This window comes from Sphingobium sp. LSP13-1-1.1 (assembly GCF_040676415.1).
Classification (GTDB): domain Bacteria; phylum Pseudomonadota; class Alphaproteobacteria; order Sphingomonadales; family Sphingomonadaceae; genus Sphingobium.
Window position 1 is genome coordinate 228,317 of record NZ_JBEGHU010000023.1, and the last position, 53,167, is coordinate 281,483.

General features: G+C 64.4%; 67 protein-coding genes and 1 tRNA gene (2 of these 68 cut by a window edge). 41 read left to right on the forward strand and 27 right to left on the reverse strand.

The window, feature by feature from the left end; genetic code table 11:
* From MRBLSP13_RS13010 to MRBLSP13_RS13045, 8 genes are all read left to right on the forward strand, one after another.
* Nucleotides 1–875, forward strand: the 3' portion of a protein-coding gene (locus tag MRBLSP13_RS13010) for a LysR family transcriptional regulator (RefSeq protein WP_363754843.1). It extends 277 nt beyond the left edge of the window; the window shows 875 of its 1,152 coding nt (coding positions 278–1,152); its start codon lies beyond the left edge, outside the window; its stop codon occupies nt 873–875.
* A 64-nt stretch (nt 876–939) separates the two neighbouring features.
* On the forward strand, nt 940–1,827 hold the full coding sequence (locus tag MRBLSP13_RS13015; RefSeq protein ID WP_363755252.1) for an NAD(P)-dependent oxidoreductase: 888 nt from the start codon (nt 940–942) through the stop codon (nt 1,825–1,827).
* Complete coding sequence (locus MRBLSP13_RS13020) at nt 1,824–2,846, forward strand: amidohydrolase family protein (RefSeq protein WP_363754845.1); 1,023 nt, start codon at nt 1,824–1,826, stop codon at nt 2,844–2,846. Before MRBLSP13_RS13015 ends, MRBLSP13_RS13020 begins: the two co-directional genes overlap by 4 nt.
* Nucleotides 2,843–3,265, forward strand: coding sequence for a protocatechuate 4,5-dioxygenase subunit alpha (gene ligA, locus MRBLSP13_RS13025; protein ID WP_133652244.1), 423 nt, complete (start codon nt 2,843–2,845; stop codon nt 3,263–3,265). The genes MRBLSP13_RS13020 and ligA overlap by 4 nt, the downstream gene beginning before the upstream one ends.
* Nucleotides 3,265–4,161 carry a class III extradiol dioxygenase subunit beta gene (locus tag MRBLSP13_RS13030; RefSeq protein WP_363754847.1) on the forward strand — a complete coding sequence of 299 codons (897 nt, stop codon included), beginning with the start codon at nt 3,265–3,267 and terminating at the stop codon, nt 4,159–4,161. Before ligA ends, MRBLSP13_RS13030 begins: the two co-directional genes overlap by 1 nt.
* A gap of 94 nt (nt 4,162–4,255) precedes the next feature.
* The gene (locus MRBLSP13_RS13035; protein WP_363734562.1) at nt 4,256–4,630 is read left to right on the forward strand and encodes a hypothetical protein; all 375 of its coding nucleotides are present in this window, start codon (nt 4,256–4,258) and stop codon (nt 4,628–4,630) included.
* A gap of 30 nt (nt 4,631–4,660) precedes the next feature.
* Nucleotides 4,661–5,599: a Gfo/Idh/MocA family oxidoreductase gene (locus tag MRBLSP13_RS13040; RefSeq protein WP_363754849.1), complete on the forward strand. Its 939-nt coding sequence runs from the start codon at nt 4,661–4,663 to the stop codon at nt 5,597–5,599.
* 52 nt (nt 5,600–5,651) lie between these two features.
* Nucleotides 5,652–6,668 carry an aldo/keto reductase gene (locus MRBLSP13_RS13045; protein ID WP_363754851.1) on the forward strand — a complete coding sequence of 339 codons (1,017 nt, stop codon included), beginning with the start codon at nt 5,652–5,654 and terminating at the stop codon, nt 6,666–6,668.
* Here MRBLSP13_RS13045 and MRBLSP13_RS13050 read toward each other — a convergent pair.
* Entirely contained in the window at nt 6,663–7,547 is an 885-nt protein-coding gene (locus tag MRBLSP13_RS13050) for a helix-turn-helix domain-containing protein (RefSeq protein WP_363734559.1), read from the reverse strand. The genes MRBLSP13_RS13045 and MRBLSP13_RS13050 overlap by 6 nt on opposite strands.
* A 109-nt stretch (nt 7,548–7,656) precedes the next feature.
* On the opposite strand from MRBLSP13_RS13050, the gene pobA reads away from it, so the two are divergent.
* Both pobA and MRBLSP13_RS13060 read left to right on the forward strand, forming a co-directional pair.
* The gene (gene pobA, locus MRBLSP13_RS13055) at nt 7,657–8,826 is read left to right on the forward strand and encodes a 4-hydroxybenzoate 3-monooxygenase (protein WP_363754853.1); all 1,170 of its coding nucleotides are present in this window, start codon (nt 7,657–7,659) and stop codon (nt 8,824–8,826) included.
* A 188-nt stretch (nt 8,827–9,014) separates the two neighbouring features.
* A complete protein-coding gene (locus MRBLSP13_RS13060) occupies nt 9,015–10,067 on the forward strand; it encodes a RelA/SpoT domain-containing protein (protein ID WP_363754855.1) in 1,053 nt (350 codons plus the stop codon).
* A 57-nt stretch (nt 10,068–10,124) separates the two neighbouring features.
* On the opposite strand, the gene MRBLSP13_RS13065 is transcribed toward MRBLSP13_RS13060, so the two are convergent.
* The 25 genes from MRBLSP13_RS13065 to MRBLSP13_RS13185 all read right to left on the reverse strand — a co-directional run bounded on the left by MRBLSP13_RS13065 (nt 10,125) and on the right by MRBLSP13_RS13185 (nt 21,520).
* A tRNA-Gly gene (locus MRBLSP13_RS13065) sits at nt 10,125–10,198 on the reverse strand.
* Nucleotides 10,199–10,309: 111 nt separating this feature from the next.
* Nucleotides 10,310–10,600 carry a hypothetical protein gene (locus MRBLSP13_RS13070; protein ID WP_363754857.1) on the reverse strand — a complete coding sequence of 97 codons (291 nt, stop codon included), beginning with the start codon at nt 10,598–10,600 and terminating at the stop codon, nt 10,310–10,312.
* 3 nt (nt 10,601–10,603) lie between these two features.
* The gene (locus tag MRBLSP13_RS13075; RefSeq protein WP_363754859.1) at nt 10,604–10,870 is read right to left on the reverse strand and encodes a hypothetical protein; all 267 of its coding nucleotides are present in this window, start codon (nt 10,868–10,870) and stop codon (nt 10,604–10,606) included.
* Nucleotides 10,867–12,240 carry a hypothetical protein gene (locus MRBLSP13_RS13080; protein WP_363754861.1) on the reverse strand — a complete coding sequence of 458 codons (1,374 nt, stop codon included), beginning with the start codon at nt 12,238–12,240 and terminating at the stop codon, nt 10,867–10,869. Before MRBLSP13_RS13080 ends, MRBLSP13_RS13075 begins: the two co-directional genes overlap by 4 nt.
* A 29-nt stretch (nt 12,241–12,269) precedes the next feature.
* Nucleotides 12,270–12,632 carry a hypothetical protein gene (locus tag MRBLSP13_RS13085; RefSeq protein WP_363754863.1) on the reverse strand — a complete coding sequence of 121 codons (363 nt, stop codon included), beginning with the start codon at nt 12,630–12,632 and terminating at the stop codon, nt 12,270–12,272.
* 286 nt (nt 12,633–12,918) lie between these two features.
* Nucleotides 12,919–13,446 (reverse strand): hypothetical protein, encoded by a 528-nt coding sequence (locus tag MRBLSP13_RS13090; protein ID WP_363754865.1) that lies wholly within the window; start codon nt 13,444–13,446, stop codon nt 12,919–12,921.
* Nucleotides 13,443–13,895 (reverse strand): hypothetical protein, encoded by a 453-nt coding sequence (locus MRBLSP13_RS13095; RefSeq protein ID WP_363754867.1) that lies wholly within the window; start codon nt 13,893–13,895, stop codon nt 13,443–13,445. Before MRBLSP13_RS13095 ends, MRBLSP13_RS13090 begins: the two co-directional genes overlap by 4 nt.
* The gene (locus MRBLSP13_RS13100; RefSeq protein WP_363754869.1) at nt 13,892–14,866 is read right to left on the reverse strand and encodes a DHHA1 domain-containing protein; all 975 of its coding nucleotides are present in this window, start codon (nt 14,864–14,866) and stop codon (nt 13,892–13,894) included. The genes MRBLSP13_RS13095 and MRBLSP13_RS13100 overlap by 4 nt, the downstream gene beginning before the upstream one ends.
* Nucleotides 14,863–15,516, reverse strand: coding sequence for a hypothetical protein (locus tag MRBLSP13_RS13105; protein WP_363754871.1), 654 nt, complete (start codon nt 15,514–15,516; stop codon nt 14,863–14,865). The genes MRBLSP13_RS13100 and MRBLSP13_RS13105 overlap by 4 nt, the downstream gene beginning before the upstream one ends.
* Complete coding sequence (locus tag MRBLSP13_RS13110) at nt 15,513–16,010, reverse strand: ASCH domain-containing protein (RefSeq protein ID WP_363754873.1); 498 nt, start codon at nt 16,008–16,010, stop codon at nt 15,513–15,515. Before MRBLSP13_RS13110 ends, MRBLSP13_RS13105 begins: the two co-directional genes overlap by 4 nt.
* Nucleotides 16,007–16,267, reverse strand: a complete 261-nt coding sequence (locus MRBLSP13_RS13115) for a hypothetical protein (protein WP_363754875.1) — start codon at nt 16,265–16,267, stop codon at nt 16,007–16,009. The genes MRBLSP13_RS13110 and MRBLSP13_RS13115 overlap by 4 nt, the downstream gene beginning before the upstream one ends.
* Nucleotides 16,264–16,479 carry a hypothetical protein gene (locus MRBLSP13_RS13120; protein ID WP_363754877.1) on the reverse strand — a complete coding sequence of 72 codons (216 nt, stop codon included), beginning with the start codon at nt 16,477–16,479 and terminating at the stop codon, nt 16,264–16,266. The genes MRBLSP13_RS13115 and MRBLSP13_RS13120 overlap by 4 nt, the downstream gene beginning before the upstream one ends.
* Nucleotides 16,479–16,619, reverse strand: a complete 141-nt coding sequence (locus tag MRBLSP13_RS13125) for a hypothetical protein (protein ID WP_363754879.1) — start codon at nt 16,617–16,619, stop codon at nt 16,479–16,481. The genes MRBLSP13_RS13120 and MRBLSP13_RS13125 overlap by 1 nt, the downstream gene beginning before the upstream one ends.
* Before the next feature lie 184 nt (nt 16,620–16,803).
* A complete protein-coding gene (locus MRBLSP13_RS13130; protein ID WP_363754881.1) occupies nt 16,804–17,244 on the reverse strand; it encodes a hypothetical protein in 441 nt (146 codons plus the stop codon).
* Nucleotides 17,241–17,597, reverse strand: coding sequence for a DUF4326 domain-containing protein (locus MRBLSP13_RS13135; RefSeq protein WP_363755254.1), 357 nt, complete (start codon nt 17,595–17,597; stop codon nt 17,241–17,243). The genes MRBLSP13_RS13130 and MRBLSP13_RS13135 overlap by 4 nt, the downstream gene beginning before the upstream one ends.
* A 34-nt stretch (nt 17,598–17,631) precedes the next feature.
* Nucleotides 17,632–17,811 (reverse strand): hypothetical protein, encoded by a 180-nt coding sequence (locus MRBLSP13_RS13140; RefSeq protein WP_363755278.1) that lies wholly within the window; start codon nt 17,809–17,811, stop codon nt 17,632–17,634.
* A gap of 1 nt (nt 17,812) precedes the next feature.
* On the reverse strand, nt 17,813–18,142 hold the full coding sequence (locus tag MRBLSP13_RS13145) for a DUF6948 domain-containing protein (RefSeq protein ID WP_363754883.1): 330 nt from the start codon (nt 18,140–18,142) through the stop codon (nt 17,813–17,815).
* A 33-nt stretch (nt 18,143–18,175) separates the two neighbouring features.
* A complete protein-coding gene (locus tag MRBLSP13_RS13150; protein WP_363754885.1) occupies nt 18,176–18,451 on the reverse strand; it encodes a hypothetical protein in 276 nt (91 codons plus the stop codon).
* 132 nt (nt 18,452–18,583) lie between these two features.
* Nucleotides 18,584–18,748 (reverse strand): hypothetical protein, encoded by a 165-nt coding sequence (locus tag MRBLSP13_RS13155; RefSeq protein ID WP_363754887.1) that lies wholly within the window; start codon nt 18,746–18,748, stop codon nt 18,584–18,586.
* Entirely contained in the window at nt 18,745–19,074 is a 330-nt protein-coding gene (locus MRBLSP13_RS13160) for a hypothetical protein (RefSeq protein ID WP_363754889.1), read from the reverse strand. Before MRBLSP13_RS13160 ends, MRBLSP13_RS13155 begins: the two co-directional genes overlap by 4 nt.
* The gene (locus MRBLSP13_RS13165) at nt 19,071–19,502 is read right to left on the reverse strand and encodes a hypothetical protein (RefSeq protein WP_363754891.1); all 432 of its coding nucleotides are present in this window, start codon (nt 19,500–19,502) and stop codon (nt 19,071–19,073) included. The genes MRBLSP13_RS13160 and MRBLSP13_RS13165 overlap by 4 nt, the downstream gene beginning before the upstream one ends.
* A gap of 139 nt (nt 19,503–19,641) precedes the next feature.
* On the reverse strand, nt 19,642–20,073 hold the full coding sequence (locus MRBLSP13_RS13170) for a hypothetical protein (RefSeq protein ID WP_363754893.1): 432 nt from the start codon (nt 20,071–20,073) through the stop codon (nt 19,642–19,644).
* A 31-nt stretch (nt 20,074–20,104) separates the two neighbouring features.
* Nucleotides 20,105–20,476, reverse strand: coding sequence for a helix-turn-helix domain-containing protein (locus MRBLSP13_RS13175; protein WP_363754895.1), 372 nt, complete (start codon nt 20,474–20,476; stop codon nt 20,105–20,107).
* Between the two features lie 433 nt (nt 20,477–20,909).
* A complete protein-coding gene (locus MRBLSP13_RS13180) occupies nt 20,910–21,215 on the reverse strand; it encodes a hypothetical protein (RefSeq protein WP_363754897.1) in 306 nt (101 codons plus the stop codon).
* Nucleotides 21,216–21,331: 116 nt separating this feature from the next.
* Nucleotides 21,332–21,520 carry a hypothetical protein gene (locus MRBLSP13_RS13185; protein WP_363754899.1) on the reverse strand — a complete coding sequence of 63 codons (189 nt, stop codon included), beginning with the start codon at nt 21,518–21,520 and terminating at the stop codon, nt 21,332–21,334.
* Between the two features lie 110 nt (nt 21,521–21,630).
* Between MRBLSP13_RS13185 and MRBLSP13_RS13190 the strand changes: the two genes are divergently transcribed.
* The 30 genes from MRBLSP13_RS13190 (at nt 21,631) to MRBLSP13_RS13335 (ending at nt 50,320) form a co-directional block, all read left to right on the forward strand.
* Nucleotides 21,631–21,906 carry a hypothetical protein gene (locus tag MRBLSP13_RS13190; RefSeq protein ID WP_363754901.1) on the forward strand — a complete coding sequence of 92 codons (276 nt, stop codon included), beginning with the start codon at nt 21,631–21,633 and terminating at the stop codon, nt 21,904–21,906.
* Between the two features lie 88 nt (nt 21,907–21,994).
* Nucleotides 21,995–23,089: a DUF7146 domain-containing protein gene (locus MRBLSP13_RS13195; protein WP_363754903.1), complete on the forward strand. Its 1,095-nt coding sequence runs from the start codon at nt 21,995–21,997 to the stop codon at nt 23,087–23,089.
* The gene (locus MRBLSP13_RS13200) at nt 23,086–23,511 is read left to right on the forward strand and encodes a hypothetical protein (RefSeq protein WP_363754905.1); all 426 of its coding nucleotides are present in this window, start codon (nt 23,086–23,088) and stop codon (nt 23,509–23,511) included. The genes MRBLSP13_RS13195 and MRBLSP13_RS13200 overlap by 4 nt, the downstream gene beginning before the upstream one ends.
* A complete protein-coding gene (locus MRBLSP13_RS13205; RefSeq protein WP_363754907.1) occupies nt 23,511–25,421 on the forward strand; it encodes a hypothetical protein in 1,911 nt (636 codons plus the stop codon). Before MRBLSP13_RS13200 ends, MRBLSP13_RS13205 begins: the two co-directional genes overlap by 1 nt.
* Nucleotides 25,418–25,582, forward strand: coding sequence for a hypothetical protein (locus tag MRBLSP13_RS13210; protein ID WP_363754909.1), 165 nt, complete (start codon nt 25,418–25,420; stop codon nt 25,580–25,582). The genes MRBLSP13_RS13205 and MRBLSP13_RS13210 overlap by 4 nt, the downstream gene beginning before the upstream one ends.
* Nucleotides 25,583–26,899: 1,317 nt before the next feature.
* Complete coding sequence (locus MRBLSP13_RS13215; protein WP_363754911.1) at nt 26,900–27,463, forward strand: hypothetical protein; 564 nt, start codon at nt 26,900–26,902, stop codon at nt 27,461–27,463.
* A gap of 56 nt (nt 27,464–27,519) precedes the next feature.
* Entirely contained in the window at nt 27,520–29,019 is a 1,500-nt protein-coding gene (locus tag MRBLSP13_RS13220; protein ID WP_363754913.1) for a hypothetical protein, read from the forward strand.
* Between the two features lies 1 nt (nt 29,020).
* Entirely contained in the window at nt 29,021–29,251 is a 231-nt protein-coding gene (locus MRBLSP13_RS13225; protein WP_363754915.1) for a hypothetical protein, read from the forward strand.
* An 8-nt stretch (nt 29,252–29,259) separates the two neighbouring features.
* Entirely contained in the window at nt 29,260–29,853 is a 594-nt protein-coding gene (locus MRBLSP13_RS13230; RefSeq protein ID WP_363754917.1) for a hypothetical protein, read from the forward strand.
* Nucleotides 29,854–29,903: 50 nt separating this feature from the next.
* Complete coding sequence (locus MRBLSP13_RS13235) at nt 29,904–31,553, forward strand: portal protein (protein ID WP_363754918.1); 1,650 nt, start codon at nt 29,904–29,906, stop codon at nt 31,551–31,553.
* Entirely contained in the window at nt 31,550–31,906 is a 357-nt protein-coding gene (locus MRBLSP13_RS13240; protein WP_363754920.1) for a hypothetical protein, read from the forward strand. Before MRBLSP13_RS13235 ends, MRBLSP13_RS13240 begins: the two co-directional genes overlap by 4 nt.
* The gene (locus MRBLSP13_RS13245) at nt 31,896–32,849 is read left to right on the forward strand and encodes a hypothetical protein (RefSeq protein WP_363754922.1); all 954 of its coding nucleotides are present in this window, start codon (nt 31,896–31,898) and stop codon (nt 32,847–32,849) included. Before MRBLSP13_RS13240 ends, MRBLSP13_RS13245 begins: the two co-directional genes overlap by 11 nt.
* 231 nt (nt 32,850–33,080) lie before the next feature.
* Complete coding sequence (locus MRBLSP13_RS13250; protein ID WP_363754924.1) at nt 33,081–34,007, forward strand: phage capsid protein; 927 nt, start codon at nt 33,081–33,083, stop codon at nt 34,005–34,007.
* 59 nt (nt 34,008–34,066) lie between these two features.
* Nucleotides 34,067–34,510, forward strand: coding sequence for a hypothetical protein (locus tag MRBLSP13_RS13255; protein WP_363754926.1), 444 nt, complete (start codon nt 34,067–34,069; stop codon nt 34,508–34,510).
* Nucleotides 34,511–34,584: 74 nt separating this feature from the next.
* Nucleotides 34,585–34,782 (forward strand): hypothetical protein, encoded by a 198-nt coding sequence (locus MRBLSP13_RS13260; RefSeq protein WP_363754928.1) that lies wholly within the window; start codon nt 34,585–34,587, stop codon nt 34,780–34,782.
* Nucleotides 34,783–34,799: 17 nt separating this feature from the next.
* On the forward strand, nt 34,800–35,429 hold the full coding sequence (locus MRBLSP13_RS13265) for a hypothetical protein (protein WP_363754930.1): 630 nt from the start codon (nt 34,800–34,802) through the stop codon (nt 35,427–35,429).
* Complete coding sequence (locus MRBLSP13_RS13270; protein WP_363754932.1) at nt 35,426–37,657, forward strand: hypothetical protein; 2,232 nt, start codon at nt 35,426–35,428, stop codon at nt 37,655–37,657. The genes MRBLSP13_RS13265 and MRBLSP13_RS13270 overlap by 4 nt, the downstream gene beginning before the upstream one ends.
* Complete coding sequence (locus MRBLSP13_RS13275) at nt 37,654–38,094, forward strand: hypothetical protein (protein WP_363754934.1); 441 nt, start codon at nt 37,654–37,656, stop codon at nt 38,092–38,094. The genes MRBLSP13_RS13270 and MRBLSP13_RS13275 overlap by 4 nt, the downstream gene beginning before the upstream one ends.
* Nucleotides 38,094–38,612, forward strand: a complete 519-nt coding sequence (locus MRBLSP13_RS13280) for a hypothetical protein (RefSeq protein ID WP_363754936.1) — start codon at nt 38,094–38,096, stop codon at nt 38,610–38,612. The genes MRBLSP13_RS13275 and MRBLSP13_RS13280 overlap by 1 nt, the downstream gene beginning before the upstream one ends.
* Complete coding sequence (locus MRBLSP13_RS13285; protein ID WP_363754938.1) at nt 38,602–40,584, forward strand: hypothetical protein; 1,983 nt, start codon at nt 38,602–38,604, stop codon at nt 40,582–40,584. The genes MRBLSP13_RS13280 and MRBLSP13_RS13285 overlap by 11 nt, the downstream gene beginning before the upstream one ends.
* Nucleotides 40,581–43,052: a phage tail tip lysozyme gene (locus MRBLSP13_RS13290; RefSeq protein ID WP_363754940.1), complete on the forward strand. Its 2,472-nt coding sequence runs from the start codon at nt 40,581–40,583 to the stop codon at nt 43,050–43,052. The genes MRBLSP13_RS13285 and MRBLSP13_RS13290 overlap by 4 nt, the downstream gene beginning before the upstream one ends.
* On the forward strand, nt 43,053–45,551 hold the full coding sequence (locus MRBLSP13_RS13295; RefSeq protein WP_363754942.1) for a hypothetical protein: 2,499 nt from the start codon (nt 43,053–43,055) through the stop codon (nt 45,549–45,551).
* On the forward strand, nt 45,548–47,524 hold the full coding sequence (locus MRBLSP13_RS13300) for a hypothetical protein (protein ID WP_363754944.1): 1,977 nt from the start codon (nt 45,548–45,550) through the stop codon (nt 47,522–47,524). The genes MRBLSP13_RS13295 and MRBLSP13_RS13300 overlap by 4 nt, the downstream gene beginning before the upstream one ends.
* Nucleotides 47,521–47,955, forward strand: coding sequence for a hypothetical protein (locus MRBLSP13_RS13305; RefSeq protein ID WP_363754946.1), 435 nt, complete (start codon nt 47,521–47,523; stop codon nt 47,953–47,955). Before MRBLSP13_RS13300 ends, MRBLSP13_RS13305 begins: the two co-directional genes overlap by 4 nt.
* Nucleotides 47,952–48,428 carry a M15 family peptidase gene (locus tag MRBLSP13_RS13310; RefSeq protein ID WP_363754948.1) on the forward strand — a complete coding sequence of 159 codons (477 nt, stop codon included), beginning with the start codon at nt 47,952–47,954 and terminating at the stop codon, nt 48,426–48,428. The genes MRBLSP13_RS13305 and MRBLSP13_RS13310 overlap by 4 nt, the downstream gene beginning before the upstream one ends.
* A gap of 34 nt (nt 48,429–48,462) precedes the next feature.
* A complete protein-coding gene (locus MRBLSP13_RS13315; RefSeq protein ID WP_363754950.1) occupies nt 48,463–48,939 on the forward strand; it encodes a M15 family peptidase in 477 nt (158 codons plus the stop codon).
* A complete protein-coding gene (locus tag MRBLSP13_RS13320; protein WP_363754952.1) occupies nt 48,936–49,184 on the forward strand; it encodes a hypothetical protein in 249 nt (82 codons plus the stop codon). The genes MRBLSP13_RS13315 and MRBLSP13_RS13320 overlap by 4 nt, the downstream gene beginning before the upstream one ends.
* The gene (locus tag MRBLSP13_RS13325) at nt 49,181–49,573 is read left to right on the forward strand and encodes a hypothetical protein (RefSeq protein ID WP_363754954.1); all 393 of its coding nucleotides are present in this window, start codon (nt 49,181–49,183) and stop codon (nt 49,571–49,573) included. The genes MRBLSP13_RS13320 and MRBLSP13_RS13325 overlap by 4 nt, the downstream gene beginning before the upstream one ends.
* Entirely contained in the window at nt 49,527–49,763 is a 237-nt protein-coding gene (locus MRBLSP13_RS13330; RefSeq protein WP_363754956.1) for a hypothetical protein, read from the forward strand. Before MRBLSP13_RS13325 ends, MRBLSP13_RS13330 begins: the two co-directional genes overlap by 47 nt.
* Before the next feature lie 11 nt (nt 49,764–49,774).
* Nucleotides 49,775–50,320, forward strand: coding sequence for a hypothetical protein (locus tag MRBLSP13_RS13335; protein WP_363754958.1), 546 nt, complete (start codon nt 49,775–49,777; stop codon nt 50,318–50,320).
* Nucleotides 50,321–50,662: 342 nt separating this feature from the next.
* Here the strand turns inward: MRBLSP13_RS13335 and MRBLSP13_RS13340 are convergent, their stop codons facing one another.
* On the reverse strand, nt 50,663–51,595 hold the full coding sequence (locus tag MRBLSP13_RS13340) for a sugar kinase (protein ID WP_363754960.1): 933 nt from the start codon (nt 51,593–51,595) through the stop codon (nt 50,663–50,665).
* Between the two features lie 164 nt (nt 51,596–51,759).
* On the opposite strand from MRBLSP13_RS13340, the gene MRBLSP13_RS13345 reads away from it, so the two are divergent.
* Nucleotides 51,760–53,167, forward strand: partial view of a hybrid sensor histidine kinase/response regulator gene (locus MRBLSP13_RS13345; protein WP_363754962.1) — the 5' portion only. The gene runs 548 nt beyond the window's last position; the window shows 1,408 of its 1,956 coding nt (coding positions 1–1,408); it begins with the start codon at nt 51,760–51,762; its stop codon lies beyond the right edge, outside the window.

The following is a 53,167-nucleotide window of genomic DNA, read 5'->3' on the forward strand; positions in this document are numbered from 1 at the left end:
TCGTGACGCTGGCGCGGGCGGGCAGCTACCCCGCGGCGGCGGCCGAAGCGGGTGTGACCGAACCTTCGCTGCACCGAGCGGTAAGCGATCTGGGCCTGGCCATGGGTTACAGGCTGGCCGAGCGGCGGGGTCGAGGACTGGTGCTGACGCGGCAGGGCGCGGCGCTGGCGCGACGGTTGCGGCTGGCGCTGGCGGAGCTGCGGTCCGGGCTGGAAGACATGGCCGACATAGGCGGGCAGGAAGGCGGGCGGATCATCGTCGGCGCCATGCCGCTGTCGCGCGCGCGCCTTCTGCCAGCAGCGATCGCGAGTTTCCGCGCAAGCTTCCCGCATGTCGACATCAGCGTCCATGAAGGCTCCCATGCGGAGCTTGTCGGGCCGTTGCGCGACGGAGAGATCGACATGATGATCGGCGCGCTGCGCGACCCTTCGATCGGGCAGGATCTGGTGCAAAGGCCGCTGTTCGAGGATCGGCCGATCATCATCGGGCGGGCGGGACATCCGCTGGCAGGCGGGTGGACCCCCGATGACCTGCGCCGTTTTCCCTGGATATTGCCGCCCGAGGGCGCACCGCTGCGACAATTGTGGCAACGCATGTTCGCCGCGCTGGGCGGAGCGCTGCCGGCCGTGCCGATCGAGTGCGGTTCGGTGATGACGATTCGGCAGTTGCTGCTGGGCGGCGATTATCTGACGCTGCTGTCGGTCGACCAGCTCGCGCTGGAACTGGAGGTGGGGATTGTCGCCGGCATCGGTCCGGCACCCGGTTCGGTCAGCCGGACCATCGGCGTCACCATTCGGGCGGGCTGGCGTCCGACGCGCCTGCAGGCCCGCTTCCTGGATGCCGTGGAAACCGAGGCCGGCAACATATATTCGTAAATTCTTATAAGGGGCGCATGGATTCGATTGGCGGACCGCCGGGCTATGCGCCATGCCCCGCTGCATGGAGCAGGAACTGGGTCTGATCGGATTTGGCGAGGCAGGGTCCACCTTTGCCGGGGCAGGCAAATGGGGCGCGCGCGCCCATGTGTTCGACCGCAAGACGGATGATCCCGCCGACGCGCAGGCGATGCGGGAGGCCTATGCCGCAGCCGGCGTGACATGTGCGCCGTTGCTGGAGCAGGCCTTGTCCGGCGCCGACCTGGTGGTGTCGCTGGTGACGGCGGACCAGGCGCTGGCCGTGGCGGAGGCGGCGGCGGCATGGCTGCGCGCTGGATCGATCTATTGCGACATGAACAGCGTCGCCCCCCAGACGAAGGAGCAGGCCGCGCGCCTGGTCGAGGCGGCGGGCGGCCATTATGTCGACGTGGCGGTGATGGCGCCGGTCAACCCGGCGCGCCTGTCCGTTCCGCTGCTGCTGAGCGGGTCCATGGCCGCGCAGGCTGAGTCCCGGCTGGCGGCCCTTGGCTTTTCGAACATCAATGTCGTCGGCGAAAACGTCGGCCGCGCTTCCTCCATCAAGATGATCCGATCCGTCATGGTGAAGGGGCTGGAGGCGCTGACCGCCGAATGCGTGCTGGCGGCCGAGGCAGCGGGCGTGCGCGAGGAAGTGCTCGCTTCCCTGGACGCCAGCGACAAGGCGCAATCATGGGGCGACCGGGCGGACTATAATCTGGACCGCATGATGATCCATGGCCTGCGCCGCGCCGCCGAAATGGAAGAGGTGGTCCGCACGCTCGACGGGCTGGGCACCGGCGCCGCGATGAGCCGGGGCACGGTGGAACGGCAGCACGCGATCGGCGCGCTGGGCGTGAAAGCGCCGGGCAAGGGGCTGGGCGCGAAGATCAGCCAGATCATTCAATCAAATGCACGAAAGGCGGATGCCGCATGAGCCTGATCATCGACTGTCACGGCCATTATACCGTATTGCCCAAGGGGCATGACGCCTGGCGCGAGGAACAGAAGGCGGCATACAAGGCAGGCGTGCCCGCCCCCGCCTATCCGGAAATTTCCGACGACGAGATCCGCGACACCATCGAGTCCAACCAGCTGCGCATGATCAGGGAACGGGGCGCTGACCTGACCATCTTCTCCCCCCGCGCATCGGCCATGGCGCCCCATTTCGGGGATGCGGAAGTCGCCAGGGAATGGGCGATCCGCTGCAACGACCTGATCGCCAGGGTCGTGGCCATGTTCCCCGACACATTTGCCGGCGTGTGCATGTTGCCGCAGTCGCCGCAGGCCGACATGGCGAACAGCATCGCGGAACTGGAACGTTGCGTCGACATGGGCTTCATCGGCTGCAACCTCAATCCCGATCCGGGCGGCGGGCATTTCCGGCATCCGCCGCTCACCGACCGTTACTGGTACCCGTTCTACGAGAAGATGGTGGAGCTGGACGTGCCGGCGATGATCCATGTTTCGGGGAGCTGCAACCCGGCGATGCATGCGACCGGCGGCTATTATATCGCGGCCGACACGATCGCCTTCATGCAGTTGCTGGAGGGAGACCTGTTCGCTGATTTCCCGACTCTCCGCTTCATCATTCCGCATGGCGGGGGCGCCGTGCCCTATCATTGGGGGCGCTATCGCGGGCTGGCCGACATGCTCAAGAAACCCAGCCTCGACACGCATCTGATGAACAACATCTTCTTCGACACCTGCGTCTATCACCAGCCGGGCATCGACCTGCTGGCGGATGTGATCGACAACAAGAATATCCTGTTCGGATCCGAAATGGTCGGCGCCGTGCGCGGGATCGACCCGACCACAGGTCATTATTTCGACGACACCAAGCGCTATGTCGACGCGCTCGACATCAGCGCGGAGGAAAAGCACGCCATCTTCGAGGGCAATGCCCGCCGCGTCTTCCCGCGGCTGGACGCGATGCTGAGGGAGCGGGGACTATGACGACCGAACACCCCGCGCATCAGGACATTCATGAATATCTCGCCGAGTTCGAGGATATTCCGGGCACGCGCGTCTTTACCGCGAAGCGCGCGCGGCAGGGCTATCACATGAACCAGTTCGCCATGAGCCTGATGAAGGCGGAGAATCGCGAGCGGTTCAAGGCGGACGAGCGCGCCTATATGGACGAATGGCCGCTGACCGAGGCGCAGAAGCAGGCGTTGCTCGCGCGCGACTATAATGCGTGCCTGGACCTGGGCGGGAACATCTATTTCCTGTCCAAGCTGTTCTCGACGGATGGCCTGCCCTTTGCCGAGGCGGTCAGCACGATGACCGACATGAGCTTTCCCGAATATCGGGAGATGATGAACAAAGGGGGCCGCTCCCCCGAAGGGCTTCGGTCCATCAAGGAGAAACGCTGATGGCCCGCATTACCGCAGGCGTCGCATCAAGCCATGTGCCGCTGCTGGGCGTCGCGTCGGATTTCGGCAAGGATCGGGACGAGTATTTCGGGCCCATCTTCGCCGGCTATGACTGGACCCGCGAATGGGAAAAGGCGGAGAAACCCGACGTCGTGATCCTGGTCTACAACGATCATGCGTCGGCCTTCGACATGAAGATCATCCCGACCTTCGCCATCGGCTGCGGCGAACGCTACAAGCCCGCCGACGAAGGTTGGGGGCCGCGCGCCGTCCCCGATGTGGAGGGGCATCCCGACCTCGCCTGGCATATCGCCCAGAGCCTGATCCTGGACGAGTTCGACATGACCATCATCAACGAGATGGATGTCGACCACGGCCTGACCGTCCCGCTTTCCATGATGTTCGGCAAGCCCGACGCCTGGCCGTGCAAGGTCGTTCCGCTGGCGGTCAATGTCGTCACCTATCCGCCGCCGTCGGGCAATCGCTGCTGGGCGCTGGGCGAGGCGATCGCCAGGGCGGTGGCGAGCTTCCCCGAGGACCTGAACGTGCAGATATGGGGCACGGGCGGCATGAGCCACCAGCTTCAGGGGGCGCGCGCGGGCCTCATCAACAGGGAATGGGACAATCGCTTCCTTGACGGCCTGATCGGGGAGAGCGACCATCTGCGCCGCATCCCGCATATCGAATATCTGCGCGAAACAGGCAGCGAGGGCATCGAGATGGTGATGTGGCTCATCATGCGCGGCGCGTTGGGCAGCAAGACCCGCGCGCTCCACCGCCATTATCATGTGCCCTGTTCCAACACCGCGATCGGCCATCTTGTGCTGCGGCCGGATAATGGCGAAGGATATGACATGACCGGCAGCGAAGGAGGACCGCCTATCGCTCCGACATGAGGCACATCGCCCGAAAATCCCCGGCAAGAGGGAGACGGGCGTCAAGGGAGGGTCATATGACACAGGCATTACGGGGTTGCGTGGGAACGATCGGGTGACCGGCCGTTTCTTCGACATCGGGCAGGTGCTTGCCGAGGTACAGCTCCTTCACCGGCAGATCGCCGCGGCTTCAAGCGCCGGGACGGATGGGTGGCGGCAGGAAGTGGTGCGACTGCGACGGCGGATGGCAGAGCAGATCGGGGCTCTCATTCCGCTGGTGAGTGCGGGCCGGCCAGGTTGCGATACGCCGCAGTTCGACGGCTTCCGCAAGGCGGTGTCGCGATTTCGGACGGCGGTGGCGGAACATCAGGCCCAATGGCCCGCCGTTCTGCTGGATACGAGAGACCCGGCCTATGTCGAGTCCGTCACCAGGCTTCGCAGCGCGCACGAGAATATGGATGAGAGTTTTCGCCGGCTGGAGAGCGGGTGAAACGAACCAAGTGAAGAAGGAATGACAGATATGCGTATTGCCCTGGCGGGCGCCGGAGCGTTCGGCGAAAAGCATCTCGATGGCCTCAGGAATATCGACGGCGTGACCGTCACCTCGCTGGTCGGCCGCAATCTGGAACCGACCCAGGCGATCGCCGCCAAATATGGCATCGGCCATGCCACCACCAACCTTGATGAAACGCTGGCCCGCGACGATGTCGACGCGGTGATCCTGTGCACCCCGACGCAGATGCATGCGGACCAGGCGATCGCCTGCATGAATGCGGGCAAGCATGTCCAGGTCGAAATCCCGCTGGCCGACAGCTGGGCCGATGCGCAGGCCGTGCTCGCGAAGCAGCAGGAAACCGGCCTGGTGTGCATGGTCGGTCATACCCGCCGTTTCAATCCGTCGCACCAATATGTCCATAATCTGATCAGCGCGGGCGAGCTGAACATCCAGCAGATGGACGTCCAGACCTATTTCTTCCGCCGCAGGAACATCAATGCCAAGGGCGAGCCGCGCAGCTGGACCGACCATCTGCTGTGGCATCACGCCGCGCATACCGTGGACCTTTTTGCCTATCAGGCCGGGCGGATCGTCGATGCCCATGCCATGCAGGGGCCGATCCATCCCGAACTGGGCATCGCCATGGACATGTCGATCCAGCTCAAGAGCGAAACCGGCGCGATCTGCACCCTGTCGCTGAGCTTCAACAATGACGGGCCGCTCGGCACCTTCTTCCGCTATATTGGCGACAATGGCACCTATATCGCGCGGTATGACGATCTGGTGAACGGCAAGGAAGAACCGATCGACGTCAGCAAGGTCGCCGTGTCGATGAACGGTATCGAATTGCAGGACCGCGAGTTCGTCAGCGCGATCCGCGAAGGCCGCGAACCCAATTCCAGCGTCGCCAAGGTGTTTGACTGCTATCGCGTACTGGGCGAACTGGAAAAGCAGCTCGCATAGGATGATCGGGGAGCGGGGCATTGTCCCTGCTCCCGAGGAAGGAGGAAGGTCCGTGGTCCAGTTGCCGCAGCGCAGGGTCGGTTCAGCCAGCGTGTCCGCGATCGGGCTGGGCTGCATGAGCCTGTCGCACGCCTATCTGCCCAAGCCCCAACCGGCCGATGCCGAGCGCCTGTTGCTTCGCGCGCTGGACCTGGGCGTCACATTCTTCGACACGGCCGCGCTCTATGGTTTTGGCGCCAATGAGCAATTGCTGGGGCGCGCGATCATGCATCGCCGTTCCGAATTCACCCTGGCCAGCAAGTGCGTGCTCGCGGAGATCGACGGGAAACGTGGTCTGGATGGATCGCCGGAGGCCATTGGCCGTGTTCTTGAGGATTCGCTGCGGCGGCTGAACACCGACCATATCGACCTGTACTATCTGCACCGGCTGGACCCCAAGGTGCCGATAGAGGACTCGGTCGGCGCCCTGGCGCGGGCGGTCGAGGCCGGGAAGATCGGGGCGATCGGCCTGTCCGAAATGTCGGCGGCGACATTGCGGCGCGCCCATGCCGTGCACCCGATCGCCGCGATGCAGACGGAATATTCGCTGCTCACCCGCAATGCGGAAATTGCGGTCCTGGATGCGTGCAGGGAGCTGGGAACCGCCTTTGTTGCGTTCTCACCGCTTGGACGGGGGATGCTGACGGGGTCCCTGCCGCCCTCCGCAGTGGAACCGCCCGACCTGCGGGCCACGCTGCCGCGTTTCAGGTCGCCTCATGTCGAGGCCAATCTGCTTCTGGCCGGCAAACTCGCGGCCATTGCGCGATCGGCGGGCTGCACGACATCTCAACTCAGCCTTGCGTGGCTGCTGGCGCGTGGAGACCATGTCCTGCCTATTCCGGGGACCGCCAGTCCCGACCATCTGGCGGAGAATATGGCGACATTGTCCATGTCCATATCAGCGGACGCGCTGGCGCAGGCGGATGCCCTGTTCAGTCGGGGCGCCGTTTCCGGCCCGCGCTATCCGCAATCCGCCCAGGCGCAGGTCGATACGGAAATCTGGGAAGGCGAACCGCTGGACGTTTCATGACGACCGGCTGGCCCCGCCTCCGCCGGCTCGCCAGTCGCTGGGCGGGCGCCCCACATGGCGAGTAAAGAAGCGGGAGAAATAGGCCGGGTCGTCAAAGCCGATCGCATAGGCAATTTCCGCGATCGAAAGATTGGAATAGATGAGCAGGCGGCGCGCCTCCAACAGGGCGCGTTCATCGACCATGGCGGCCGGAGACATGCCCGCGACATAGGAGCAGGCCTGGCGCAGCGTCGTTTCGCTGACGCCGAGCGCGAGGGCATGGGCGGCAACCGGATCCCGTTCCCGAAAGCGCTGTTCGATGCGTTCGCGCAGGCGGGCCACGAGGCGGGCCTGCCTGCCGCTGCTGGCGGCACCAGCATCGCCGGGGGCCGCATGGCGAAGCGCCTGAACCAGCAGGCCGAGAAGCAGCGCTTCCACCGCGCCGCGCTGGCCGGGGCCTGACCAGGCAAGTTCCCTCGCCATGCGCTGGATGGCCGCCTCCGCCTCCGCGAAATCGGCTGGCGGCAGCGAGACCGCATGTGGAGCGCGGAACAGCGGTTGAAGATCATCGTCGCGGCTGAGGAGATGTTGCAGGTAGCTGTCGGAAATCGTCGTCACCCAGCCGAGAGATTCGCGAAGCCAGGTAAAGCCGTGGATTATCCCGGCGGGGACGAGCAGCAGACAGGGGGCATCGAACGACACCGTGTCACCGTCGGCGCGCATGGCCCCGCCGCCTTCGCAGATCAGGATGACATGGTTGAGATCGCGATGGATGTGCGGCTGGATCGTCCATTCGCTGGGTCGCGATCGATCGTCGAGGCTTTCCACATGGACAAAGCCGGCTTCGACTGCCCTTTGCGGCTCACCATAGAGGTAGAAGGTCGGAACGGCTGTGCTCATGACGCCCAAAAAACTGTTGGATCGTCCAATCTATATGCTGGCATAGCCATGGCAGGCAAGCCCCGTCCGCGCCAGAAGAAGCCGGACAAGACATGAGAGGAACAGCGCCATGAAAACGCAAGTCGCCATTGTCGGCGCGGGACCGGCCGGCCTTTTGCTGGGCCATTTGCTGCGCGCCGAGGGGCTGGACGTCGTCGTCGTGGAGCGGGCCTCGGCCGATTATGTGCTTGGACGCATTCGCGCCGGGGTTCTGGAGCGGACGACGACCGATCTGATGGACCGGCTGGGCCTGGGCGAACGGATGCACCGGGAGGGGCTGCCGCATGACGGCTTCCATCTGGCGGATGGCGAACGCCTCATCCGCATCGACGTCGCCGCGCTCACCGGCCGGCAGGTCATGGTCTATGGACAGACGGAATTGACGCGTGACCTGATGGACGCGGCGCTCGAACGCGGCCTCAACGTGATCTACGAAGCGGGGGACGTGGCGCTCCACGACCTGGAGGGGGACGCGCCCTATCTCAGCTTTACCGAAAATGGCGCAACCCGGCGGATCGATGCGCAGTTCATCTGCGGCTGCGACGGATTTCATGGCCCTTCCCGTGCCGCCATTCCAGCATCGGTGGGAAAGCCCTTCGAAAAAATCTATCCCTTCGGCTGGCTGGGCATCCTGGCCGACGTGCCGCCCTGCAATCATGAACTGATCTACGCCAATCATGATCGCGGCTTCGCACTGGCGTCCATGCGTTCGGAGACGCGCAGCCGCTATTATATCCAGGTTCCGCTGGACGAGAAGGTCGAGGACTGGCCGGACGAGCGGCTATGGGATGAACTGGCCATCAGGCTGGGGCCGGAAGCGGGCGCGCAGATCGTCCGGGGGCCATCGCTGGAAAAGTCGATCGCGCCGCTGCGATCCTTCGTGTTCGAACCGATGCGTCACGGCCGCCTCATGCTGGCTGGCGACAGCGCGCATATCGTGCCGCCGACCGGGGCGAAGGGGCTCAATCTTGCGGCATCCGACGTCCATTACCTGTCGGAGGCGCTGGTCGCCTATTTCCGGCGCGGCGACAATGACGCCATTGCCGGCTATTCGGACCGCGCCCTCGCCCGGATCTGGAAGGCGGAGCGCTTCTCCTGGCAACTGACGGGGCTGATGCACCGCTTCCCGGACAATGACGCGTTTGACAGGCGGATGCAGCTCGCGGACCTGGATTATATCGCCTCGTCCGTCGCGGCGCAGACGACCATCGCCGAAAATTATGTCGGCCTGCCGCTTTGATGCGGCAGACCTGCACGGCGGGAGGATATCCGCGCGAACAACGGCTGCGGGCCAACGCGGACAGTGATGCAGCTTAAAAGTTCGCTGCGCATCTAAGGTCGGGAAATTGACAGGATAAAGGCCATCAAGATGGACGCGCCCATCTAATTGCCCCATGGTGCAACTGATTTAACATATGCGGGGTGGCAATGGCATCGAAGCCGGAGCAGAATGAGTTTCCGGGCGGATCGAAGCAGCGGGTTTCCAATGCCGGCGCCGCAGTGCGGGCAGGCACTGCCTCCTTCGAGGACTATGTAGTCATTGAGCGCTGGAGAGCTGCTCACCGAGCCGTCTTGAACACCTTTCAGGCGATTCTGCGCAACAGAACCCGAGGATCCGGCATCATCGTGGCTCAACGCCACAAGCGTAGAAATACGATTTTCGGAAAGCTTCGTCGATTCCCGACAATGCTCTTGGCTAGAATGGATGACGTCGCCGGATGCCGTCTCATTTTCCCTGACACCCAATCGCTTTATGAATTTCGTCACAAACTTCATGCCGCCAACTTCCAGCACCAGTTGAGAAATCAGCCAGACAAGTACGATTACATCAAACACCCAAAGGATACTGGATATCGGGGCGTGCACGATGTTTATATTTACAACGTCAATTCTCTCCATGGCCGGGCGTACAAGGGATTGCTGATAGAGCTTCAATATAGAACTCGTTATCAGCATGCGTGGGCTACAGCAGTAGAAGTGGTTGGCTTCATTACTGAAAGTCAACCTAAATTCCGTCAAGGTGACAAGCGATTCGAACTCGCATTGTCGCTAGCCAGCGAAATCATCGCGCGGACCTTTGAAGATTCAAACTCCTGCCATGCTGATCTGAGTGATGAGAAATTGGTAGACACTTTTCTCCAGATCGACGGTGAATTAGGCTTCATGCGCATGCTTCGAGCACTGAATTCTGCAAATAGCGAGGTTACAGAAAAGAAGAACGTAATTCTAATATTTGGGGAAAATGACAACCCAGATGACAAACTGAAAACGCTATCCTATCGAGACGCAACCGATGCTTTGCGAGCACTATTCCAGCTTGAGAAAGAAAATCCTGGAAAAGATATCGTCCTTGTTAAGGCAGATTCTTCAGACGATGTGCGCATCGCGTTCAAAAATTACTTTTCAGATGCGACCGACTTCATTCAATTGATTGATGAAGGTTGCAAAAAACTCGTGGGCAGCCGAGTAATGCAACTCTAATTTGCGCCGCGCAACACGATCACAAATGCCTCACAAGTTATTGAGTTAGGGATATTATGGAGCGGGTGAAGGGAATCGAACCCTCGTCGTAAGCTTGGGAAGCTTCTGCTCTGCCATTGAGCTACACCCGCACTGCGTTGTAAATGCTGGCTTTTCTCGCGTTTCCGCCGATCTGTTCCAACATCGGGGCTGTTGGAATTCCAACAGCCGTGAGCCGCCATTAGCTTCCGTGCTGATCCCGGTCAATATGACAGGTAGATCCAGTAGCTCGGATCGGCTTCGAGAATGTTGATCAGGTGCTGCCATCGGTCCGAGTTTTCCTCCGGCCATGGGGCGTCGCGCCATGCGGCGAAATCTGTGGGCCGGTAGTAGGGTTCAACGTCCGGATACCCTGTCGAGAGATCTACTGTCTCGATCGGCAAGCTATGCATGAGCAGAGCGGCTTGACGATCGCCGCCGTATTTCATGTCGTCCCAATCGGGGTGGCTGTCTCTCAGGCTGGAGAGTTTCGTTACGAGGATGTTCAGCCCCACGGTCTAGGCCCGTTCCTCATCAACGATGAGGTCAACCTTCGGGTCATCCGATGTGAGCTTAGCGCCGCGCGGCATCGCAGTCATCGGTATGCCGAGGAATGTAGACCCGAGCAGGTTATCGAAGTCGGTTCGGGAGTAGACCCGAAAATCGTGCGAGAGCGCCGCCAGTCCCGCATAGTTGATCTCCCAGCGACGTGGGGTGCGTCCGCCTCGGATCGCGCCGGCTCGCATTTCGATCATGGCGTCGTAGATTTTTAGATCACCGCTCATGCCTGCTTGCTCCTGTCGATCGGCGTGACGTTGCTCCGCTCCTGCTGTAGCGCGATCGCGCGGCCGGCCATCTTCGTGGTGCGGGGCATATAGGTTTCGAGGATCTTCTTGGTGTGGTCCAGCTGGTGGCCGGTGATGGCGGCGATCAGCTGATCCTCGATGCCGAGTTCGCCCAGGGACACGACGGCCGTGCGGCGCAGGTCGCGATATTGCAGAGTGTCGATCTCGGCCGCGAGATCCTCGTCGCCCTCGAGGCGTGCCTTTGCGGCCGCTGCGTCGCGTATGCGGGCGATCGCGCGTTGGAAGCGGGTTTCGGTCCATGGCCGGGGCGCAAAGCCGTCGCGCACCATCTGCTCGAGCTGTTCGGCCGACGGGAAATCGCCGGTTTTCTGTTCGTGGATCCGTGCCAGGTGGCGCTCGAACTGCGACACATCGCGGAATTCGACCGGGATCGCCATCTCATGCAGGATGACAGTGGTTCCCCTCGCCTTCGCGTCGGCGATCGCCGCTTCCATCATGCGCCGCGTCTGGCCGACGATGGGGATCTCCACCCAGCGGTTCGTCTTGCCCTGGCGCAGGCGAATGGCCCAGACGCTGCGCACGCCATCCGGGCCGGGCTCGGCCAAGGCATCCCAATCGTCGGGGTTGAGCTTGTGGCGGGGAAGCTCGACCCATCGGCTGATGACCAGCTTCATGACATCGCCCTCGCGTTGGCCGGTCTCTCGGCCGATGCGCAGGGCGAGCGCCAGGCCGGGCTGATACTCCTCGATCGCGGCGGCCGTCATCGCGTCGAGCGCTGGCGCCGACCAGAACTGGTCGCGCGACGGCGGGGTCGGCATCTCCATGTTGGCGGCCGGGTTGCGCGTGTCCTCGGGCAGGAACTCGGCGTCGATCGCGAACTCGAGCAGGGTTTTCAGCACGCGCATGGTGCCGGCGGCGCGGTGGATCTTCACCTCGCCATTGACGGGGCGCAGCAGCGCCTCCTTCAACTTGCGGACGCGCTTGCGATCGATGTGGCTGACCTGCTCCGGGCCTGCCCATCGCTGGATGATGTTGAGCTTCGATCGATATTCCTTGCGCGTGCTCTCTGCATGCTCGGGGAATTTGTCGCTGATGTAGCGGGCGATCAGCTGGTCGATCGTGCCGCCCTTGATGAATTTCCTGACGGTGCGCGGCGCGGCGCCGCCGGCGCGCCATTGCTCGACCTTGTCATTCTGCTGCTCGGCTGCGCGCTGTGCTGCGCGTGGATCCGTGCCGAGCGGGACCGACAGCCAGCCCGCCTTTTTCAGCGTCGCCGAGGGTTGCCAATAATGATGGGTCTTGTTGCCCCGGCGCTTGATGACCAGGCCGGGGATGTCGATTTTCGCCATGGGAGCCTTCCGTCGATAAGGCTTGGTGATTATGGGCGCGGTGCAGGCGCTGGGTCAATGCGGCGCTTGATGCGCTTCGCTAGGTAGAAGTTGGCGCGGGAACGTCGGATGCATTCCGCCTTGCTGATGCGGAGAATTCCCTCAACCCAGCTGCGGCCGATGATGACGCGGTGGCCGTGCGGATAGCCGACGAAGCCGTGATCGATTTTGATATCGTCCCAAGCGCCGGCATATTGCCGCCACATGCGCGCCTGGGCCAGTCGATCGGCCACTGTCCACGGCCGGCCATCGATATTCACCGCGCTGTAGGGGCACCATTTCTCGCCCTCGAGCCGGCGCGCTAAGGCAAGTATGTGCTCGGTCACTTCTAAGGGGCCAAGGTTCAGGCTCATCCTTGAAATCCGTTCTCTTCGGCTGCTCTTGCGCTCTCTCGATCGAGCCGCTCTGCACACCATCTTTCATAGTCAGCGGCGTGAATGGGGCAAAGATCCTTCCCTTCTGCCGGCTTCGTGGAGCAGCGCTCGCAAACAGGTGCGTCGCAGGTGCCGTTCCGGACGCCTGGCGTTTTCCAGTCGCAAAGCTGGCGCGCGGGCTTGCCGCAGCCAGAGCATTTCGGGCGCCGGTTCGATGAACAAACAATCGCCGAACCGCCGCCGGGCAGTTGAACATGCTCGCAGGTCATGACCGGACTTCCCCTTCAAGACCGCAGGTGCAGGGGTTGGCGTGGGCCTCCGGTATTGTCCCCCCGTCGTCATCCCAGCAGATGCGGCTCGCGAAAGCCTCTAACGCCTTGTCGAGCCCGCCTTCGTCTCCGCCGCCATAGAGGTGGTTGCGGCCAGCGATAACGAGTTCGCGGACGTCCGCAGGAATTTCCGCCTGGTGCGCGGCCTCAATGATCGAGATATCCGATACTCCGGAAATCTCGATATGATCGACTACGCTCCAGTCGCCGCCATAACGCAAATTGCGGAGGCATTTGGCGACCAGGTTCCAGACATGCTCCCGCTTTCGAGGGTGATTGCTGACATAGGCGATGCGCTGGCGCGTGCGGCGGGCAAAGTCCTCGGTCGATCGGCCGCGTAGGGTCTCGGCCGAATAGTTGCCCATGGTCGCCGTGCCGGTTCCCATGTTGCAGATCTCCATCCGGGCGAGCTCCTGCGAGCTGCCGTCCTGGGCGGACAGGAGGATGACGCTGACGACGATCATGTGAACCTCGCCATAAAGCTAGGGGTCGCCTGCAAAAATTCTTGCCGCGTCACCATGCGGGGCTGGCCATGCTCGAACTCCATCGTCGAGACCCATGCATTCGGCTCCGGGAAGCGGCTTCGAAAATCTGCGCCATATTCATCGTCGCGCGCACTAAAAAGCTCGTAGCGACGACGAGCCATCGCTTCCCAGGCGGCGCGATCGTAGTCGATCCAGACGTGGGTGGCTCCATCGGGGATCGCTCCCCAATAGGTCGGCTGGTAAGCCTGCATCGCGTGCAGATAGTCGAGGTTCAAGTGCTTGGTGCCGAACGGCGTCACTCCATCCCGGCTGTTCCAGATCCACAAATCGGGGCCGATCGCGCCCTTGTCCTTCGGCTGGTAGAGCATCAGCTGGAAGGCTTCGCCGTGTACGGTAAGCAATGTGCGCTTGGCGGGAAATCTCATCATGGCAGCGGCACTCCGAACCCGGCGGCATTGCGGTGTCCGCCTCCTCCGAGTTTGCGGGCGATCTCCGACACGTCGACGCGTTCATCATCACTGCGAAGGCTGTAGCCGCGACGATCGTTGCCGTCGCAATAGCAGGCTGCGAAGGGCGCTTCGGGGTGAAGCTTGAGCAGCGCGTGGCCAACATCGCTCGAAAAGTCGGACGGGCAATTTACGGTCGGGACCGTGTAGCCGCCGATCGACGTCCACCGCTTGCCTTTCAGCATGCGATCGATCCGCCGGTCATAGAATTGCTCGATGCCCTTCGCGCGAAACTGCATCAGGCCGAAGCTATTCTGCACCTGGTCGGCGATTTCGTTCCATGCCTGGAAGTCGTCTGGATGTGCCCGCAGCAAGAGGCTGAATGCACGGGTCTCCGGGATCGAGAAGCGCCAAAGGTCGCGATCTTCGATCAGCTCGATAAGCCGGGGCGCAGGCGTGTCTGGGTGGCAAAAGTCCCATGTCATGCGGGCGCCGCTGCGCTCCATGTCGAACACGGCAATCACTGGCGGTCGATCGAGCTCGGCGCAGTCGCGCAGCGTGCCATCGATATCGTCGGCACTGACCGCGCCCGGTGAGCTCTCTATGAAGCGGAACGCCTCGAGCTCCGCCAGTGCGGTCTTGTGATGGTCGAGGATGACAATCGACGCGGCGGTCTGCGCCATCACGTCCAGTTCGGCGCGCTTGTAGCTGAAATCGACAATAAGAACATTCAGCCGCGACACGTCGGGAGCCGGTATGCCGTAATTGGTGGGGAGATACTGCGGCTCATCACCCCAGCGCTTCGATGCTGCCCAGGCGGCGCCGAAGCCGTCGTCGCAGGGGCTGTGATAGATCACGATATCGGGTTTCCAGGTCATTGCAGCTGAGGCTCCTTGGTTGCGGGCGCGGCGGTCGAGTTCGGCGGCGGCGCCCTTAATGAAATCTGCTGTCACAGCGCCAGCTCCTTCTGTTCTTCGGGGGCGGTGACATAAGCGCCGCGGCCGGCGGCGTAGTCGAAGCGGGCGCGGTGCTCGCGGCAGCAGCGCTGGAATTCCTCGCGCTCGGGGCCGGGCTTGCGCATCGCGTCCTGCTTGTGGTGCAGATGGTCGGGCATGAAGTTGGCCATGCCGACCCACCAATGGAAGTGGACGGCCTCGATCCGCTCGATCTGATGCCTGGCGCGGATCGGCTCGAGCGTGCCGCCGGCGATCCATTGCGGATAGTAGCGGCGGCGCAGGATGATCTCGCGCTGCAGGGCACAGACGACTTCCGACCAGCGGAAGGGCTGCAGCGCCTGGCCGGCGATCGCATCCTGTTTGAGATGGGCCTGCCAGAGCGCTTCGCCCTGGGGCGTGTCCCTCCCCTCATACCAGGCGTCCATCGCCTCGACGCGGCGATAGTGCTCGACCAGGCCGCGCATGAGATTGATGCCCTGTTCGGCATCGTGGGCGTGCATCCGGCCCTTGTCGACGCGTCCCGGGTAGCTGGCGCGGCGCTGGTGCAGTTCGCGCTCGAGCTCCTCGCGCAGGAGGCGCGTCGGGATGCTCTGCGGATCCGCGCTTTCGGGTGACAGGCAGGGGAAGAGATAATCGATCCCGGTCATAGCAACCTCGCGAAGCTGTCGGCATCCGGCCAATTCCAGAGGCCCTGGGCGCCCTTGCAGGCGATCGGTTCCGGCCACGCCTCGATTTCGAGCATGGGCCAGCCCCAATTTGCGTGGGCGTCCCTGTCGCTGTCGTTCGCGCGAGGGACGCCGAATTCCTCGGCGATGTGAGTGCCCAGGCGTGGTTCGCCGACGATGGCGGTGCCGACGCCGGCGGCGATCGGCAGCTCACCGCGCAGGGCCGCCTGCAGGATCGGGATTGCGGTTTCGGGTTTGAGGCAGGTCATGCCCGCCTCGATCGGGTATTTGTCCCGATGGATCAGGGTCTGATGTAGATCATCGACTTCAAAGCGATCGATCTTGCGCGAGGCGGCGTGGATGACGATCCGCTGGCCCAGAATGAAACGCGGGGCGCTCCAGCTGCGGAATTCATAGGGCTTCGCGCCGGCGATGATGAGCGAGGCCCATGGCTGCCAGATAGTCAGGGCCTTCATGCGCGGATCCTTTCGGGATGGTGACGCGCGATCGCGGCGAGTAGCGCGGCCGAGCCCTTGGGGATGCTGCGGCGAGCGAGGATCTCGGGCTCCGTGTCGCGCATGTAGCCGAGCACGCGGTCGACCGTGCTTGGCTTCTCCCCCGTGATTTCAATGATGCGCTCGCGCGAATGACCGCTGTCCCACAGATCCATGAGGCGCTGTTCGAGTGCGCTGGCGCGGTTGCCGATTGCGCGTAGCGGTTGCGGGCTACTCATGCGGCAATCCTTCCGTCGTAAATCGCCAGCAGCCGTTCCAGCTTGGCGCGGGTCGCGGCGATCTGGGCAACGACGCGGCGCAGGCGAAGATCATGGCGATATTCGAGGTTCTCGAGCTCGGCCGCCTCGGCGTCGGTGAGCGGCTGACGGCGCTGCTTGAAGCGCAGGGCGCTGATGCGCTCGCAGATCTGTTCGTGGGAGAGATAGGCCATCACAGACGCCCCTCCGCCCATGCCAGGCCGACGCGATAGATCATCAGCAGGACGAAGGCGGCGACCAGGCCGAGCATGCCGCGCTCGCCCCGCTCGCGGGCCTCTTGCTCCCGACGGTCGTGGTCGTCGGGGCGGATCATCGGGCGTCATTTCCTCTCTGCTGAACGGGCTCGGCCCAGATCTGGAAGCTGTGCTTTTTGCCGGGGATGGCGGTGATGGTTAGAGACGCGTCTGCGCTGCCCAGATGACGCCTTGCGGCGGCGATATGCTGTTCCATCTTCCCAAGGGTCAGTCCGTCTTCGATCAATTCACAATAAGGGGAGTTCATGCCGGGTCCTCGATAAGCGGCCGGGCCGCGTGGATGATGGCCTGGGCGGCGAGCACGCGGTCGAGCTCGGCCATTTGGAGGGCTATGGCCTTGGTCAGCGCCTTGACCTGGTCGGTCGGACCGGGCTCCTTCCAGAAATCATGCTGCCAGGGCCAGCTTTCGGGCAGGTCGCCGGGCTGGCGGCGGATCTCGGGATTGATGGCGAGATCGATGTAGGTGTCGAGATAGGCCTTGCCGGCGAGGGCCAGTTCAGCCTGGTCGTAGGCAAGATCCTGATCGGGCAGATAGCCGTGCTGCTCGATCTGCTCCATCCGCTCGGCGATAATCAATCGCAACGCCGGGCCGGTGAGAAAGTCGAGCGCGGGTTCGCTGGTGGCCGTCGCGATCGGCGGCTCGGGCGTGAGGCGCAGGCTTTGCGGGGTGAACTGGTCGGTCATGAATTGGCGGTCTCCAAGAGGACGTCGACATGGCACCAGCGGGAGTTGAGCGGGCACCAGCATTGCAGGTCGCGGCCGCGCAGGCCGGGCAGTTCCTGATCGAGGCGATTGCGCCATGCGATCAGACCGTTGATTTCGGACTGGTTGAAACCGAGGCGCTCCAGCTCCCCCATGGGGAGGGTGCGAGCGAGCCAGCGGCGATAGAGACGGACCGACCGGGCGTGGCCAAAGCGATCGGCCCGGAAGGGATTGCCGCGCACTGTCGGGCGGCCGCAGTAGATCACGCCCTCCGGCGTCTTCGCGCCACGCTTGCGGCTGCGCTGATACCTTCGTGGGGCGCGTGAAGGTGTGATCGAGGGGGCGTTGCCCCCTCGATCTTCGAACGGCTCAGCCGGAGCCGGAGCCGTCGCCGGAGCCGGAGCCGTAGCCGTAGCCGTAGCCGTCGCCGGAGCCGTAGCCGTAGCCGTCGCCGGAGCCGGAGCCGGAGCCGTAGCCGTAGCCGTAGCCGGAGCCGGAGCCGTAGCCGTAGCCGTCGCCGTAGCCGCTCCTACCTGTCTGCCCGCCCACATTAGGCGCCCTTGTGGTTCGGCAGGGCACGGATGCTCTGCTCGGCCATTTCGGTGCAGGCCAGGATCTCGCAATTCTCGGTCAGGACGATATCGACCGGGGCTCCGATCTTGCTCGATGCATCCAGTCCCTCGGTGGCGACGCCGGACAGGAACGCGCCCTTGTTGGCCACCTTCCAGAACCAGAGGCGGCGGCTTTCGCTGAGTTCGCAGGCGCGGTCGGTGCGGCTGGTCAGCACGCCCGCGTGCACGCCTGCATCGCGGCAGCGGACGATTACATATTTGCCGATCCAGCTGTCATTGCTGGGATTGGCGGTCGTAGTTTCAGCCATGTCGATCTCCTTGTTGGCTGGTTGGGAAAGGGCTCAGGCCGCGCGATCGCGGCGCACATCGGCGCGCTGGCGGATGCAGAAGATCCAGGACATGGCTTCGTCGGCCGTCATTTCGCTGGGGCCGACTTCGGTCACGCCCTGGCCGCATTCGCCGGTCGGCCAGGCGGCGACCGATGCCTGCATGCATTTGGTGCGGCTGGCGCGCATGTGCATGACCAGGCTGGCGGTCCAGCCATTGTCGAAGTTGAAGCGGACGCGCGGATATCCGGTCTCGGGATCGAGATCGGCTTCGAATTCACAGTCAGTCATTGACATCGGGGTTCTCCGGTTCGGGTGGGAGCTCGTCGCTCTCGCGGCAGTCGCTGCAGGGGCAGGCGTCGCCGTCGAGGCGCTGGTCGGTATCGCGGCGTGTGGGCGGCCGCAGGCTGTGCGGCAGGGCCACTAGGGCCAGATGGCGGGGTTCGGCGCGGCGATCAGCAGGCCGATCGCGACGATCAGGATGGCCGCCGCAAGCCCGATCCGCTGGGTGGGAGTGTCTAGCTCCCCCACCAGCGGATCGGGTCGGCGCGGTGGCGCCTGGAGACGGACGCGGCGGGGGGCTGTCACGTCCGGCTCTTTCCGGTTGCGCGGGCGAGTGCTTCGCCTGCTTTCATCTTGGCGTCGGCCTCGATTTCCTCGGCTGCCCTGATCATTTCGTTGGCGAAGGCGCGCGGCCCTGCCGGTGCCATGGCCGCGTTCATGCCCATGATGCCCATGCGCATCAGGACCATGCCGTGCTTGTGCCCGTGATTGTCCACAGGGACCGTGAACGACAGGTCCGTCGCGGGCAGATAGGTGACGCCCTCGATCTGGATCGGGTGCGTGGGCGATCCGTATTCCGGATCGTTGCCGTCGAGCCTCAATGGCTCCCCTTCCCCCCGAATGTTCCTCATGCGGCGTCACCTCCTGACAGGGGACCGGCGAACAGGCTGTCGGCGGCGGCGTCGAGGCGGTTGGCGGCGGCGGTGGCTTCCTCGCTGGCGAGCTGCTCGGCGGCTTCGCTCGGCAGCTGGCCGCCGATCCAGGCAGTGACGGCGGCGGGCAGCCAGCGCGATCGGCGCGGCACCACATCCCTTACCAGCTCGCCGCGGTGCATCGTCGGCAGTGGCTTGGGGAAATGCGCGTTGGCGATCAGCTGGTTGAAATAGGCGCGCTGCCACCGCTCGCTGCGATGGTTGACGCCCAGCATTCGCGCAATAGCGGCCATCGACCAGGTGGGTTCGGGGCGTTCGGGTAGTGCAGATGGGCGAGCCGGGCGTGACGCCCCCGGCATCGCCGGGAAAGGCATCACATTGTCGGCCGGTAACGGGACAAGGTGCATGGCATTGGGCCTCCGTTCAGGGTGAACGGGCCCATCTGTAACCTAATGCGTTACTCCGTCAAGGATTTTGTAACGTGATAAGATACTTTTGCGCCTGTGCGGACCGCATCGGAGCGGAAATGTAACGTGTCACGTTATTTCAGTGCTGCTTTTCCGATCTTTTGATCAAAACTTGGGCAACGATCTCGTCACTCAACATGGCGTTGGCTGTTTCGATGAACTTTTCGGCGCTGGCTGGCTTGACGCCGCTCGCGACGATCCATTCAAAGAAACGAAATTGATCTGAATGGCAAAGCTGAATGCTCGATTTCGCTATTGTGGCGGCTGGTTCTGCCTGGGACAGAAAAGACCTCGCGTAACTCATGGCACAATAGCGATATAGATTACCTGCCAACTCTCGCCCCGCAATCGCTTGAGCGTCATTTGCCGTGGCTCGGTTGATCGAGGCTAGTTTTTTGGCGTCATCCGCCATGTCCTCTGGTGTTGGCCATGGGTGGAGATCGCCGGCGTCCTCCACGATCTCCTCGATTGTTCTGACGGGCTGCGCTGCCGACAAGGTCGGGGCGATCATGGCGCCAAGGATTACTGTAGTTGAAGCGAGGCTAAGCAGCGTCCTGTTCGGGCTCCCTCGCAAAAGGTGAAAGCGCTTCAGTAACGCGCTGGATATTTTGTTTTGCTGCATCGTCCGCCGATCGATAGCGCTCGATCAGTCGGCGTTCGTCCGGCGTCAATCGGAGCGGGTTGTCGTCCTCGTTCATGACGTCGGAAGGATCCACGCCAAGTGCGTCGGCAATGCGTTGCATCCAGGTGAGAGTAACCTCTCGGACCCCACGCTCCATGCCGCTCACGTGCATCTTTGAACAGCCGATCATCTCCCCCAGCTCCTGCTGTGAGAGGCCGCGCTCCGTGCGCAGCTGATAGATCCTGTTGGGCCGTTCCGTCATCGCGGGGAAGTGTAGGATCGTGGCACTCATGGGAAAAGCTACGTATCGTGTTACAGCCCCTTGTCAATCAGTAACGTATTAGGTTACGCCGTCATTCCTATGCCGGTCTTAGCCCCTCAAAAACTTAGAAATTGGCGCGTCGGCCGCAGCATGACGCATGCGGAGGCCGGTGCTTATTTCAAAACGACGCGCATGACTTGGTTCCGCTGGGAGAGCGGTGCCATGATCCCAAGCCCGCCGCATATGGTGGCGCTCTTCTGCGCAGGAGTGGCTACGCCGAACGACTTCTACGATCTCCCTGTCGCCATGCCACAGAGTAAGGCTGCATGACGATGCGGTTCCCGCTCTCTGCTCATCTCGCAGCGATTGACCGGCTTACCGCGCTTAGCCGCGATCTCGACGCAGATGCGCTTATGCCTTTCTTCCGGCGCGGAGGTGGGCAATGAAGGCTGTTCACGTTTCCCTAGTTGGCGCTCCCGCGATCGTCGTGCCGCTTTATCTGAGCGAGGATCAGGTCGACCGGGCCCGTCAGGCCGAAGGCGTCGATCTGGCGAAGGAAGTCGACCGTGAAGGCTGCACGACCCGCGAGGCGCAGGCTGCAATCGAGCATCTTGCAATCCACAGCAATCGACATTTCACGCTCCGCCGCGAATTGAAGCTCACATTCGATGAAACGGCAGTCTTCGAAGGCGTGGCCGTCGAGAATGACGATCTCATTTCGAAAAGTTCGGCCGTTGACGGCAACCAAGAGGTTGTCAGATGAGGGCATATTCGAATTCCTCCATGTGCGTAGCGCTTTCGTCGTTGGTGGTTCTGACGGCATGGATGGACGGGCGGCGGGGCACAAGCCTCGCCGCCCGGATATTTGCGACCCCCCGATCGCGCCTATCCGGCTTTCGTGATCGGAATGACGGGCGCGGCCGGTCGGTCCTCGAGCTCCGCCACGGCGGCCAGCAACGCGCGAGCCAGACGCAGCGCGAGGTAGCGCGGCATGACATAGCCACGGTCAATCATGACGCGGACATTGTCGCCGGTGGTTTCGATTTCCGGCATGTTTTCGATCCAGTAGTTCACGTTCACCCCTGCAAAAGCACGATTATCAAATCGGTTCAGCGTGCGGGATCATGGTTAACGAATTCCCTCCCGATGCTGGGCTTCCAGCGGTTCAAGACGGGTTAGCCGAGATGGCGGGGGACATCGAACAGGCGAAATGGCGGCGGCGAAACGCCCTGCGCGCGGTCAGCGATGCGCTGGTCGAGTTGCGCGTCGCCGATCGGTTGCTGCGCGAGGCCAAAGGGTTGCCGACTGGCGATGCCGAGACATCGCCAGGGGTCGCCTCGGATCCGGCAGGGGTAATGGTTCCCGCCCCTGCCGGATCCGCAGACAGCGCCACGGTCGCGCAGGGGCGGGTTTTCTCCCTCGGTGGGGCGCTCGTCTGGCCGCCGGAGTGGCAGCGATGAGGCTGGCGATCGACATCCTGATCCTGATCGGCTGCGTCTGCGTGCTCGATCTGGTGCGCAAGATCCGCGACTGGCGTGAGGGTCGGCCATGAGCGCACCCGGCCGGATCTATGCCATCGATGTGCGCGAGATCGAGCAGCTGCTGCGCGCCGATGCCGAGCGGCTCGCCTGGGAATTGCTGCCGGCCTGTCGTCGGGACGGTCATTATCTGGTGATCGGGTCGCTCGCGGGCGAACCGGGCCAGTCGCTCAAGATCAATGTCGACGGCCCCAATCGCGGCATGTGGACCGATTTCAGCCAGTCGAGCGGTTCGGGCTTCCTCGGCGGCGATTGCCTGCACCTGATCCGCCTGGTGCTGTTCAACGGCGAGATGGGTGAGGCGATCAAGTGGGCGAAAAGCTGGCTCAAGATCGACGATCTCGATCCGGCCCGACTGGATATCCGCCGGCGCGATGCGCGCGCGGCGGCCGAGGCCAGCGCGCTCAAGGATCGCGAGGTCAAGGAACAGAAGCGGCGGCGGGCCGTCGCGCTGTGGATGGGGTCGGCGCCGATCGGCGGCACGCCCGCGGAATATTATCTGCGCGGTCGCGGCATCACGGTCGAGGCGCTGGGCAAATGGCCCGGATCGCTGCGCTTCCATCCCGAGGTCTACAACAAGGATGAGCAGGTGAAGATGCCGGCGATGGTCGCGGGCATGTTCACGCCCGACGGCAGGCATGTCGCCACGCATCGCACCTATCTGCGCTGGGATCCAGCGCGCGGCTGGGTGAAGATCGACAGCCCCAACGCCAAGATGGTGCTGGGTGCGTGCGGCGGGTCTTTCATTCCCCTGCGCAAGGGTGCGTCGGGCAAGTCGATGGCGGACATGCCGGCGGATGAGCCGGTCTATATCGCTGAAGGGATCGAGGATGCGCTGACGGTCGCCATTGCGAAGCCGGATCTGCGCATCGTGGCCGGCTATTCGCTGCCGAACATCGGTTCGATCGTCTGGCCGGAGCATGTCAGGACGATGGTATTGCTGGCCGATCGGGACACGAAGCCCAAGGCGATCGACGCGCTGGAGCGGGTCATCGCCCGGCAGCAGGCGCGCGGGATGCACGTCAAGCGGGTGCTGCCGCCGATCGGCTTCAAGGATTTCAACGAATGGCTGCAGCGCGGTGGCGCTGGGGAGAGGGCTGCATGATGCGGGATATGTCGCACGCGCAGGCGATCGCGGTCGCCGCGAGCAAGGCGCGGAATGATGGGGATGGTCGGCCGTTCCGGTGGACGTCCAAGCGCGATCGGGAATTGCGCCAGTTGCGCGAGGATCTGTTTTCATTTGCCGACTGCGCGAAGATCCTGGGCTGCCGGGTCGAAGAGGCCAAGGCGCGGATGAAGGGATTGCGCGAGGTCGTCGCGCCCGAAATGCCCGAGAGGGAGGTCAGGTACGGGTCGCAAGCCCCCCTGCATCCGGTCATTGGGCCGGATCTCGCGTCGAAAGAGCCTCCCGTTACAGAAGGGGCGCAGCCTTCCACCGCTGCGCCCCGCCCTGCGAAGATCGCCCTGCCGCGCTATGGGGAGATGGAAAAGCGGTATGATCCCGTCGCGCGGGGGGATTTCCGCTGATGGGCGCGCGAGGCGACAATATCGTCGACATGATCGGCGCCGCCGTCGACAATGCCATCGACGCGCCCCAACTGGCCGATGAGGGCGATCTGCGCCCGTTCGGCGGTCATGATGACGGCGACGAACTGGACGCGCCGCCGCTGCCGCCGGGCTGCCCGGTGACATGCCTGGGCGTTCAGGGACAGCAGGCCTGGTATCTCGACACGAACGGCCAGATCATCGGCCTGGAAATGGGCAACAAGCATGGCCGGGGCAATCTGGTTGGCCTGTTCGGCGTCAAGGCGGGATGGCTGGAGCAGCATTTTCCCCAATGGTCCAAGCCCGTGCGCGAGTATGACAAGGACGAAAAGCGCTGGATCGTCATCAAGGAAAGCGAGATCATCGGCTTCGACCAGGCCGAGGCGCGCGACGCGCTGGTCATCGAGTGCACCCGCAAGGGCATATTCGATCCCGCGGGCCGCGTGCGCGGCGCCGGCGCGCATCGCGGATCGAAGGACGATCTGATCCTGCACCTGGGCAACATCGTCATGCGCCGGCAACTGCGTGTCGACGGTTCGGCGGGCGAGATCGAGTGGCATCGTACCGGCGAGCATGGCGATTATGTCTATCCGGCGGCGGCGCCGCTGCCGCGTCCCTGGCCCGATGAGGTCGGCCCGCAAGCAGCGGAGCAGTTGCGCGCCATGATCGCGACATGGCCGTGGAAGCGGCCGTTGCTCGATCCGCTGCTGATCCTGGGCGGCATCGGTTGCGGCATGATGGGCGGCGCGTTCGACTGGCGATCCAATATCTGGATCACGGGCGGCAAGGGCACGGGCAAGTCCACGCTGAACGGCAAGCGCGGGCTGTTGTCCCAGGTGTTCGGATCGGCGGCGGTGCGCTCGGCGGAGCCGACGGCGGCCTATATCCGCCAGCGCCTGCGCAATTCGACCGTGGCGGTGATGCTCGACGAACTCGAGGCCGATACGGACAATCGCCGGAACAAGGCGATCCTCGAGCTGGCGCGCGTGTCGTCCAGCGGCGACGATGCCGGCCGTGGCGGTCATGACCATCAGGCGGTCGATTTCACGCTGCAGAGTGCGTTCTGGGCATCCTCCATCCTTATTCCGCCCATGGAGCCGCAGGATCGCAGCCGCTGGGCGATCTGCGCCCTCAAGCCCCTGCCCGACGGCGCGCCCAAGCCCGACCTCAAGGCGGCGAAGCTGGCCGATGCAGGCCGCAAGATGTTGCGCCGCATGGTCGATGGCTGGCATCGATGGGACGCCACGCTGAACGCCTATATGGATGCCCTGGCGGACATGGGGCATAGCTCCCGCGCATGCGATCAGTTCGGCACGCTCCTGGCCTGCGCGGACCTGCTGCTCTACGATGAATTGCCGGATATCGAGACGGTCGAGCAGATCGCCTCGCTCTGCGATGTCAGGCATCTGCGCGAAGTCGTCGACGCGGCCGAGGAGCATGAGCTGTGCCTCACGCACCTTCGCACGACGATGGTACAGGCGCGGGGTGGCGATGAGCGCGAAAGCATCGGCACCTGGATCGGCGCGGCCGTGCAGGATCTGGTCGATCCCACGCTGGCGCAGGACAGCCGCTATCATCGGCGCTTGCAGGAGATGGGGCTCAAGATCGTCACGACGACGGAAAAAGGCTCTGCGGTCTGGAAACCGGGCGAGCCGGGCTATCTGGCGGTCGCCAATTCGCACCAGGCCCTGGCTGCCCATTTCGCCAACACGAAGTGGGCGAGCGGTGTGTGGTCGCAGCCGCTCGCCCGCTGCCCCGAGGCTGTCGAGGGGGTCAAGGTGAAGTTCGCCCGATCGAGCCTCACGGCGACGCTCGTGCCGCTCGACCAGGTCATCGACGAGAGTGAAATTCCGGCCCCGGCCCGATGGCGGAAGGAGGGTGACGGGGCATGACGCGCGAGCAGTTGAAAGAGCAGATCCGCGTGGCGCTGGCCGACGAGTTGGATGACGCCAGGAGGGGCTACAAGACGCACGAGGCGTTCCTTTTTGGTGCAATTGACCGGTTGTTCGGCGTGATCGTCGATGCACTCTTCGATGAGGGCGAAAAGATATGATTTCGCACCTGTCAATTCCCCCACAAAAAAAGATTTTCGCCCGCGCAAACCCGCATGAAAGCGCCATGTCAAGAGCGAAAATCGCACCCGCAGCGGCGCGCAGCGACGCGGTGCGCGGGTGCTCTTTTGGGCATCTCTCGGCCCGCGTCGAGCCTGGCGCCAAACTCGCGGCCGCAACGAGCACGACGGCGATCGCGAAGCGGTCGACGGCGCGCGGAGTGGTGCGCGGCCGCTCTCTCGATGCCTCCCTCGCATCGTCGCACCCTGGCCCGTTGGCTCTAGGCAATCATGTTTTTGCGGCTTGCCCCCCGGCCCGTTGGATGGCAGGGAAGTTGGATCGCCAGTGTTCGGCCTGCGATGGGTCCGGGGGGGCGGTTCTGACGAGAACCAGCCGAGAACCACGCGAGAACCATCAAGTCATTGAAATCACAGGACAACTGCGCCCGGTTCTCGGGTTCTCGCGGCGGGCCTCGCGCTATGTGCGCGCCCGCGTATATGCGCGAGCACACGCGCATAACGCGAGGGGAAATACCAGAACCACAGAACCACATAACATTATTCAAGTAGAACAATGTGTTAATGGTTCTAGCGAGGTTCTCGGCTGGTTCTCGTTAGAACCGGCCTATCGCGCAGGTCTGCAACCCACGGAAAACAGCCAGTTTCGGAATAAAATAGGCGGCGGATATTCGATATCGGCTCATGTTTGTCATCCGGACCTGCCGATGAAGGGGCAAAAAGACGGGCGCGGGGCGAAAACTTTCGGGGCCGGAATTCCGGCCGGGCGGCTGGGCGACCGGGTCGACGCGGCGGATCTCGACCAGGCGCAGGGCGTCGTCGGGAATGGCGGATTTCTGCGGGTTTGCGGAGGTCGCTCGACGTGTGTTGGAACAGCGATGTTGGAACAGTCGAGCGAAAGGCGCGGAAATGCGTTGGTTGTCGAGCCTCGGCGGAAGCTATGCAGGCTGACCAGCGGCGGCGCTGGACGCGCCCTGGTCGACCGGGCCGATGCCGATCGGCTTGCCCAGGCGGAGGGGGGTGGCCCCCCCAGCGCCGCGCGCCCTGTCCTCAGCCCCTTCGCGCAGGCGTTTTTCCTGATTTCGGTCGAAGGCCGATTTCGTGCCTGTCCTGCGGGGTCGCCGAAGGCGCGCCAAGTTGGATTGGGCAACACGGGGCCGGGGGTAAGCGCCTCCCCTGCCGTTCGCCATTCAGCGACGGGTCGGGGTATCATTGCCAATTTGGGGCTGTGTCGATCCGGCGAGCCTAGCGCCGGAGGCGTCCATGTCAACTGATCGTCCGAAGGATCCGCTCGCGCGGCAGATGGATCAGGCCAAGGCCCTCGTCGAGGCTGCTGCCGCGCATGAGGCCGAGCAGGAGGATCTCTTCGGCCCCGTCACGCCGGAGGAGATGGTTGAAGCGCGCGAGGCTCTGGGCGAGGCCGCGGGGCACATGGCCGTGCTGCGCGAGGCGCGCGAACGCAAGCGCGGGCGGCCAAAGGGCGCTCGCAACAGGCGAACCGACGACTTCGAGAAATATATTCTCCAGTTCGGCCAGCATCCCGCGATCACGCTGATGCAGATCCAGTCGACGCCACCGGAAGTTCTGATCGAAGCATCCAAGCAGCCCAAAGTCCATAGTTTCCGGAAGAACGGCAAACCGAACATCGTGGTCGAGCGACTGAGCTACCAGGAGGCCGAGGCGATGCGGATGCGCGCGGCGGAGGCCCTCATGCCGTATCTGCAGGGTAAAAAACCGATCGCCGTCGACCTGAACTTCAGCGGCGTGTCGGACCTGGTCATTGCCGGCGTGACGCATACCGCGAGCGAGGTGCAGAGCATCATCGAAGCTGATTTCGCTCCCGTGCCGGATGGGGACGACGAATGAGGGCGCCGTCCAAGCCTCGCCTGATGCGATCGCCCGGTCCGATTGCGGATGCATTCATGCATTCGCGCGCCTTCATCTGCGGGATCATCGGTCCGGTGGGATCGGGCAAGACGATGGCGGCCCTGCAGAAGGGCCTGCTCGTCGCGGCCAGACAGAAGGGAACTATCGACGATAACGGCATCACATGGCGGAAGGCGCGCATCGGCGTCATCCGCGAGAGCTATCCGTCGCTCAAGTCCACCACGCTGAAAAGCTGGTTCAATGTCGTTCCGGAGGCTGAGGGCAAATTCAACTGGTCGGCGCCGTTCACGCACAAGTTCCGCAAGATCCTGCGGCGCGAACATGGCCGTCCCGTCGATGTGCTCGATGTCGAGTTCGAGTTTCGCGCGATCGGCGACCAGACGGTCGAGGAAGCTTGCCGCGGCTGGGAAGTGAACGCGGTGATCATCGATGAGGCGGATCTTCAACCCGCGGACCTCGTGCCGTTCCTTACGGGTCGCGTCGGTCGCTTCTCCGATCTCGATCCGACGTTGGTCGTGGATCCGCAGATCATCATCTCGATGAACATGCCGGACGTGGAAAACCACGCCTACCAGCTGCTGTTCGAAAAGGCGATGGAGGGCATGGCGCCGGACGATCTGGCGATGCTGGACGAGGTGCTGCAGGGGCGTCCGCTGATCGATCGCTTCGTCCAGCCGGGCGGCATGGAGCCTGATGCGGAGAATATCCATAATCTTCCGAACGGGCGGGGTTATTACCTGCTGCAGGTTGCCACGAACCGCCACAAGCCGGGCTATGTCGACCGCATGGTCCACAACAAGCCGGTGCCGCTCATGCACGGGCTGCCGGTCAACCCGGGTTTCGTCTACACCCGGCATGTCCGCCCTACGGAATGGATCAAGGGCCGCCAGGTCGTCGTCGGCATCGATGGCGGCTATACGGCGGCGGCGGTGTTCCTCCAGCGCACGGCGGCCGGCGGCATCCGCATCCATGGCGAAGTCGTCAATCGATCGAAGGACGGGAAAAGCGTCCTGGGCTGGTCGGCGGAAACCTTCGGCAAAATGATCAGGCAGCGCCTGCTGGAGCGCTTCCCCGGGATCCAGCCCGAGCAGATCCGCTTCGTGTGCGATCCGGCGGCATTCAAGGGGAAGGATAGTCCCAGGGATGCGATCGACTGGGTCAGGTCGGTGAAGAATGCGATCGGCATGGGGCCAATCCACAAGGCGAAGAGCAATTCGCCGGCGCTGCGCAATGAGGCGATCTGGAAGGCGCATGGCTCGATCGATAGCTACAGGGACGGCGATTACTATGTCGATCCGTCCTGCACGCACCTGATCAAGGGACATTCGGGCGGGTACCGTTACGAAAAATCGACGCTGGGCACCGGCGAGGAAAAGGGCGACGTCCCGATCGCCAATACCATCTTCACGCACGTCTGCGACAGCGAGCAGTACGCCGCCCTGGAAGGCGAGCATGTGGTCGCGCAGATCCGGGGCGAGCAGCCCCGCACCGCGCCCGTGAAGATCCTGTCCGATTTCGATGAGCTGGGAGGTTAGAATGGCGATCGTTGGGAAATTATTGAGCGCGCCTCTGAAAGCGCTGGGCATCGTGTCCACCCCGGGCAAGCCCCCCGCTCCCCTTCCCACTGTTACCCGCGATGAGGCCGGCGCCCAGGCGATGGCCGACGATGAACTGCGCCGCCGCAAGGGTGGTGCGGCGGACATCGTGAATGGTGCGAGCGGTGCCGAGGCCGCGCTCACCGGCGGGAAACTCACCCTCGGAAGCTGAAAGGAACGATGATGACGGATCAGACGACGGCGCTGCAGGCGCTACAGGAGCAGTTCAAGGATGGATTGGATCGCGATGGCGCAGTGGCCCTGGCGCAGCGTGTCGCCGACCTGGAGGAAGGCAACAGCGGCTATGCCGGGAAGATCGAGGAGCTGACCAGGGAACGCGACGACGCGATCGCGCGGGCCGAGAAGGCGGAGGCTGACCTGAAGGCCAAGCCCAAGGTGGCCGCGCCGAAGGCGGCCACGCCGAGAGCGCGCAAGTTCAAGGCGATCGCCGACGACAAGGTTCTTTCCGGCGACAAGTTGCGGGATGAGATCAGCGATGCCGACGAAATCGAGATCGCATTCCTTGACCGCAACGGCAACGAGATCCCGGGATCGAAGCCGGTCGAGGTATCGGGCGATGTCTGGAAATCGCACCTGGGCGGCCTGATGCTGTCGGAACCGATCGACCTGATCGGCCCCAGCGACGTCGGCTATTCGATCCACGGCTATGCGCTGCTGATCGATGGCGAACATGTCGCGACGCACAAGCGGTCCGAGGCGTTCAATGTCGCGCCGGGCAGCCGCATGAAAATCGAAAACGATATCATCTTCTAAACTGGGCGGCGCGCCTGCCTGGGCGCGCCCCTTCACGCGGGGGTCCGGCAATGGCTGACGACAAATTGCAGAATGATGATCTGGTCAAGGCGCACCTGCGCAATCATGACCGGTTGGCCGGCGAGCGCGCCCTGTATGAAAGCGCCTGGCGCGAGATCGATGAACGGGTCGATCCCCTTGGCGGAGGCGGTTTCGGCAACAGCGGCACGGTGGTCAAGGGCGCCGGCAACTTCGACGTGACAGCGGTCGAGGGCCTCGACCGATCGGTCGCCGCCATGGCATCGATCACGGTGCCGCGCGCGACCCAGTATATCCGGGTGAAGTTCGGCGACCGCGAGCTCGACAAGATGCCGAATGTCCGGCGCTGGTGCGAGCGCGCCGGCGATCGGCTGTATGCCATTCGCTACGCTGCGCATACCGGCTTCGAAACGCAGGCGCATGAGGATTTTCGGCAGATCATGAAATATGGGACCGGGCCGCTCTGGACCGGTGAAATCCCCGGCGTCGGCCTGTTCTACAAGGCGCTGCACCTGTCCGAATGCTATATCGACGAAAATTTCGCCGGCCGCGTCGACACGGTCCAGCGGCGTTACAGGCGGACGGCCCGCCAGCTTGCGCAGGAATTTGGCCGCGCCTCATTGACCGGCAAGATGCTCGACGCCCTCGTCAAGAACAAGCTGGATGAGGAATTCGAGATCCTGCATGTCGTCTGCCCGAACGGCGACCTCGAGCCCGGCGCGCTCGATCGGCGCGGCATGCCGGTCGACAGCCTGCACATCGCGCTCGATGAAAAGGTCATCCTGCGCCGCAAGGGCTTCCACACCATGCCGATTTCGGTGTCGCGCCATGTCACCGGTCCCTGCGACAAATATGGGCGATCGCCGGCGCTGAAGGTGCTGCCGACGGTACGCGGTCTCAACGTCATGAAACAGACGATCCTGCGCGCCGCCCATAAGCAGGCGGATCCTGCGCTGGCCTTCTACAGCGACGACGGCATCACGTCACTGGTGACCCGGCCCAGCGGCGCCAATCCGGGCATGGTCAATGACCAGGGCCAGCTGCTGGTTCACCGCATGCCCGGGGGCGACGGAAACCTGCCCGTGGGGATGGAGATGATCGAGCAGGATCGCGAAGTGGTCCGCACGGCGTTCCTGGAAGATTATTTCAAGCTGCTGACCGATGATGCGGTCCAGCGCTCGGCGACGGCGGTGCTGGAGATCGCCGCCAAGCAAGGCGTGCTGATCGCGCCCTATGCTGGCCGGTACGAAACCGAAAAGCAGAACCCGGTGACGCAGCGCGATCTGGATCTGGCCCTGCGCGCCAATCAGATCGAGCCGTTCCCCCCGGAGGTGGTCGAGGCCGGGGCCTGGCCAGTGATCGATTATGACAATCCGCTCAACCGCATGGCGCGGGCGGAAGAGGCAGCGGGCTTCACGCGCCTGGTGGAAGCCCTGACGCCGATGGCGCAAGTCGATCCGGAGGTGTTCGATGTCATCAACACCGATGAAGCGGCGCCCGGCGTGGCCGACGTGCTGGGCGTGCGGCAGGGCTGGATCCGGTCGCCGGATGAGATCGCCGCGCGGCGGGCCAAGCGGGCGGAGGAAAAGCAGGCGGCGGCCGGGGTCGATCAGCTGGCGGCGATCGCCGGCGCCTATCAGGATTTCGCCAAGGGCAACGAAATCGCGCGGGGTACGGCATGATCGAGGATCCGCAGGATCTGGAAGCGGCGCGGGCGCGTGATGCGATCCGGCGTCGGGCCGTGAATGTCTCCCGCGCGGCGAAGGAGATATTCTTCGCCTATTTCACGCCGCGGCGCTGGTCCTGGCGGGCGCTGTTCTTCGCGCCTGGTCACGACAAGCTGCGCCGGGCTTCGGAGCTGGTGCTCAAGGACCTGGGCAATTTCTGCTTCGCGACGCGCAGCACATTTTCCAGCGATCCGTACCTGATGGGCGTGCGCGAAGGGCGTCGCCAGGTGTGGCTGCGGATCGTTCAATCGCTCGAATTGAATGAGCGGCAAGTTCAGCAACTGATGGAGGTCGACGATGGCGTTTGATGGTGATGACGGCGAAGGCGGCAATGGTGGCGGCGACGGCGGCTTGGGCGGATCCGCGGATCTGCTCGGCGGCGGTGGCGGTGGTGGCCAGGGCGGCGGTAATGGCGGCGGCGGTGCGGACGATGATGCCGCCGGCATCGGTGGCGCCGGCGGCGGCGGCGATGGCCAGGATCCCGAATTTTATGGCCTCCTGTCGGCCGAGGGTGGTGAAGGCGACAACCCGTCGAACCGCGATTACATCAAGGGCAAGGGCTTCAAGGATATTGATGCCCTCGTTAAATCCTATCGGGAAGCGGAGCGCGCGGTTCGCGATAGCGGTCGCGTCAAGCTGCCCGGTGAAAATGCCAGCGATGATGAGCGCAAGGCCTTCGCCCGGGCGATCGGCGTGCCGGAGGCGGTCGACGGCTATGAGATCAAGGGGCCGGAGGGCGTGCCGCTCAATGAGGCGCTGATCACGAAACTGTCGGAAAGCGCGCTGAAGCATGGCGCGCCCAAGGCGGCCTTCCAGGGCCTGGTCGCCGATTTCATCCAGTTGCAACTGGACGAGGCGGAGGCCGCCCGGGTCGAGCAGGACGGCAAGGCACAGGCGCAGCTCAAGGCCTGGGGCGCGGAGGGCAACGCCAAGCTGGCCTTCGTCGACAAGGCTACGGCGGCGCTGGGGCTCAATCGCGAAGATCTGCAGGGCATCAGGTCCGCCATCGGCGCCGATCGCGCGCTCCAGCTCTTCGCCCGTTTGGGCGAAGGCATGGCGGAGGATGCGCTGCTGTCTGGCGGTCGCGGGCGGTTCGGCGTCACGCCGGCGGAAGCGCAGGCCGAGCTCACCCGGCTGAACAATGATCCCGAGCATATGGCGGCGATCCAGCGGAAGGATCCGGCGGCGACTGCACGGCGCCAGCGCCTGATCGCGGCAGTGGCGGCCGGGAAGGATGCGGAAGCCGCTTGATTTTTGCGACAGTCCGATTGACGCGCGAGTCGGGCTGTGAGAATTATGGCGCTCCGGTTCGGGGGACCGGTTATTCCCCCATCATAGTAAGTCCTGGCCAAGCCTCGTTCGCCCCGGGCCCAGCAGTGGAAGCTGCCGCCGATCGCGGGCGTTAAACGATAGAGAGGCCGGGCCTAGCTGCCCCCAAGCCCTTCGAAATCGGTCTTCAACCTTTTTCGTCGGGAGGGCATCGTGTCCAACCAGGTCAACAATACCGCACAAGTAACTTTCGACAACAATGTCGAGCTCGCGCTCAACCAGACCAAGTCGCTGCTGGACGGCGCCCTGGTCGAGCAGAACGACACCGGCGCCGAAAAGGCGAAGGTGTCGGACATCGTCGGCAATGTCGCGTCGCAGACCGCCAATGAGCGCCACGGCGACACAAAATATGTCAACACGCCCCATGACGGCGTGTGGATCCCGAAGCCCGATGAGGAATATTATGCCGACCTGGTCGACAATGCCGACAAGCTGGCGACCGGCATCGATGTCCAGGGCACCTATACCATGGCGGCGGCCGCGACGATCAACCGGGCGCGCGACGACAAGGATCTGCAGGGCCTCTATGGATCGATCATCAGCGGCAAGGATGGCCTGACGGTCACTCCCTTCCCCGGGTCGATGATTATTCCCGTGACGACGGGCGGCGCCGCCGGCGCGCAGCGCATGAACGTCGCCAAGGTTCGCGCGGCGAACAAGCTGCTCATGCAGAATTTCAACGACATGAACGAGCAGCGGTTCATGACCCTGACCTCCGAGCAGATGGACGATCTGCTGAGCGAGATCCCGGTCACCTCGGCCGATTTCCAGCGCGTCTATGGCGGCGAGTTCAGCAACGGCGTCATCACCAAGCTGCTGGGCTTCACGATCATCCCGATCGAACTGGGCAATCCGCTGCTCAAATTCTCCTCGCCCCTGTCGGTCGACGGCAGCGGGTACCGGAAGAACCTGTTCTGGGTGAAGTCGGGCGGGCGCCGCAACGTCTGGCAGAAACTCCGCTCCTCGGTCGATCGTCTGCCGACCAAGCTGTTTTCGACCCAGGTGTTCGCGGGCACCACGGTCGCGTCCACCCGTACCCAGGCCGGCAAGGTCGGGATCATCCTCAACAGCGAAGCCTGACCGGTCGGGGCGGCTTCGGCCACCCCCTCCTGGCAGCTTCGGGCTTCGGAGACTGAAACATGACTGACCGTTATGCAGTGGAACAGGTGGGCGTCGTCGACGGCACCTCGACCCCGAACAAGAAAGCGGACGGCGCCCTGGTCGGCGCCAAGCTGCGCAGCATCCGCGCCACCAAGCAGGTGCTGGCCGACCAGATCGCCGATCGCGTCTATCTCGGTCGGCTTCCCCAGGGCGCCAACCTCAAGGAAGTGCTGATCACCACGGATACGTCCCTGGGATCGTCGACCATCGCGATCGGCACGACGGCGTCGTCGGGCAAATATGTCGCGGCCCGGACCTTCACCACGCCGCTCGACGCGCCGACCTGCATCGGCCCGAAGGCATCCGCCCTCGACGATGCTCCGCTGTCGGCCGACGAAGATGTCTGGATGACGATCGCGGCCGCGGCGATGCCCGGTGCCGCCATCGTCGTGGTCGAGCTTCGCTTCACGATTTCGGCCTGACGCGCATGTCAGGTCGCGCGCCGGGGCTGCCGTCGATCGGCCCCGGCGCAAACCGATCATAAGGGAGATGGCGCATGGCCACGGCGAAATTCACGATGCAGCGGGGCAAGGTCGGCCTCAAGGATGTGGCGGTGGCCGCTGGTTCGGCCGAAGCCCAGTCCGACACGATCTCCGTCAATATCGACTATACCAAGCTGACGAAGGGCGACGTCCTGGTCGCGCTCGACAATATCAAGCAGAAGATCCACGCGGGCAAGTGGCCGCCGCTCTGAACTGAAGGGGCTGCGCCGTGACCGACTATGTCACCATCGCCAATCTCGCGGCCGGGTTGATCGGGGAAGACGATCAGCTGCGGAGCCCGGACGATGACACGCATATGGGCCGTACCTTCAAGGCAGCCTGGGCTGCCGTGCGGCAGGCGGCGATCCGCGACCATACATGGAATTTCGCCATGACGCGCACCGGCCTGGCAGCGGAAGATCTGAGCGATGTGCCCTATCCATGGGGGTACAGCTATCCGCTTCCCTCCGGCTGCCTGCGCCTGGTCGAGGTGCTGAACTGCGGGGCGCGCGACTATCAGCTTGAGGGCCGGTCGATCCTGACCAATGCGACCGGGCCGGTCTACATCCGGTATCTGCGGGATGTGCCCGAAACGGCCAATTGGGACGCGACATTCGTCGATGCCTTTGCCGCCCTGATGGCTTTCACCACGGGCAACCGGATCGCGGGCAGCGCCTATGACAAGGATGCCGGCTGGAAGATCTACAAGGCGAAGCTGAGCGAGGCAAAGCGCGTCGATGCGCGTGAAAACCCGCCGGTGGAATTCGAGCCGACGTCGTGGGAATTGGCACGCTTCGGCGGCGACGGCGTCTACGATGGCCCGCCCTACCCAATCCCGCTGGGGTATCCGACGGCATGAGCGTCGTCACCCCAATCCAGACGAGCTTCAACGGCGGCGAGATCAGCCCGCGCATGGGCGGGCGCGTCGATACGGCGATCTATCCGATCGCGCTGGAGGTCTGCGAAAATTTCGTCGCGACGGTCGAAGGGCCGATCGTCAAGCGGCCCGGCTTCGAATATATCCGCGACGCGGCGGCGACCGCGAGCTGGATGACCGCGTTCCGCTTCAGCCTCACGCAGGAATATGCGATCGAGTGGAGCGAGGGGAAGCTGCGCTTCTACACCAACGGCGTCCGGATCGAGACCAGCCCAGGCGTTCCCTATGAGGTCGCCGTTCCCTATACGGCGGCGGAAGCGCCATTCGTCTCGCTGCAGCAGAGCTATGACCGGCTCTACATGGCGCATCCCAACCATCCGCCCGGCGTATTGACGCGGACCGGCGCGGCGACCTTCGCCTATTCGGTCCTCACGCTGGCGAACGGCCCCTTCGCCGACCAGAATGTGACCGAAACGGTGACGGTCCAGGCCAGCGCCGCCACTGGTCCCGGCATCACGCTGACCGCCAGTTCCGCGATATTCGATGCCGGCCAGGTCGGATCGCTGTTCCGGCTCGAAGCGAAGGATTTCCTTGCCATCCCCGCGTGGGAAGTCGGCCGCAAGGACATCACGGTGGGCATGGTCGTTCGGAGCGAGGGCAAGGTCTACCAGGCGGCCAGCGCCGGCACCACGGGGACGGTGCAGCCGGTCCATACCAGCGGCACGGAAAGCGACGGCACCGGCAAGAAGGACATCAACGACTACGGCCCCTATGGGGTGAACTGGACCTATATCAGCGACAAGTTCGGCCTGGTCCGCATCACGGCCGTGGCGAGCGGAACATCGGCGACCGCGGACGTGGTGCGGCGCCTGCCCGATGCAGTCGTGTCGGCACCGACATTCCGGTGGGCGCATGGCTTTTTCTCGGCATGGGCGGGATGGCCCAATGTCGTGAAGCTGTTCGCCGGCCGCCTGGTCTTCTTCAAGAATTTCGACTTCGTCGGATCTGTGGCCGGTGATTATGGCGGTGGCACGGTCAATTTCGCCAATTATTCATCATCCGGCAGCGTCACGCCCGACCTCGGCTTCCGCCGCACGATCGCGACGGAAGATCCGATCCTGTGGGCCGCCGGCGACCGCACGCTGATCGTCGGAACGGCCTCGCGCGAGATCGCGATCGGCAAGATCAACCAAGCTGCCGCGCTGTCGGGCGACAATGTCGAGGCCAATCCGCAAAGCTTCTATGGATCCGAACGGGTGTGGCCGCTGCAGGCGGGCACGTCGACCTTCTTCGCCCAGCGCGGCGGCCGCAAGCTGCGCGAGGCGCAATATGATTTTTCGCAGGATCGTTACCTGGCCGCCAACGCATCGGTGTGGGCGCGTCATGTCACGCGCAGCGGGATCAAGCAGTTCGCTTTCCAGAAAGAGCCGGAGGAACTGCTGCTTGCCGTGCGCGAGGATGGGCAGCTGATCCTGCATCCGCACCAGCCCGAGCAGGACATCAAGGGCTTTGCCCGCGTGCGTCACTCCGATGGGCAGGGCGCGATCGACAGCGCCGTCGTCATTGTCGGCCAGGACGGAAAGACCGATGAACTGTGGGCGCTGGTCGAGCGCGACGGCGCAAAATCTGTCGAGCGCATGGCCGCCTGGCGCGACGATGGCGACCCGATCGAAAACGGCTTCTTCGTCGATAGCGGGGTCACCTCGATGGCGACCGGCGGGCAGACGCATTTCACCGGTTTGACGCACCTGGCCGGCAAATCGGTCGCGGTGCTCGCCGGCGGTGGCGTCATCCCGGGCATCACGGTCGCCGGCGACGGATCTTTCGACTTGCCCGCCGCCTCCGTGCCGCAATCCGCCTATGTAATCACGGTTGGCCTGCCCTTCACCGCAACAGCGGTGACGCTGCGGCCGGAGGTCAAGGTCAACGGCCAGACGATGCAGAACAAGCGCCAGCGCCTGGTGCGCATCGCCCTGCGCCTGCTGGACACGGTCGGGATCCGCGTGGGTTCCTTCGGCGGCAAGCTCGACAATCTGATCGACCGTCCGGCAGACGCCGCGATGGATGCGCCGGTGCCGCTGTTCAATGGCGACAGCGAGAAGGCCGTGTCCGGCGGATGGGACCGCGCGGGCCGCGCCACATTCGTGTCCGACCTTCCGCTGCCGGCGACGATCGTCGCCGCCATGCCGCAACTGGACATCGAGAAATGAGCGTCCTGATCCGTCCCATGGTAGCATCGGATGCCCTGCGGCTGAAGCGCCAGCCATCGCAGCGGGTGCAGATCGGCCTGGTGCGCGACATGTCGGTCGAGGATGCGCGGGATCTGATCGACGGCGGCGAAGCCTGGTCGGCGGAGCGCGACGGCGATGTCATCGCCTGCATGGGCCTGCGCGAGACCTTCCCCGGCAAGCAGGGCGTGGCCTGGGCGGTGCTGGCGCAGGGTGTCGGCGCGGCGCACCTGGCCATCACGCGGCACGCCCGCCGGCGCATCGCCGAAAGCCCGCTTGTCCGGATCGAGGCCCTTACGCGGATCGACGTCGAGGCGGAATGCGTGTGGGCGCGGCTGGTCGGCCTGACCCCCTCGGCCATCCTGCGCAAGTTCGGGGCGCTCAGCGAGGATCACATGTTGTTCGAGAGGATCGCCTGATGGTTGAGGCAGTGCAGGCGGCCGGCAAGATCGTGGGCGGGGTCGCCAGCTATGAGGCCGGCAAATATAACCGCGCGGCCGCCCGCAGCGAAGCGATCTCGGCCGAACGCGAGGGCGCGGCGGAGGAAGCGCGGATCCGCGAGGCGGCCCGTTTCCAGATGGGCGCGCAGCAGGCGGCCCAGGCGGAAAATGGTTTCCAGCCCGGTACTGGCTCGGCTCTGGACGCGCTGCAGGAAAGCGCGATCAACGCGACGATGGATGCGCTGACGGCGCGGCGGCAGGCGCAGGCCAAGGCGCGGTCGCTGCGCGCGAGCGGCGCGGTCGCATATGCAGCCGGCAAGAACGGCCTGGTGCAGGGGCTGATTGGCGCGGCGTCGACCGGGGTCGACTGGGCATCGTCACGGCAGGGCACGTCGCCATCGGGAGGATCCGGATCCGGCGGCGGCAGCAGCGCGATCGTTGTCAACCAGAACGCCATCGCCCGGGCAAGCGCGCAAGGCTACAGCTATGGCGGCTGAGGAGGGATATCGTCGTCAGCTGGGCGTGGTGTCCAGCACCGGGCTGCCTTCCGCATCGGCGGAAGCCTTCGGTGCCGGCATCGGCGACGCGATCGGCCGCACGGGCGATGCCCTCGTCCATTATGAAGCCGTCGAGCGCCGCCAACGCGGCGATCAGCAACTGGCTGATTTCAACGTCCGCTTTGCCCGGGTGCGTTCGTCGCGCGACCAGGATGAGATTGCGATGCGGTCGACGGCGGCGCCCGGCGCGGCCGGTTATGCGGATACGCGGCGCAAGGCCTGGGAAAAGGATCGCGAGGGCCTGCTCGACGGCATCACGGAAGACGCGGTCCGTCGATCGGCACAGGAGCAGATTGCCGAATATGAGGGGCGGCAGGCCGCCCGCGATATCGAATTCGAGACCGGCGCGGCAATCGGCAAGATGGTCACCGATGCGCAGCAGGCCTCGGATCTGTCGAGCAACCGCGCGCGCATGAACGGCGATGCCTATGCCGATGAACTGAGCCTTGGGCGGCAGACGATCGATGCCCTGAATGTGTCGGCCGATGTGAAGGAAAAGCTGCACCGCTATCATGATCAGACGGTCACGGTCGGGTACCTCAATGGCCTGACGGAACGGGATCCGAAATCGGCACAGGCGTTGATCGATGCCGGGGCGTTCAATGCCATCCTGACGCCGCAGCAGCTTGACCAGGCCAAGAATGGCGCGATGATCGAGATCCGGCGAGCGGATGCCGCAGCGGCGCATCAGCAGGCCCTGCAAACGCAGGCGCTGCGCGATGAGGTGGAGACGGTCAACGCCCAGATTTCGGCTGGTGTTGAAATCCCTGATGGCCGCCTGGCTGATCTGCAGAACCGATTGACAGCCATCGGTGACGTGGGCGGTGCGACCAAGATCGGAGTCACCCGCATTGAGGCCGGTGTCCGGCGAGAGGCCGATGTCTGGAAGCCCGAGCAGTACGATACGGAAATCAATCGGCTCGAGGCCAGGGGCAAGCGGACGCCGGATGAGGATATCCGCCTGAAGACGTTGCGCGGGATGCGCGGCACCGCAGTGGCAACCTTCAACAATAATCCCGGCGAATGGGCCGCCAAGAATGGCTTTGCCCCGCCGCCGATCGATCTTGCCGACGCATCCACCTTCGGGGCGCGCGCGGCATGGGCGCGGACCGTCACGCGTCAGACGGGCCGCCAGACGCCGCTCTTCAACGATGCCGAGGTGCGCCAACTCCGCGATGAGGCCAGCATATCGCAACAGGGCATGGTTGACGTGGCGAACCGGATCGCCGTGGTTGGCGGACTGCAGGCGCGCCAGGCTGCAAAGCAGGTGCTGCCGAATGATCCGATGCTCGCGCGCATGGTGTCGATCGACGGCGATAGCCGAGCCGCCGCCCTGCGCGGTGCTGCGCTTCGAAAAGCAAACAAGGCTATCGTCGACGGGCAGGGATCGCAGGAGGTGGCAAGCCACTTCTATGACGTCCTCGGCGCCGCCGCACAAAGCTTCGATGCGCAGGAGGTCGGCGCCGCCCTTGATGTAGCGAAAAGCCTCTATGCCGACGCCAAAAAGGGACATTCCGAATGGGCCACTGACGGCCGTGTGGAAGATCTGAACCCCTATATCAACATCGCCCTGGGCGGGAAGAAGGGCGCTGATGGCTTCTGGCGCGGCGGCCTGGGTCAATGGAACCGGGTGCCGATGCTGCTGCCCGATGGCTGGACGCAGGGCGCATTCGATCGTGTGCTGTCGCAGGTGCGCTTCAAGCCGGACAGCAAGACAGTGCCGGTTTGGTCGGACGGCAAGCCGATGTCCGCTGTCGATCTGCGCCGCTATGTGCCGGTGCGTCGGGCCGACGGCCGCTATGAGTTCCACGGCGACAACGGAACGGTCGCACGGCAGCGCAATGGCAAGATCTATGCGATCGATATCGAGGCGGTGGGGCGCGGTATCGGCGTCGTGAGGCGGGCGCAATGAGCGGGCTGCTTCAGAGCGGCGCGGCCGTTGATCCCGTCATTCCTGGCGCGCTTGTCCGTCCTGCCACGATCGGCGAGGTGTGGGACGCCAACCGGGTACTCGCCCGCGGCGATCGGACCGATGCCGAAGCGGAGCGGCTGCGCCGGGAATATGAGCCTCTGCTGGCCGAGGTGAACGCCGATCGCGCCAAGCGTGGGCTCAAGCCGATGGTCAATCCCGGCTATTGGCAGAGTGCACTGGAGCGACGCCCCTCGGCCGACAATGGCGGGTTCGATTTCGCATCGCTGTTCGATACCCGCGTCGATCGCGATCAGCAGGAGCGCGCGATCTTCGATGAGATCGGCGCGATCCGGCGGCGCAATCCCGGTTTTCTGAAGGATGCGCCGACGGATCTGGCCACATTCCGCCGGGGTGTGATCGACCGCGAGAAGGCGGCACGAGCAGGTGCGCGCGATGTTCTCGGCCGCTCGTCCGGCTTTACCCAGGGCGCGGTGGGCTTCGCCGCCGGCACGTGGGAAACGATGCACGATCCGGTCAACATCGTCTCGCTGCCGCTGGGCGGCGGTGGCGGCACGATCTGGGCGCAAGCGGCGCGGTCGGCGCTGGTCAATGGCGGGCTCGAACTGATCCAGCAGCCGATCGTGGCGGAAAATCGCGAGGATTTGGGCGAGGAACTGACGGTTGGCGAGGCCGGGCTCAATACGCTGATGGCGGCCGCCGGCGGCGTGGTCGGTGACGTGGTCATTCCCCAACTGGGCAAGGCGACCGTGAAGGGCGTCGGGAAAGCGGTCGACGCCTTCACCCCACTCGATCGCAAGGTCGCCGCGGCGCTGTCGAAAGCCGATCTCGACGGAGTCAGCGATGCCGATCTTGCCAGCGTGTTCGGTCGCCATGTATCGCCCGATCTGCGCACGCCCGACGAAAGCGCGGCGATCCATGTGATCGAGCGCGAGGCGGAGATCCGCGCAAGCTCCCCCTATGTTGAAACGCCCGAGGGCCTCGACGCCCATGCGGCGCGGATGCAGGCGACCATGGAGGCGCTGGTCAAGACCAATACGCCCGACGCCGCGCCGATGCGGGCGATCTGGCCCGCGCCCGGTCGCGCCCGGCTGCGTGTCTCGGGCGGCCGCCTGGCGAATGACGTGGTCAGCTTCTTTCGCGGCAAGGGCTATAGCGAGGCCCATGCGCGCGGGATCGCCGCCGGCGTTGCGGCCGAGGCTTCGAGCAACCATGGCGCAGTCAATCCTACCTCGGGCGCCTATGGCCTCGGCCAGTGGCTCGGCACGCGCAAGGAAGAATTGTTCAAGCGCTATGGCCGCAATCCGACGCGGCAGCAGCAGCTCGAATTCCTCCATTGGGAATTGCAGGGCGGCGACCATGGCGGGGCGAAGGTGCTGGCGCAGGCCGATGAGGCCGGCGTGCTACGCGCCTATGTCAACGACTTCATGCGGCCGGCCAAGGGTGCGGAAACCACGGGCGACCTGTCGCGCGGCATGGCGGCGCTGGGGCGCGAGGGCGAGGATGTGGCTCGTGCGCTGGATATCGATCCGGAGATCGACGGGCCGATCGCGCGCTCGCCGGATCTGGATGCGGAGCGGGTTGCGATCGGCGGGCCTGATCGCATCGATGCGCCGGCGGATCTGCTCGAAATCGATTATGCTGACTTGCCGCAGTTGCGCCACGATCTGTTCGGTGATGATGCGAGCTGGCAGGCGGCGCAACTCGATCTGGTTGATCGGGCCGTTTCGCGCGATGCGGCGGCTCTCGATCTTCCCGATGATTTTACGCCGGGGCTTCCTGCGCCCGACGGCGGTGAGACCGTTCGGCTGTACCGTGCGCAAGGTGATTTGTCCGCGTCGCGGCAAGGCATTGACACTACAGAGGATGCGCTCTGGTTCACCACAGATCCGGCGATCGCTGCGAACTATGCGTCTCGGCGCAATGGCGAAGTCTTCGCAATGGACGTGCCGAAAGAGCGGGCGGCCGAGCTTCTTCGCGGTGGGAGCACGGCAAATGTGCCGTTGGCCGAAACATCGGCCATGCGACAGTTCACCGATCTGGCGACTGTCCGCCGTGATGCTATGCGCGACGGTGTGGTTCCCACGCCCGACGACGTCGCTGCTCATGTCCGGGAAAAGCTGCCGACGATTAATACTGATCGGCCCTCGCCCGCCGCGGCATCGCCTGCGGTCCGCGACGCGGTCGCGGGCGAACGCCTCGATGGCGCGCCGGTCCTGTCACCCGATGCGCCTCGCCAGCTCGATCTGTTTGCAGAGCCCCATGGCGAAGGGGCGAAGCTGCAGGCCGATAGTCTGGCGCACGACATGCGCGCCGCGATCGAGGCGCAGGCGGCCGGTGCCGATCTGGCCTTCCGTCTCGATGATGGCAGCGAGGCGTCGCTCTCCGACATCCTGGCCGATCTCGACGAAGACGAGGCCATGCTCGCCACCATCAAGGGGTGCCTGTAAATGTCTGCTGGCGTCTGCATTCCCGACCTGATCGAGCAGGGCAAGATCCCGAAGGGCAAAGGCGCGGCAGCGCTGACGCGCTACCAGCAGCTGCTCAACGTTTATGACCAGCAGATGGGCGGCGCGGCGGCCGAGGCGCTGGCGACCAGTGAAGTGCTGAAGGTGCTCGAGAATGAGGCGCTACTGAAAAAGCGGCGCACGCTACTGCAGGTGAAGGCGCAGCAGACGGCGGCGGCGTCGCTCAACAGTTTTGCCGGGGGGAGGAAGCCCGGCGCTCCGATCGATCCACGCGCGGGGGTGGCGCTGTTCGATCGTGACGGCCGGGCTTCCTATTCGAATGTCGAGGGGCGGCGCCAGGCAGTGCGTGGCCGCGCCCATGCGATGATGGATCAGATCCTGTCCGACCATAGCCGGAACCTGATCGGCCATGTGCGCAACCGCGCCCAGCTGGGGGACATTGTCCGCGAGCTGTTCGGCCAGGACAGCGGGAACCTGGCTGCCAAGGAAATGGCGGACGCCTGGTCCCGAACGGCCGAGATGCTGCGCCAGCGGTTCAACGCCGCCGGCGGCGATATCGGCAGGATGGAAAAATGGGGACTGCCCCAGTCGCATGACAGCCGGGCCGTTCGTCGCGCCGGCTTCGACGCCTGGCGCGCGTCGATCGAGCCGCGCCTCGACCGCGCCCGGATGATCGACCGCGACACGGGCCAGCCTTTTGTCGGTGAAGCCTGGGACGCGATGCTGCGCGACGTGTTCGACACGATCCGCAGCGAGGGCTGGAACAAGCGCGAGGCAGGATCGGCAGGGCGCGGCAGCATGGCGAGCCGCCATGGCGATCCGCGTTTCCTGATCTTCAAGGGCGCCGATGAATGGCAGGCCTATCAGGCCGACTTCGGCGGCGGTGCCACGGCTTTCGACGCTATGATGGGTCACATAGACGGCATGAGCCAAGAGATCGCCGCGATGGAGATCCTCGGTCCTAATCCCAACGCGACGGTGCAATGGGTGAAGGACACGATCGAGAAATCTGCGCAGCTCGACAGCACGCCTGACAGCAAAGCAGTGGACAAGGCTCACAAGGGCGCGAAGCAGATCGATCGGCTATGGGATGAGCTCACGGGCGCATCGCATCGGCCGGAAAGCCGGGGGCTCTCGCTTTTTTTCTCGAGTATCCGCAGCATCCAGACAGCGGCCAAACTGGGCAGCGCGAGCCTGTCGGCCGTCACCGATCTTGCGTTTCAGTTCTCAACCAGGCGCTACAATGGCTTGCCTGCAGCGGCGATGATCCGGGACTATGTGAAGTTGATGCGGCCGGGCTCGCGCGCCGACCAGCGGCTTGCGGTGCGGCTGGGGCTGATCGCTGAGGAATGGGGTCAGCGTGCAGCTGCGCAAGGGCGATACCTCAATGAGGAGCTCACAGCGGAATGGTCCCGCCGACTGGCCGAGGGTGTTCTGCGCGCGTCGGGCCTGTCACGCTGGACGCAGGCGGGCCGCTGGGCGTTCGGCATGGAGTTCATGGGCCACATCACCGATGAAAGCGTGAAGGCTTTCGATAAGCTGGATGCGCCGTTTCGCGGCGTGCTTGAGCGCAACGGCATCGACGCAGCCGTCTGGGACAAGATCCGCTCCACGCCCCTCGAGATGGATCGGGGCGTGCCCTGGCTCAAGCCGTCCAATGTCGAGGACCGCGAGCTGGGCGATCGGCTGCTCGAGATGATCCTCTCTGAGACGAACTATGCTGTCCCGACACCGGACCTAAAAACGCGCGCAATGATGAGCCGCTTCGCGCCGCGCGGGACATTGTGGGGCGAATTGATGCGGACCTCCCCGCTGCTGTTCAAGTCGTTCGGTATTTCCATGCTGCTCATGCAGCAGCAGCGTCTGATGGAACAGTCGGCCGGCAATGCCATGCGCTATGCTGGGGGCTTGGTCATCGGCACCACGCTCATGGGCGCGCTGGCGATGCAGCTGAAGGCAATCGCGTCCGGCAAGGATCCCATGCCCATGACCGACAGCCCGCTTCCAACCCGCGAGCAGCTGGATGATGTTTCCCAATTGAAGCGGCCGAAGCTGACGGAAGGTCAGAAGTTTTGGGGCGCGGCTCTCGCCCAGGGTGGCGGGTTCGGCATCATGGGTGATTTCCTATCGTCAACGCAGAACCGGTTCGGTGGTGGCCTCGCGGGATCAGTGGCGGGGCCACTCGCCCAAGACCTGCAGGCGGCGGCCGATGTCGCCAATTCCAAGAACCCAGGGTGGAAAGCTGTACGCCTTGCCCGGCAGGAACTGCCCGGCGGCTCGCTCTGGTATGCCAAGCTCGCCTTCGATCGGCTGGTGACTGACCAGATCCAGGAGGAGATCGACCCATCCTATCGCAGCGCCTGGCGCCGCATGGAAAAGCGCGCGCGCGAGCAGCGGACCCAATATTTCTGGGCTCCCGGTGAGACGGCACCGGATCATGCCCCCGACCTAACAGCCATTGCCGGGGAGACAATGCAATGACCGTCGCCGCCAAGTCGTCCAAGATCGACTATATCGAGAACGGGGCGACCTTGTCCTTCCCTCTCCCGTTCCGTTTTCTGGATGGCTCCATCACTGTCCGCCGGATCTTTGCGGACGGCTCGATCTCCGTGCTGACGAACGGCGCTGACTTTTCGGTCTCGGGTGGAGCAACGGACGATGGCGGGACGCTGACGCTGACGGCGACCGTCGCCGGCGCGAAGCTGCGCATTCGCCGTCGCACGCCGCGCCGCCAGTCCACCAATTACACCACGGGCGACCGGTTTCCCGCTGAAACGCATGAGGCGACCGTCGATCGCGCCATGCTGATCGACCAGGAACAGGACGATACGATCGACGACACGGCAACCCGGGCGCTGATGGTGCCCGATGGCGAAACCGCGGTTCCCGTTCCGGCAGCGTCCGACAGGGCGGGCAAGGCGCTGGGCTTTGATGCGCAAGGCAAGCCGATCGCGGTCACGATCAGCGGTGTCAATGATCCGTCGCTGCGCGCCGATCTGGCCGGCGAGACGGGCGACGCCCTGATCGGGCACAAGTTGCCGACGGGAAATCCCACCGCGGACCTGGCGAAGGTCAATGCCATGATCGCCGCCACCGATCCGGGGGGAGTCGTCGACCTGAAGGGGGAAACCTTCATCGTCGACAGCGCCCCGACCAATTCAAGGGGAAAGAAACTGGTCAATGGGCGCGTGCTGGAGCCGTCGCGTCATCCGCCCTACCGCACGATCAAGCAGAGCTATGCCGATGACATCGGCTATGTGATCGGCCGTGCCAACCAGTTTCCGTGGCGGCTGTCCGTCTGCGGTGGGCTGTACCAGCAGATCTACCTGTTCGGGCATAGCTGGATCGAGCAGAACGGCCTTTACACGCCGCGCGCCCATGAGCTGGTGCAGCAAGGTCTGATCGCGGCGGGCGTCGACAATTGCCTGGTCGTGGGCAGCGGCAAGGGCGGCGCATCCTGGAGCGACGTCAACGTGCTGCCCGAGCTGGACGTCGACAGCGTTCTCGCGGTCGGCACCCGCCATGTCATGTTCGCGCTGTTCACCAATGACGTGGTGAAGGGGATCGACCAGACGATCGCGGATTTCTACGCGACGATCGCCCACGTCCGCGCGCAGACATGGGGCGCGGCGTCGCACCTGACGATCACGGTCATCATCGTCGGCAATATCGACGCGCCGGAGACCCAGCAGGACGCGCAAAGCTATGAGCAGATACGTGCCGCCTGCGTCCAGGCCGTGCGGCTGTGGGACATCACCGTTTTCGACATGTACGCCTACATGTGGGACAGTCAGAACGGACGCGGGATCTGGCTCGATGCGCCTGGCTTCCATCCGGATCCGGTGCCGACCTATGCCTATTGGCGCGAGGGGCTGGCGGCGCATCTGTTCGAGAGCGGGCAGTGGAACAACCGCAAGGCCAATCAGCACTGGAATATCGGCCACGGCGTCGACCAGCGGTTCCCGACCGATACGCCGCAGGAATATGAGCGCGGCCGCACCGGCTATGGCGTTCTGACCGGCGAAGGCTGGGATGCGAACGGATCGCTGTTGACCTACGGCCATGCGGACGGCGTCACGCTGCAGGAGCTGGTGACGCTCGAGCCGGTGCCGAGGATCCTCCGCCGCACGGGGGCGGCGACCGCGTGGACGCAATGGGCCAACCAGAAGATCGCACTCGCGCCGCTCAATGCATGGGTCGATCGGGGCGGCGGCTATCGGTCCTCGGGTTGCATGGCGACGGATCGCGGAACCGTCCTCATCTGGGTCAACGTCAAGGATGGGGTATCCGGATCGGCGGCGCATCAGCTGCCGTCCGCCTTGCGGCCGACGCAGTCGTTCCGCGTGCCATGCGAGGGTGGCTATGTGACGATCTTCGGCGTGACCGGAGAAATCGTCCCGACGGTCGGCAGCTCGGCGCATGTCGCGATCTCGGTCGAGATCCCGGCCGTATGAGCGAAGTGCTGACGATCGCCCTTCCCGCTGCCCTGGGCGTCGTGGGGACCTTGGGCGTCCAGTGGCTGCAAGGACGCAGCCAGCGGCACCAGGTGGACATCGATGCCGAGGTGAAGCTGGACGCGCAGCGTGACGGCCTGACCTTTCAGCTGCTGGAAACCGCCCGCTCGGAAATGTCGCAGTTGATGGCGGAGGTCCGCGAACTGCGGCCGCTCACCAAGACGGGTGTCTACCTCGAGGAGGCGCTCGATCATCTGCATGCGCTGCTCCACGCGGAAGGCGATGAGGAGCTTCGTGCCGCGCACCGCCGCGCGGCGGCCTTCCTCCGCCGGATGCGCGGGCAGGACAGTAAGGGCGAGAAGCGCAACGCGGTGCAAACCGCGATCAGCGCGCAGCGGATCGTCAACGATGCAAAGGGAGGCAGGTCATGACATTCACGTTCGGCGAGCGGTCGCTACAGGAATTGGAGGGATGCCACCCCGTGCTGCAGCGCGTGGCGCACGCGGCGATCGCGATCAGCGCGGTCGATTTCGGCATCTATGAGGGACTTCGCACGGCCGAAGAGCATATGGGCGAACTGCGGCGGGGGTCCAGCGAAACGCTCGAGTCCCGGCACCTGGTGCAGGAAGATGGTTTTTCCCATGCCCTGTGCGTCATGCCGTGGACCGGAACTGGCTGGCGCAAGGAATGGCGGCTGATGCAGCCGGTGGCCGAGGCGATGCAGCAGGCCGCCTTCGATGAGGGCGTCGCCGATCGGATCCGCTGGGGGGCGATCTGGGACCGAACCCTGGCCGACTTCGGCGCCGGGACGCCCGTGTCCATCGACGACGCACTCGCCGCCTATGCCCGGCGTCGGCCGGGCGCGACCTTCCTCGATGGACCGCATTTCGAGCTTCTTTCCTGAGCGCGCGGGGGCGCCGCACAATGTGGGGGTTATCATGAGCTATCAGTTTGGAACGAAATCGCTGCTCAATCTGGAGGGATGCCATCCCGTCCTACGGCAGGTCGCCATGGCCTCTATCGCCGAAAGTCCCGTCGACTTCGGCATTTATGAGGGGGTGCGATCGGCTGAACGGCAGGCCGAATATTTGCGGCGGGGGGTGACGAAGACCAAAAACTCCAAGCATCTGAAGCAACCGGACGGTTTTTCCCACGCCTTCGACGCAGTGCCATGGATCGCCGGATCCTATCGCTGGGAATGGGAGCCGATCTACCAGATAGCGGCGACGATCGACCGCGTTGCGACCCGGCTGGAGGTCGCGGGAAAGATCCGCTGGGGCGGGATCTGGGATCGCACGCTGGCCGACTACGGCACGGGCGCCAGCGTTTCCATGAAGGATGCCGTGGCCGCCTATGTGAAGCGGCATCCCGGCCCCGATTTTATCGACGGCCCGCATTTTGAGCTGGTGTCGTGACGGACATCACGGCGGCGATCGTCACGCCCGATCATGAAGTGCGGCAGACCAGGGCTTTCCAGCTCTATGTCCGACTGGCGCGACCCACGCACGACTGGCTGGTCGCGTTCGGCGTCGGCTGGGCGATGCTCGGCGGGCCGGCGCTCGGTGCTCCGCTTGCCGACGGCTATCTCGTCCAGGTGCTGCTCTACAGCGGGGCGACCTTTGGCGTGCGGACGCTTGAGAAGATCAAGGGGGTGGCATGACGATCGACTGGAGGAAATGGGGCGTGTTCGGCGTCATCGCCGTTCTGGCGCTGCTTTGCGCGGTGCTGGGCGGCGTCCTGCTCTGGCGCGGGCAGCAGGGGAAGGCAACCCAGGCGAAGGTCGACGTCGGCCAGGCGGGCGCCGCCGCCGACGCCGGCGTCGGCGCCCTGCAGGAACGCCAGGCGGTCGACCAGGCGCACGCCCAAATCGATATCAACGTGAAAGGAGGGATCGATGCGATCCGATCTGCGGCGGGCAGCGATGTCCAGATTACGCCTGCTGCACGCGATGCTGGCCTGCGCGCTCTGTGCGGGATGCGCAGCTACCGTGGCGACCCGCGATGTGCCGCACTGTGCCGAGCTGCTGGATGCGAGCGGCCTGCTGAATGAAACGCCGGCGGCGCCACTGCCTGGCGGCGACGTCGTGGGAGATTGGCAGGTGTTCGGTGTGCAGCAGACGGGCCAGCTGGAGCGGGCGAACGTCGACAAGGGCGGCGCGGGCCGGCTGGTGAGGAAGTGCGAGGATCTGCATCGCGAGGCATTGGCCAAGGCGGTGCGGCCGTGGTGGAAATTCTGGTGAAGGGAAAGGCTATGAAAATCTTTCGAATGATGTTCGCAGCGCTGCTGCTAATGCCGGCAGCCGCGTTGGCTCAGGGCGGGTCGATGAACGGCACGATCGGCAAGCCCGCGTCGATCAACGCTGTCCAGGTTGCCGGGCAGGATCCATCGTTCAACCTGAAGGCGCTGAAGGTGGATGCGGTTGGCGCGCTGGTGACGACGTCGTCATCCTATTCATTGCCGTCAAGCGCCGCCGCCAATGCGATCGCACCGACGACAGCGGGTGTCGTGGGCGCAGCCTATGTCTTCTGCGTTTCGGCCTGCAACATGTACGGCTTGAATGTGGTTGCCGGCGCCAGTGCCGGCTTCGTCATGCTGTTCAACTCAACATCAGTGCCGGCTGATGGCGCGGTCACGCCGATCTTCTGCATGCCCCTCGCCGCCAATGCGGGAATGGAAGCCAACTGGCGCACCATACCCAAGCGCATGACGGTCGGCGCGACGCTGGTTTTCTCAACGACGGGGTGCTTCACCAAGACGGCGTCGGGCACCGCGTTTCTTTCGGGCGACTACCAATAAGGCGATCGGGGCGATTTCAGCCCCGTGGAGCGTTGGAGGGGCGGATTGGCATTGGGGTGCTTCCGCCCTTCTTTTTGCGTCTGGCGAGTCTGGGATCGCCAAATTTGGTATCTTGACCGGGCATCCCATGAATGTATCACGCGCGCGCTCGCAATGCCCTGCCGTTCCAACATCGCACCGGAAACCGCGAATGTTGGAACAGATGCGCTATCTAAGTTATTGAAAAATCATGAGCGCGGGAAATTGGGAAGCTTCTGCTCTGCCATTGAGCTACACCCGCCCGGGTGGAACGCGGCTTAGCCTTTGATCCTGGTGCCGTCAACGCGATCGCGGCGGAGAATTTCAGAGATCGGCATAGGGCGCCTCGGCATCGCGGGACGGTATGGCGCCGCGGCGGCCGATATTCCAGCCGGCCAGACGATGCCCGGCGATCGCCGCTTCGCCGGGGGTGCGGCCGGCGAGACGGGCGTGGAGATAGCCGCCGTTGAACGCGTCGCCCGCGCCGCTCGAATCGACGACGCTCAGCTTTGCCGGAGGAGCAACGATCCGCCCGTCCACCAGGCATCCCTCCGCGCCGAGCTTCACAACGACCTCCCGGCCTTCATCCGCCCCCCAGCGGCGGGCGGCGTCCCCGGCATCGTCGACTTCGCCCATCTCCACTTCGTCAGCGAGGGTCGGCAGGCCCATGTCGCTGACGGCGATCGCCCGGTCCCGCCACTGCCGGGCCGTGTCCGCATCGGGCCAGAGCCGGGCGCGATAATTGCCGTCGAACGCCACCTTGCCGCCATTGGCGCGGACCGCGCCGCACAGGCCAAGCAGCTTCTCGCGCGCCTCTTCGGGCAATATGGCCAGGGTGATCAGCGAGAAATACAGCAGTTTCGACCGGGCCGCCTGTTCCATCATGGCGGCGCTTCCCGGCAGGTCGAACATGCGCCTGGCGGCCGCCTCTCCCCGCCAATAGTGAAAGCTGCGTTCGCCCTGCGCATCGGTTTCTATGGCATAGAGGCCCGGCAGCCTTCCCGCCGCCGCGAGCAGCAGGGACGTGTCGACCCCCTCCCCCTCCCATGCGGCGCGCAGTTCCGCGCTCATGGGATCGGCGCCGATCGCGCTGGCGAAGCGCACCTGGTCGCCGCAGCGGGCCAGATGGATCGCGGTATTGATGACGTCGCCGCCATAACGCAAATTCCAGCCGCCGTCCGGACTACCCTCCCCCGAAGCGCGGCTCAACTCCAGCATCGCTTCGCCGACGACGGTTACCCCTTCGGTCATGCCCATATGCGTCCCATCCTGCTGCTATGGGCGCCTCCTTGGCGCTTAGGGCACGGGCAAGTCAATGCCGCGCGGGCTCCGCCCATGCCGACAATTTCTTTCGCAAACGGAACGTCCCCTGCGGCTGCGCGTTGCAGGAAACGGACACGCTATTCGACGGGAATGCCCAAATGCACACGGCGGCGCCGGAAGGATCTGGAAACCGCTTCGAGCTGCTGGTCCAGAATGTTACCGACTATGCCATCTACATGCTGTCGGAAACCGGCATCGTCGCGAGTTGGAACGCCGGCGCGCGGCGTTTAAAGGGCTATGATGCCGAAGAGATCATCGGCCAGCATTTTTCCCGCTTCTACACGGCGGAGGATCAGGCGACCGGACTTCCCGCCCGGGCGCTGGAGACTGCCGAACATGCCGGGCGGTTCGAGGCGGAGGGATGGCGCGTGCGCAAGGACGGATCGCGTTTCTGGGCGCATGTCGTCATCGATCCCATCCGCGAACCCGGCGGCCGGCTCATCGGCTTCGCCAAGGTCACCCGCGACCTGACGGAGCGCCGCGCCGCCGAGGAGGAATTGCGGCGCAGCGAGGAACGCTTCCGTGTCCTGGTGCAGGGCGTCACCGACTATGCGATCTACATGCTCGACCCCGTGGGGACGATCACGAGCTGGAATCCGGGCGCGGAACGCTTCAAGGGATACAAGACCGAAGAGATATTGGGTCAGAATTTCTCTCGCTTCTATTCGGAGGAGGACCGCATGGCGGGGCTGCCCTCCAGAGCGCTGGATACGGCGGCGCGCGAAGGCCGGTTCGAGGCCGAGGGGTGGCGCATCCGCAAGGACGGATCCCGATTCTGGGCGCATGTCATCATCGATACGATCCGCAGCGCGCAGGGTGAATTGATCGGCTTTGCCAAGATCACGCGCGACCTGACCGAGCGAAGGGAGACGCAACTGGCGCTGGAAGAAGCGCGGGAAGTGGTGTTCCAGGCGCAGAAGATGGATGCCATCGGCAAGCTGACCGGCGGCGTCGCCCATGATTTCAACAATCTTCTGGCCGTGATCGTCGGCAGTCTGGACCTGGCGCGGCAGCGGCTGGCGAGCGGGGCGGACATATCCCGCTATATCGACAATGCGATGACGGCGGCGGAGCGCGGCGCGACGCTGACGCAGCGCATGCTCGCCTTCGCGCGCAAGCAGGAACTGAAGCTGCGAAGCGTGGATTGCGTGACGCTGGTCCGGGACATGGCGGACCTGTTGAAGACGACCCTGGGCAACGGTGTGGCCATAGAGACCCGCTTTCCCCTGCAACTGAGCGCCGCCCATGCCGATCCGGCGCAACTGGAACTGGCTCTGCTCAACCTGGCGGTCAACGCCCGCGACGCCATGCCGGACGGTGGGAGGATCATCATAGAGGGCGCGGAGGCTACGCTGTCGAAGGCGCAGCGCCCCGACCTGGCGGATGGTCGCTATGTGCGCCTGTCCGTGATCGATGAAGGCGAGGGCATGGACGCAGCCACGCTGGAACGCGCGCGCGAACCGTTTTTCACGACCAAGGGGGTCGGCAAGGGCACGGGCCTGGGCC

Excerpts from the sequence above, each read along its gene's own strand:
- MRBLSP13_RS13015 (WP_363755252.1), top strand. The coding sequence starts at position 940 with ATGGAGCAGGAACTGGGTCTGATCGGATTTGGCGAGGCAGGGTCCACC.
- MRBLSP13_RS13020 (WP_363754845.1), top strand. The coding sequence starts at position 1,824 with ATGAGCCTGATCATCGACTGTCACGGCCATTATACCGTATTGCCCAAG.
- ligA (WP_133652244.1), top strand. The coding sequence starts at position 2,843 with ATGACGACCGAACACCCCGCGCATCAGGACATTCATGAATATCTCGCC.
- MRBLSP13_RS13030 (WP_363754847.1), top strand. The coding sequence starts at position 3,265 with ATGGCCCGCATTACCGCAGGCGTCGCATCAAGCCATGTGCCGCTGCTG.
- MRBLSP13_RS13040 (WP_363754849.1), top strand. The coding sequence starts at position 4,661 with ATGCGTATTGCCCTGGCGGGCGCCGGAGCGTTCGGCGAAAAGCATCTC.
- MRBLSP13_RS13050 (WP_363734559.1), bottom strand. The coding sequence starts at position 7,547 with ATGAGCACAGCCGTTCCGACCTTCTACCTCTATGGTGAGCCGCAAAGG.
- pobA (WP_363754853.1), top strand. The coding sequence starts at position 7,657 with ATGAAAACGCAAGTCGCCATTGTCGGCGCGGGACCGGCCGGCCTTTTG.
- MRBLSP13_RS13060 (WP_363754855.1), top strand. The coding sequence starts at position 9,015 with ATGGCATCGAAGCCGGAGCAGAATGAGTTTCCGGGCGGATCGAAGCAG.
- MRBLSP13_RS13075 (WP_363754859.1), bottom strand. The coding sequence starts at position 10,870 with ATGAGCGGTGATCTAAAAATCTACGACGCCATGATCGAAATGCGAGCC.
- MRBLSP13_RS13080 (WP_363754861.1), bottom strand. The coding sequence starts at position 12,240 with ATGGCGAAAATCGACATCCCCGGCCTGGTCATCAAGCGCCGGGGCAAC.
- MRBLSP13_RS13085 (WP_363754863.1), bottom strand. The coding sequence starts at position 12,632 with ATGAGCCTGAACCTTGGCCCCTTAGAAGTGACCGAGCACATACTTGCC.
- MRBLSP13_RS13090 (WP_363754865.1), bottom strand. The coding sequence starts at position 13,446 with ATGATCGTCGTCAGCGTCATCCTCCTGTCCGCCCAGGACGGCAGCTCG.
- MRBLSP13_RS13095 (WP_363754867.1), bottom strand. The coding sequence starts at position 13,895 with ATGATGAGATTTCCCGCCAAGCGCACATTGCTTACCGTACACGGCGAA.
- MRBLSP13_RS13105 (WP_363754871.1), bottom strand. The coding sequence starts at position 15,516 with ATGACCGGGATCGATTATCTCTTCCCCTGCCTGTCACCCGAAAGCGCG.
- MRBLSP13_RS13110 (WP_363754873.1), bottom strand. The coding sequence starts at position 16,010 with ATGAAGGCCCTGACTATCTGGCAGCCATGGGCCTCGCTCATCATCGCC.
- MRBLSP13_RS13115 (WP_363754875.1), bottom strand. The coding sequence starts at position 16,267 with ATGAGTAGCCCGCAACCGCTACGCGCAATCGGCAACCGCGCCAGCGCA.
- MRBLSP13_RS13120 (WP_363754877.1), bottom strand. The coding sequence starts at position 16,479 with ATGGCCTATCTCTCCCACGAACAGATCTGCGAGCGCATCAGCGCCCTG.
- MRBLSP13_RS13125 (WP_363754879.1), bottom strand. The coding sequence starts at position 16,619 with ATGATCCGCCCCGACGACCACGACCGTCGGGAGCAAGAGGCCCGCGAG.
- MRBLSP13_RS13130 (WP_363754881.1), bottom strand. The coding sequence starts at position 17,244 with ATGACCGACCAGTTCACCCCGCAAAGCCTGCGCCTCACGCCCGAGCCG.
- MRBLSP13_RS13145 (WP_363754883.1), bottom strand. The coding sequence starts at position 18,142 with ATGGCTGAAACTACGACCGCCAATCCCAGCAATGACAGCTGGATCGGC.
- MRBLSP13_RS13150 (WP_363754885.1), bottom strand. The coding sequence starts at position 18,451 with ATGACTGACTGTGAATTCGAAGCCGATCTCGATCCCGAGACCGGATAT.
- MRBLSP13_RS13160 (WP_363754889.1), bottom strand. The coding sequence starts at position 19,074 with ATGAGGAACATTCGGGGGGAAGGGGAGCCATTGAGGCTCGACGGCAAC.
- MRBLSP13_RS13165 (WP_363754891.1), bottom strand. The coding sequence starts at position 19,502 with ATGCACCTTGTCCCGTTACCGGCCGACAATGTGATGCCTTTCCCGGCG.
- MRBLSP13_RS13170 (WP_363754893.1), bottom strand. The coding sequence starts at position 20,073 with ATGATCGCCCCGACCTTGTCGGCAGCGCAGCCCGTCAGAACAATCGAG.
- MRBLSP13_RS13175 (WP_363754895.1), bottom strand. The coding sequence starts at position 20,476 with ATGAGTGCCACGATCCTACACTTCCCCGCGATGACGGAACGGCCCAAC.
- MRBLSP13_RS13180 (WP_363754897.1), bottom strand. The coding sequence starts at position 21,215 with ATGCCCTCATCTGACAACCTCTTGGTTGCCGTCAACGGCCGAACTTTT.
- MRBLSP13_RS13190 (WP_363754901.1), top strand. The coding sequence starts at position 21,631 with ATGGCGGGGGACATCGAACAGGCGAAATGGCGGCGGCGAAACGCCCTG.
- MRBLSP13_RS13195 (WP_363754903.1), top strand. The coding sequence starts at position 21,995 with ATGAGCGCACCCGGCCGGATCTATGCCATCGATGTGCGCGAGATCGAG.
- MRBLSP13_RS13200 (WP_363754905.1), top strand. The coding sequence starts at position 23,086 with ATGATGCGGGATATGTCGCACGCGCAGGCGATCGCGGTCGCCGCGAGC.
- MRBLSP13_RS13205 (WP_363754907.1), top strand. The coding sequence starts at position 23,511 with ATGGGCGCGCGAGGCGACAATATCGTCGACATGATCGGCGCCGCCGTC.
- MRBLSP13_RS13210 (WP_363754909.1), top strand. The coding sequence starts at position 25,418 with ATGACGCGCGAGCAGTTGAAAGAGCAGATCCGCGTGGCGCTGGCCGAC.
- MRBLSP13_RS13215 (WP_363754911.1), top strand. The coding sequence starts at position 26,900 with ATGGATCAGGCCAAGGCCCTCGTCGAGGCTGCTGCCGCGCATGAGGCC.
- MRBLSP13_RS13220 (WP_363754913.1), top strand. The coding sequence starts at position 27,520 with ATGCATTCGCGCGCCTTCATCTGCGGGATCATCGGTCCGGTGGGATCG.
- MRBLSP13_RS13225 (WP_363754915.1), top strand. The coding sequence starts at position 29,021 with ATGGCGATCGTTGGGAAATTATTGAGCGCGCCTCTGAAAGCGCTGGGC.
- MRBLSP13_RS13230 (WP_363754917.1), top strand. The coding sequence starts at position 29,260 with ATGATGACGGATCAGACGACGGCGCTGCAGGCGCTACAGGAGCAGTTC.
- MRBLSP13_RS13235 (WP_363754918.1), top strand. The coding sequence starts at position 29,904 with ATGGCTGACGACAAATTGCAGAATGATGATCTGGTCAAGGCGCACCTG.
- MRBLSP13_RS13240 (WP_363754920.1), top strand. The coding sequence starts at position 31,550 with ATGATCGAGGATCCGCAGGATCTGGAAGCGGCGCGGGCGCGTGATGCG.
- MRBLSP13_RS13245 (WP_363754922.1), top strand. The coding sequence starts at position 31,896 with ATGGCGTTTGATGGTGATGACGGCGAAGGCGGCAATGGTGGCGGCGAC.
- MRBLSP13_RS13255 (WP_363754926.1), top strand. The coding sequence starts at position 34,067 with ATGACTGACCGTTATGCAGTGGAACAGGTGGGCGTCGTCGACGGCACC.
- MRBLSP13_RS13260 (WP_363754928.1), top strand. The coding sequence starts at position 34,585 with ATGGCCACGGCGAAATTCACGATGCAGCGGGGCAAGGTCGGCCTCAAG.
- MRBLSP13_RS13270 (WP_363754932.1), top strand. The coding sequence starts at position 35,426 with ATGAGCGTCGTCACCCCAATCCAGACGAGCTTCAACGGCGGCGAGATC.
- MRBLSP13_RS13275 (WP_363754934.1), top strand. The coding sequence starts at position 37,654 with ATGAGCGTCCTGATCCGTCCCATGGTAGCATCGGATGCCCTGCGGCTG.
- MRBLSP13_RS13280 (WP_363754936.1), top strand. The coding sequence starts at position 38,094 with ATGGTTGAGGCAGTGCAGGCGGCCGGCAAGATCGTGGGCGGGGTCGCC.
- MRBLSP13_RS13285 (WP_363754938.1), top strand. The coding sequence starts at position 38,602 with ATGGCGGCTGAGGAGGGATATCGTCGTCAGCTGGGCGTGGTGTCCAGC.
- MRBLSP13_RS13290 (WP_363754940.1), top strand. The coding sequence starts at position 40,581 with ATGAGCGGGCTGCTTCAGAGCGGCGCGGCCGTTGATCCCGTCATTCCT.
- MRBLSP13_RS13295 (WP_363754942.1), top strand. The coding sequence starts at position 43,053 with ATGTCTGCTGGCGTCTGCATTCCCGACCTGATCGAGCAGGGCAAGATC.
- MRBLSP13_RS13300 (WP_363754944.1), top strand. The coding sequence starts at position 45,548 with ATGACCGTCGCCGCCAAGTCGTCCAAGATCGACTATATCGAGAACGGG.
- MRBLSP13_RS13305 (WP_363754946.1), top strand. The coding sequence starts at position 47,521 with ATGAGCGAAGTGCTGACGATCGCCCTTCCCGCTGCCCTGGGCGTCGTG.
- MRBLSP13_RS13310 (WP_363754948.1), top strand. The coding sequence starts at position 47,952 with ATGACATTCACGTTCGGCGAGCGGTCGCTACAGGAATTGGAGGGATGC.
- MRBLSP13_RS13315 (WP_363754950.1), top strand. The coding sequence starts at position 48,463 with ATGAGCTATCAGTTTGGAACGAAATCGCTGCTCAATCTGGAGGGATGC.
- MRBLSP13_RS13325 (WP_363754954.1), top strand. The coding sequence starts at position 49,181 with ATGACGATCGACTGGAGGAAATGGGGCGTGTTCGGCGTCATCGCCGTT.
- MRBLSP13_RS13335 (WP_363754958.1), top strand. The coding sequence starts at position 49,775 with ATGAAAATCTTTCGAATGATGTTCGCAGCGCTGCTGCTAATGCCGGCA.
- MRBLSP13_RS13340 (WP_363754960.1), bottom strand. The coding sequence starts at position 51,595 with ATGGGCATGACCGAAGGGGTAACCGTCGTCGGCGAAGCGATGCTGGAG.